Origin of the sequence: Streptomyces sp. NPDC087440, from assembly GCF_044744005.1 — a bacterium.
Classification (GTDB): Bacteria; Actinomycetota; Actinomycetes; order Streptomycetales; family Streptomycetaceae; genus Streptomyces.
The window spans coordinates 414,984-472,654 of sequence record NZ_JBIUXN010000003.1; the positions used below are offsets into that span (position 1 = coordinate 414,984).

Consider the following 57,671-nt stretch of genomic DNA (forward strand, 5'->3'; position numbering starts at 1 on the left):
GACACAACTCTTGGACACAACTCTTGGACAACTGCGTGCCCGCCGAATGGCGCTGCGTCCGGTTTCCCGGCCGTGCGGCGTTCCCGGTCGTGCGGACGCCGATAGGTATAGTCCAGTTCCCGCCAACTGGGCAAGATCGTAAGCAAGGTTGACCGGGCATCTTTCCCGAGTTGAGACCTCTTGGATATCCCCGCGCACATTTGTCCAACTGGCGCCTCCCCAACATCCTTGACATCACTGGATACTTGGCTCACAACTGAGAGCACCTGAACGTATGACAACGTTGTCGGATGGGAAGGAAGCACCAGGATGCAGACCGGAACCCGTCGCACCAGACGCACCCGGGGCAAACGCCCCAGAGGCATCACGGCGGCGCTCGCCTGTCTCGCGGCGAGCGCCCTGTCGGTGACACTGCTCGCCCCGTCCGCCACTGCCCGGCCGCAGCAACCCGGGCCCGTGACACGGACGTTCAGCTCCTCCTTCGAGGCGGGCGAGCCCGCACCCGCCTGGCGGGACACCGTCGAGACCGACGCCCGGGGCCGCAAGAAGTCCTCCGGCGTCGACGGCGGCGAGTCGCCCGGCATCCCGGGCAATGTCACCGACCGGGTGACCGGCCTGCGGGCCAGCGCCGAGAACGCGGCGGGCGGCGAGGTCAAGGAGAACCTGATCGACGTCACGCCGGGCAGCAAATGGCTGGCGTTCGTGCCGGTCGGCTGGGTGGAGTTCGACTTCGACGCGCCGACCAAGGTCGTGACGTACGCCCTCACCTCGGCCAACGACCACGCCGAGCGCGACCCGAAGGACTGGACGCTGGAGGGCTCGGCCGACGGCAAGGCCTGGACGACGCTGGACAGCCGGAAGGGCGAGACCTTCGCCTCCCGCTTCCAGACCAAGACGTACGACGTCGCCAACGACACCGCGTTCGCGCACTACCGCCTGAACATCACCGCGAACGGCGGCGGATCGATCCTCCAGCTCGCGGACGTTCAGTTCTCGAACGGGGACACCTCGACGCCCACCCCCGAGGACATGCGCACCCAGGTGGACCGGGGCCCGTCGGGCTCCCCCACCGCCAAGTCCGGCGCGGGCTTCACCGGCAAGCGGGCGCTGCGCTACGCGGGCACGCACAAGCCGGGCGGCCGGGCGTACTCGTACAACAAGGTCTTCGACGTGAACACGAGGATCGGCCGGGACACCGAGCTGTCCTACCGCGTCTTCCCCCAGCTCCCCTCCGGCGACAAGGGCGCGGACCTCTCCTACCCCGCGACCAACGTCGCCGTGGACCTCGCCTTCACCGACGGCACCTACCTGAGCGATCTGCGCGCCCTCGACCAGCACGGCGCGGTGCTCTCCCCGCAGGGCCAGGGCGCCTCCAAGACGCTGTACGCGAACCAGTGGAACCACAAGGCCTCGCGGATCGGCGCGGTCGCGGCCGGAAAGACCGTCGACCGGATTCTCGTCGCGTACGACAACCCGAAGGGCCCGGCGGAGTTCCGCGGCTGGATCGACGACGTACGGATCGCGGAGAAGGCACCGGAGAAGAAGCTCGACCGGCTCTCCGACTACGCGCTCACCACGCGCGGCACCCACTCCAGCGGCTCCTACTCGCGCGGCAACAACATCCCGGCGACCGCCGTCCCGCACGGCTTCAACTTCTGGACGCCAGTGACGAACGCGGGTTCCACGAGCTGGCTGTACGACTACGCGCGCGGCAACAACGCCGACAACCTCCCCACCCTCCAGGCCTTCAGCGCCAGCCACGAGCCGAGCCCCTGGATGGGCGACCGGCAGACCTTCCAGCTGATGCCCTCGGCCGTCCCCGGCACCCCGGACGCCACCCGCACCGCCCGCGCGCTGCCCTTCCGCCACGAGAACGAGACGGCGAAGCCGCACTACTACGGCGTACGGTTCGAGAACGGCCTGCGCACCGAGATGACGCCGACCGACCACGCGGCGATGATGCGCTTCACCTTCCCCGGCGACGACGCGAGCGTCATCTTCGACAACGTCTCCAACGACGGCGGCCTCACCCTCGATGCCGCCACCCGTTCCTTCACCGGTTTCTCCGACGTGAAGAGCGGCCTCTCCACGGGCGCGACCAGGCTCTTCGTGTACGGCGTCTTCGACGCGCCGGTGACCGCGAGCGGGAAGCTGAGCGGCGGCGGGGGCGCGGACGTGACCGGCTTCCTGCGCTTCAAGCCCTCCGACCGGAAGCAGGTCACCCTGCGCCTGGCCACCTCCCTGATCAGCGTGGACCAGGCGAGGGCGAACCTGGCGGACGAGATCCCGGCGGGCTCCCGCTTCGAGGGCGTCCGTGACCGCGCGCAGGACGCGTGGGACCGCATCCTGGGCCGCGTCGAGGTCGAGGGCGCGAGCCACGACCAGCTGACCACCCTCTACTCCAGCCTGTACCGGCTCTACCTCTACCCCAACTCCGGCCACGAGAAGGTGAACGGCAGGACCCGGTACGCGAGCCCCTTCTCCCCGCAGACCGGCCCGGACACCCCGACCCATACCGGCGCGAAGATCGTCGACGGGGAGGTCTTCGTCAACAACGGCTTCTGGGACACCTACCGCACGACCTGGCCCGCGTACTCCTTCCTCACCCCGAAGACGGCCGGCCGCCTGGTCGACGGCTTTGTGCAGCAGTACAAGGACGGCGGCTGGATCTCCCGCTGGTCCTCCCCCGGTTACGCGGACCTGATGACCGGCACCTCCTCCGACGTCGCCTTCGCCGACGCGTACGTCAAGGGCGTCGACTTCGACGCGAGCGCCGCGTACGAGGCGGCCCTCAAGAACGCCACCGTCCTGCCGCCCTTCTCCGGCGTCGGCCGCAAGGGCATGGACACCTCACCCTTCCGGGGTTACGCCTCGACCGAGACCCACGAGGGACTGTCCTGGTCCCTGGAGGGCTACCTCAACGACTACGGCCTCGCCAGGATGGGCGAAGCCCTCTACCAGAAGACAAAGAAGCCCCGCTACAAGGAGGAGTCGGCGTACTTCCTCAACAGGGCCCAGAACTACGTGAAGCTGTTCGACGCCAAGGCCGGCTTCTTCCAGGGCCGCGACCTCAAGGGCGACTGGCGCGTACCTTCCGCGTCGTACGACCCCCGTGTCTGGGGCTACGACTACACCGAGACCAACGGCTGGGGCTACGCCTTCACCGCCCCGCAGGACAGCCGGGGCCTGGCCAACCTCTACGGCGGCCGGTCCGGCCTGGGCAAGAAGCTGGACACCTACTTCTCCACCCCCGAGACCGCGTCCCCCGAGTTCGCGGGTTCGTACGGCAGCGTCATCCACGAGATGACCGAGGCGCGTGACGTACGGATGGGCATGTACGGGCACTCCAACCAGGTCGCCCACCACGCCACGTACATGTACAACGCGGCCGCCCAGCCGTGGAAGACGCAGGCCAAGGTGCGCGAAGTCCTCTCCCGCCTCTACACGGGCAGCGAGATCGGCCAGGGCTACCACGGCGACGAGGACAACGGCGAGCAGTCGGCCTGGTACCTCTTCTCCGCGCTCGGCTTCTATCCGCTGGTCATGGGCAGCGGGGAGTACGCGGTCGGCTCGCCCCTCTTCACCAAGGCGACCGTGCACCTGGAGAACGGCCGCACCCTGACCGTCCGCGCCCCGAAGAACAGCGCCACGAACGTCTACGTCCAGTCCCTGAAGGTCAACGGCCGCGCCTGGAACTCCACCGCGCTCCCCCACGACCTCCTCGCCCGGGGCGGCACCCTGGACTTCGCGATGGGCGACCGGCCGTCGGCCTGGGGTACGGGCCGGGGCGCGGCTCCGGTCTCGATCACCCGGGACGACAAGGTGCCGACGCCGCGCACGGACGCCGTGACCGGCACGGGCCCGCTCTTCGACAACTCCTCCGTCACGGAAGGCCAGTTGGCGCCCGCCACGGACCTCCCGGTGGCGGGACCGACCCGCGCCCTCCAGTACACCCTCACCTCCTCGGACCGTACGAAGGCCCCGGCGGGCTGGGTCCTGGAGGGCTCGCAGGACGGCACCACGTGGACGGCCCTGGACCGACGCTCGGGCGAGTCCTTCGCCTGGGACCGCCAGACGCGGGTCTTCACGCTCGCCCGACCCGGAACGTACGCGCACTACCGGCTGGTGCCGGCCGGTGCGGGTGCCGCGACGGTGGCGGAGGTGGAGCTGCTGTCGTGAGAGGGTGACGCTCGGGTAGCGGGGAGGGCAGATCCGTTCCAGAATCCGCCCTCCCCGCACGCATACCGCGGGCAGCACGCCTCCGGTTGCTCGATGCCTCACTGTCGCTCCGCCGTCGAGGTCACCAACCGGACGTCAGGACAACAGGGCTTCCGAAGGTGCCGTTCCCCTTCCCACGCCACATACGCAGTTCCCCGGTGCCGTCGTTCCGGGCGATGAGGTCGGCTTTGCCGTCCCCGTCGAAGTCGGACGCCGTTGTCTGGGTAAAGTCCCAGCCGCCGGTCACCTGAACCGGTGCGTTGAAGTGGCCCGCCGGGTTGTGCGTCCAAAGCTTCAGGATTCCAGCGCCGTCCCGGGCGATGATGTCTGCCTGCTTGTCGCCATTGAAGTCGGCGGCGACCGTCTGCGTAAATTCCCAGCCACCCGTCAATTTCACAGCCACCCCGAATGTTCCGTTCCCACGTCCTTTCCACAGGTTCAGATTTCCCCCCTCACCGCGCGCGATCAGATCGACTTTCCCGTCACCATCGACATCGGCTGCGGCCGTCTGTGTGAAGTCCCAGCCTCCGGTCACCTGGACCGGCGAGAGGAACGTTCCATCCCCCCGGCCCGCCCAGAGCTTCAGGTTGCCGGAAGAGTCACGACCGATGAGGTCCGCCTTCGCATCACCCGTGATGTCGGCGATGGCGTTCTGTGAGAAGCCACGCCAACCACCTGTCACCTTCACCGGGGACGAGAAACTGCCGCCCTTCCCTCCCTTCCACAGCTTCAGCTCCCCGGAGGCGTCTTCTCTCGCCAGGAGGTCGCCCACGCCGTCGCCGTTCACATCCCCACCGCTTGTCTGCGACATCTTGACGGAGACTTCCCGGCCGCCACGCAGCAGCGTTTCGGCGAGTATGCGTGACCCGTTGTCATTGAAGTGGAGGTGGTCATCACCGGCGTTGTAGGTAGCGCTGGAGAGCTGATTCGGTACATCAGGGTCGCGGGTGGCGAGGTCGAAGTCCACGACTCCATCGAACTCGGCGCTCTTTCGGATGAAGGAGTTCACCTGCTGCCGGACGTTCTCCTTCACATCCGTGTAGGAGGGATACCCGTCGAATGCCGGTATGGTCGCCATGATCACCCGGATTCCCCGGGCCTTCGCCTTACGGGCAATCTGGGTAAGTGCGTCCTGGACAGCGGCACTTGACGCGTTGTCCAGCGCGATGTCGTTGATTCCTTCGTACACCACCACGGTCCGCACGTTGGTCTGTCCGAAGACATCCCGTTCCAGTCGACTCAGAGCGCTCGGCCCCGACTGGTCACTGCGGTCGATCAGCAGCCGATTGCCGGAGATACCGGCATTGACCACGCCGGACGTCGGGCTCGTTCTGTTCAGGGCAGCCGCGTAGATGTCCGGCCACCGACGGTTCTGGTCCTTGGTGGAATGTGCCCCGTCCGTCTGCGAGTCCCCCAGTGCCACCACTGTCCCGATGTCCGCCGTAGTGGCCACGTCGATGCCACTGAGCAGGGTCCAGAAGGAGAACGTACCCGGATATGCGGAACCGCCGATGTCGGTGGTGCGGTCACCGGCCAACCGACTGCTGGTGTACGAAGTCGTCAACGCGTATGAATGAACGGGAGCATACGTGACCGGGTCTGGGAGATACACACTGACAAGAAGATTCTTCTCTGCGGTCACGGAAGCAGTCACCGTGTCGCTCAGTATCTCCCCACCTGCGGGAATGACTACTTCGCGCTTCCCTGCGAAGGTGAGTGAGACCGGAGGGCTTGCGGCCTCCGCACCCGCTTTCTGCGGAGCCACAGTGACGTGACCGAGCCGTACGGGTTTCGGGGAAAAGGTGTTGGAGAATTTCAAGCGGACTTTCTCGCCGCCGAGATGCGGGTTGACGACCATCCGCAGGGTCTGTTGTGCCCAGTCGGGGGACTGGGGAACCTTGGGCGCGGAACCGAAGGACGTGGCCCAGCTTCCCGCCCAGTAGTCTCCTGCCACCGCCCGGGAAGGAACATCCAGGGACTCCGCATGCGCACGAGGAAGGCCTGACAGGGGGAGAATTCCGGCTGCCAGAAGAAAGCCCAGCATGAGCGCCATGCTGGTCCTGCCGAACGTTGTTCGCAAGTAACTCAAAGAGCATCCTGTCTGGAAATTGCCGCCCGGTGTGGTGGCCGGGCGGCAGGACGTGGATTCAGCGAAGCGGGTAGATCACCAGCCACCGGTCAGCACGGAGGCCGCACCGAAGGTTCCGTTGCCCCGACCGGCCCAGATCTTCAGATTCCCGGTCTCGTCATCACGGGCAATCAGATCCGCCTTCTGGTTCCCGTCGAAGTCGGCCGCCGTGGTCTGCGAGAAGTCCCAACCACCCGTCACCTGAACCGGCGCATTGAAATACCCACCCGCATTGTGCGTCCACAACTTCAGATTCCCCGAACCATCACGCGCCATGATGTCCGCCCGCTTGTCACCATTAAAATCAGCGGCAACCGTCTGCGAGAAATTCCAACCACTCGACAGCTTCGACGGCGCACCGAACTTCCCGTCACCACGCCCCGCCCAGATATACAAATCAGCCGACGCATCACGCCCGATCAGATCGACCTTGCCATCACCATCAAAATCAGCGGCAGCCGTCTGCGTGAAGTTCCAACCAGCCGTCACCTGCGTCGCCGCACCGAACGTGCCATTCCCACGCCCCGCCCACAACTTCAGATTCCCCGAACCATCACGGGCCAGGAGATCCGCCTTCCCGTCACCCGTCACATCCCCAGCAATCGTCTGCGAGAAATTCCAACCGCCCGTCACCTGAACCGGCGCATTGAAATACCCACCCGCATTGTGCGTCCACAACTTCAGATTCCCCGAACCATCACGCGCCATGATGTCCGCCTGCTCGTCACCATTAAAATCAGCGGCAACCGTCTGCGTGTGGACGGGGGATGGACGGTGGTCCTCCGGATACGGGTCGGCCTTGTCCGTCGCAAGACCTGTTCCGGGAGAACAGGACCAGGCACGCGCACCCTGGTCCTTGAGGATCTTCTCCGCTATGAGGATCTGCTGCTTCTTGGACGCCAGGTCGGGGCGATCCGCATAGGCAGTCCCCCCGTAGCTTCGCCAGTTGGCAAGGTTAATCTGCAACCCGCCGTAGTAAGTACCGCTGGAATCAATGATGCTCCAGTTCCCCCCGCTCTCACATTTCGCCACCTTGTCCCACGTCGAGACCGACGCGGCCTGAGCCTCCGCGGTGGTGAATGTCAGCAGCGCGGAACAGGCCACGAGCGTGAAAAGGGTGCCACGTTGAGTTCTCTTGGAGTAAGACATGCGAGGTTCCTTCACAGGGTAGTGATGACCGTCCTGCCGCCCGGTGTGGTGGCCGGGCGGCAGGACGTGGATTCAGCGAAGCGGGTAGATCACCAGCCACCGGTCAGCACGGAGGCCGCACCGAAGGTTCCGTTGCCCCGACCGGCCCAGATCTTCAGATTCCCGGTCTCGTCATCACGGGCAATCAGATCCGCCTTCTGGTTCCCGTCGAAGTCGGCCGCCGTGGTCTGCGAGAAGTCCCAACCACCCGTCACCTGAACCGGCGCATTGAAATACCCACCCGCATTGTGCGTCCACAACTTCAGATTCCCCGAACCATCACGCGCCATGATGTCCGCCCGCTTGTCACCATTAAAATCAGCGGCAACCGTCTGCGAGAAATTCCAACCACTCGACAGCTTCGACGGCGCACCGAACTTCCCGTCACCACGCCCCGCCCAGATATACAAATCAGCCGACGCATCACGCCCGATCAGATCGACCTTGCCATCACCATCAAAATCAGCGGCAGCCGTCTGCGTGAAGTTCCAACCAGCCGTCACCTGCGTCGCCGCACCGAACGTGCCATTCCCACGCCCCGCCCACAACTTCAGATTCCCCGAACCATCACGGGCCAGGAGATCCGCCTTCCCGTCACCCGTCACATCCCCAGCAATCGTCTGCGAGAAATTCCAACCGCCCGTCACCTGAACCGGCGCATTGAAATACCCACCCGCATTGTGCGTCCACAACTTCAGATTCCCCGAACCATCACGCGCCATGATGTCCGCCTGCTCGTCACCATTAAAATCAGCGGCAACCGTCTGCGAGAAGTTGAGCCGGACCCCGTCGGTTATCTTGTCGTAGCGTCTGGGGCTGAAGGTTCCGTGTCCCGCGAAGTAGGGATAGTCCACCGTCCGGTGAACGGCTCCGACACTTCCAGCCTGTTCGTACGCGTCGTACTTGGTGTGTTCCGCGTTGGCCCACCCGTTGAAGATGACGACATGCCCACTGGCGCCCGAATTCGGGTTGAGCAGGATGTCACCGGGCTTCAGGGACTCCTTACTGATGGACGAGGTGAAGTTCAGCAGAGTACCGGTCGTCTCGCCGTAGTTGTTGGCCGAGGACGACGGGAGATTCCAGGCCATCGACACGAATCCGGAACAGTCGGTGCGGTAGCGCCCGTTCTCGTCGGTGCGGTAACTGGTCATGCTGTACGGCACCTTGGCTGCGACCCAAGTCTTCGCGCGGGAAATCACGTCCGCCCTGCTTATCTCGCCGCCGGCGGCGGCATCGGCGGCCCGAGCCACGGCCGAGCCGGTCGGCGAGGCTGCGTCCAACTGGTCCTTGGTGGCGGTCGTCGGATGGGGAACGGTCGGGGTGAAGGGCGTGATCGTCGCGGTGTCGGCCACCGGTCCGAGCCTGGCCGCGTCCTTCGTCACGGGCGGGACGGCCGCCGCGCCGGCCGGGGCTGCCGAACCGGCCAGCAGGGAGGCGACGGACGCGGCCAGCAGCACCGCGGTCACGGACGGCATACGCCGACGGATTTGAGGCATGGGAGTCTCCAAATACGGGGGCTGTCAGGCCCGTTGGAAAAGCTGGAGGAACGCACGGCGAGTCGACGGCGGTGTTCGCGATGCCGGCCCGTCAGAGCGGGTCGACGCTGAGACCGTGCACGCCGATGTGCGTGCGGACCCGTGTCAGAAGTGCACGCGCCTGGAGCAGTGCAAGGGCGTCGCTCTGTGCGCGTAGAAAGAGAAAGACGTCCAGGTGTTGTTCGTGGGGGCGCGTAGTGATGTGCTCCAATCCGACGCCGGCAGAGGCGTGCGCCCATAGCAGGTCGCGAACGAGATCGGCGGTGTTTTCCAGAATCTTTAGTGACTCAGTGGACCGAAGGGATGCTTGTACCACCCTCAATGGCGGTCAGTCCCAACCGATGACGTTCACCTCGCCCGGCGCGGAGTCCTGTGCGAGGAAGTGTCCTTCTGTCGCCACCCCTACGGAGTCCCAGCCGATCACTGCGCCGGAGTCGGCCTGGGCCGTTGACGTCGCGCCACCCGTGAGCAGGGCAGTGAAGAAGAGCGCTGCAACCAGTCGGTGTACCGAGGCCCTGGACATGGTTCTCCCCCGTGGAATGCACGAATGTGGATGTACCCGGAATCACCGGTGCGAAATTCGGGCGCGTTCTTACGAATTGCCCCGCTCTGCCTTGCTGTCCGCTGATCAACATCCTGCTGCGCGCCGGAGCAGGACGGAAGTAGATTGAGCTGTCACCAAGCTGCCTGGCACTTTGATGTCTCAACAGGTCGCTTGTACGGCTCCTGCCGGGCCCCGACAACAGCGCGGGGGGACTTCTCGAAATGTTTGCCAGGGGGGCAATAGGTGTTGGAGGTTCTGGGGCTCGCCCCACACGTCGAAGCGGTCTATAGAGGAATGCTCGATTTCTCCGCGGAGGGTGTCGTCGAACTCAGCACTCGACTCGGCCTCAAGGAGAGCGAAGTGAGGGACGGCTTGGACACCCTCGTGGAGATGGAGTTGCTCAAGCCGTCGCGGGACGCTCCGGGCTCCCTTCGGGTGGTCAGCGTCCAAAGAGGTATCGAAGTGCTCTTGCGTCGGCAGGAGGAAGCACTGATACGACGCCAGGCCGATCTGGCTCGCAGCAAGGCAGCGGCAGCGGGCGCCGTCAGGGAGTACGCCGCCTTGCGGCCGAACACCGTGTCGGACGGCACGGAGCGACTTGTCGGGCTGGATGCCATCCAGGCTCGGCTGGAGACGCTCACCTGCGAGCTCGGGGAGGAGTGCCTCTCCATCATGCCCGGCGGAGCCCAGTCGAAGGAAAGCCTGGAGGCCTCCCGCCCGTTGGACGAGGAAGCCATGAGTCGTGGGGTGCGGATGCTCGCCGTCTACCAGGAGTCCGCACGCAACGATTCTGCGACCCTCGGCTACGCCCGGTGGACGGCTGAGCGAGGGGGACAGGTCCGCACCAGCCCCTTACTCCCCCCTCGCTTGCTGATATTCGATCGCACTGTCGCGGTGGTACCCATCGATCCGGCCAACTCGCGTCTGGGGGCCTTGTGCACCCGCGCTCCCGGCATCGTGGCCTCACTCGTCGCGCTCTTCGAACAGACGTGGGCGGCTGCGGTCCCGTTCGGCACCGACCTCGAGCCCGTGCCGGAGGGAGGACTCAGTCCCACCGAGCGCGAACTGCTGAAGTTGCTGGGTTGCGGGATGACGGACGAGGCCGCGGGCAAGAAGCTGGGGATCTCCTTGCGAACGGTGCGCCGCCAGATGTCGGGGCTGATGGAGAGGCTGCACGCCAGCAGTAGGTTCGAGGCGGGTCTGAAGGCGGCACAGTCAGGCTGGTTGTAGAAGCGGCAACCTACCCCGTGCATGCAGTGAGGCTCCCGCTCCGTGGAGCGGGAGCCTCACTGCATGCACACGCCGGACCTCACTGACTCAGTCAGGAACCATGGCCCTTCGCGTGCGCAGTCGCCCGGGTTCCCGCCCAGGCCTCCCAGAGTGCGGCGTACCGGCCCCCGGCCGTGCGGAGTTCGTCGTGGGTGCCGGTCTCGACGACGCGGCCCGCGTCCAGGACGACCACGCGGTCGGCGGTGGCCGCCTGGGTGAGGCGGTGCGCGACGATGAGCGCGGTGCGGCCCTCGACGGCGCTCGCGGCGGCCTTCTCCAGGGCGCGCGCGCCGGTGCTGCCCGCCTCGGCCGTGGCCTCGTCGAGGATGGCGACCGGCGGGTCGGCGAGGACCAGGCGGGCCAGTGCCAGGGACTGGGTCTGGGCGCTGGTGAGCCGGTGGCCGCCGTCGCCGACGACCGTGCCGAGCCCGTCGGGAAGCGCTTCGACCCAGGTCAGGGCGTCCACCCGGGTGAGGGCTTCGCGCAGTTCGGCGTCGCTCGCGCCGGGGCGGGCGAGCCGCAGGTCCTCGGCGAGGGGCCCGGAGAAGACGTGGGTCTCCTGGGTGACCAGGGCGATCGCGCGGCGCACCGCGGCCGGGCCGAGGTCGGTGAGCTCGGCTCCGCCGAGGCGGATCGTTCCGGCACGGGGTTGGTGGATGCCCGCGATCAGCTTGGCGAGCGTGGTCTTGCCCGCGCCGCTCGCGCCGACCAGGGCGACCTTCTCGCCGGGGGCCAGGGTCAGGTCGATGCCGTGCAGGACGGGGTGGCCGTTGTCGTACGCGTGGGACAGGCCGGTGACGGTGACCGAGGCGTCGCGCGCGGTGGCCGGGCGGGACGGCTCCTCGGGGAGCGGGAGGTCGGCGACGCCGACGATGCGGGAGAGGCCCGCGGTGGCCTTCTGGGCGTCGTCGAGGAGGACGAGGGCCGCGTTGATCGGGCCGAAGAGGCTGTGGAAGTACAGGGCGGCGGCGGTCGCGGTGCCGAGCGTGGCGGAGCCGTCGCGGACCAGCCAGTACCCGACGCCGAGCACCCCGGCCAGGCCGATGAACTCGCCGACGTGCAGCCGGCAGTAGAAGCTGAGGACCAGCTTCACGCCCCGCATGGTGACGTCGACGGCCGCCCGGGAGCGGGTGGTGACGCGTTCGGTGTGTGCCGTCTCCAGCCGCAGGGCGCGCACGGTGGTGGCCCCGCCGATGGTGGCGAGCAGCTGCTGCTGGAGCTTGCCGGTGACGACGCGCTGCTCGGCGTACAGGGGGACGGCCCCGCGCACGTACCAGCGCGCGGTGTACGCCTGGACGGGCACGGCGAGCAGGGCGGCCACCAGGAACCGCCAGTCGAGGAGGGCCAGCGCACCGAAGGTCAGCACGATGGCGACGACCGAACGCGCCAGCTCGGGCAGCGCGGAACGCACCGCGTCCGCGACCAGCGAGACGTCGCCCGTCACGCGGACGGTGAGGTCGCCGGACCCGGCGCGCTCGACGCGCTCCAGCGGCAGTCCGAGCACCCGTTCGACGAAACGTTCCCGCAGTCGGGCGAGAACGGTCTCGCCCAGCTTCGCGATCCGCGAGACGCCGAAGCCGGTGAGCAGGCCCTGCACGACGGCGACCACGACGAGCAGCAGCACGACACCGGTGATCGCGTCGACCTTCCGGTCCGCCGCGAGGTCGACGATCCGGCCCAGCAGCGGCTGCGTGAACAGCCCGACGGCGGTCGCGACGACGAGCGTCCCGAAGCCGCCGAGGGCCAGGAGGCGGTGCGGGCGGGCGAGTTCGCGCACGGCGGCCCGGGTGCGGGCGGGCGTGGCGACGGGCAGCAGCCCGGAATCCTGGGGAGCGCTGGTCATGAGAGCACCGCCGTGCGGTAGGAGTCGTACCGGTCGAGGAGGTCGGCGTGCGCGGCCGTGTCGGTCACGCGCCCGCCTTCGAGGAAGAGCACCCGGTCGGTGACCGCGAGCAGGGCCGGGCTGGTGGCGACCACGACGGTGGTACGTCCCTGCCGGATGGCCCGCACCCCGGCGGCGATCCGGGCCTCGGTGACCGCGTCGACGGCGGTGGTGGGGTCGTGCAGGACGAGCACGGGCGGTTCGGCGGCGAGCGCGCGGGCCAGGGCGACGCGTTGGCGCTGGCCGCCGGAGAGGGAGCGGCCGCGTTCGGTGACGGGGGTGGCGGTGCCCTGCGGGAGGGTCTCGGCGACCTCGTCGGCGCCGGAGGCGGCGAGCGCGGGGCCGAGGTCGCGTCCTGCGGGTGCGGCGGCGGCGATGTTCTCGGCGAGGGTGCCTTCGAAGAGGTCGGCGTCGTGGTCGGCGACGAGGACGGCGGTGCGTATGCGGGCCGGGTCCAGTTCCGTGAACGCGACGCCGTCCAGGGCGACGGCCCCGCTGTCCGGGTCCCCGCGCCGCCCGAGGCAGCTGAGCAGGGCGGTGGCGTCGGCGGCGTCGGGGGCGACGACGCCGAGCAGCTCGCCGGGCGCGGCGTCGAGGTCGACCCCGTCGAGGCTCCCGAGGCGGACGCGCTCCAGGCGGAGGTGCCCGGCGGGGGCGGCTTCGGACTCCGTACGGTCCGATTGCGTACGGTCCGGTTCGGTACGGTCCGATTCCGTACGGGAGGAATCTGCGCGGGAGGAGGCTCCGGCACCCACGGCGGGCTCCGCGCCGAGTACCTCCGCGATGCGGGCCGCCGAGGCGCGGCCCTGGGCGAACTTGGCGGCGATCCAGGACATGCCCGAGAGCGGGCCGAGGAGGAAGAGGGCGAGGCCGACCGCCGAGACGAGTTCGCCGATGCTGATGTCGCCGCTCGCGGCGAGCCGCCCGCCGACGTACGCGACCAGGGCGATGAAGACCCCGGTGAGCATCAGGATCACCGCACCCTGCCAGGCCTGGGCCCGTGCCGCCCCCAGCGTCGCGGTGAGCGCGTCGCGGCTGGTGGCCCGGTAGCGGGCGAGGGCCGCGGCCTCCGCGCCGATGCCCTTGAGCACCCGTAGGCCCGCGACCAGGTCGGCGGCGGTGCCCGAGGCGTCCGCCGCGCTCTCCTGCTCGCCGTGGCTGCGCCGCTCCAGCGGCTTGCCGAGGAGGTTGCCGAGCCAGAGCAGCAGCGGGGTGCCGAGCAGCACGACCAGCCCGAGCGGAATCGATATCCGGACCAGGACGACGGCGCTGACGAGGACGGCGGTGAAGTTCGCGACGCCCACGATCGACGCCATCGAGACGAGCCCGACCCGTCGGGCGTCCTCGGTGGCGATGCTGGTCAGCGCACCCGGCAGCCGTCCTTCGTCGGCACCGCCGTGCGGGTCGACGACCCGGGCGACGAGCTGGACGCGCAGTTCGTGCGCGGCCTTCTCGGCGGCGCGCTCCCAGGCGCGGGCGCCGAAGCGGAAGCTGTACGACAGGACGACGTACAGGGCGGCGAGCGCACCCAGCCACCACAGCAGCAGGCCCCCGTCGCTCCGGCCGACCGCACGGTCGACGACCAGGCCGATGACGACGGGCACGAGGGCCTCGGCCGCCTGGTGCGAGGCGCCCAGCACGCTGCCGAGCGCGAGCTCGCGCCGCTGCCCGGCGAAGGAGCGCCTGAGTACGTCTCGTCCCGTCAGGACCGTGCGTCCCGGGAGGTCCGTCGCCCCCGCTGTTTTCCTGCGCATGTGCCGCCTCACTCGAAAAGCCCAGGTAAGGCTAGCCTAAGAGTTTCAACGCTGAACCAGCGCGCCCCGACGGGCACGACCGCCGGACGGCCCTGCGGGTGGCCACGCCGCCGCCGAAAAAAGATCGGCACACATAGCGATCACATGGGGACATAAGCCCGATCGGCCCCAAATCCCGCTAGGCGGAATGTAGTTGGCATGTGAAGATACCGTGATCAAAAACGATCAAGCCGGGGCCCCCACAAGGTTCCGCCCCGGCCGCTCCCCTGACCATGGAGTTCTTACGTGGCCAAGTCCACCACCCGCTCGCGCGGACGTTTCCTCTCCCGCGTCGCCGTCACCGCGATAGCCGCCGCCCTCGTGGGCACCTCGGTCGGCTCGGCGCAGGCGGCACCGGCGCCGAAGCCGACGCCCGCGGAGAAGGCCGCAGCCGCCTCCGCACCCCAGCAGGCCCCGCAGCAGGCCGCCCCCAAGGGGCGCGCTCTCGCCGCGGCGGCGGCGCAGCCCCGGCACGCGCTGTTCGGCATCACGGCGGCCGACGACGCCTACATCTACGGCCTCGACGACGCGGGCGGGTACACGGCCCGCGAGTACGTGACGCCCGGCTACACCTTCAAGTTCGCCGCCCAGTCGCACAACAGCAACAACACTGGCGGCTACTCCGCCGGCATCTGGAGCTGGGACTACTCCGGCCGCCTGGGCTTCTCCGGCGACGCAGGCACCACCGACCTCGGCGGCGGTTGGGGCGTCTACAACCAGATCCTCTCCCCCGGCGACCTGGCCGGTGCCGAGGGCGCCGACCTGATCGCCCGCGACGGCGACGGCACCCTGTGGCTCTACCTGAGCTACGGCGACGGCAGGCTCACCGCCAAGACCAAGATCGGCGGCGGCTGGGGCCAGTACACGCAGATCGCCGGTCTCGGCGACGTCAGCGGTGACGGCAGGGCCGACGTCGTCGCCCGCGACGGCTCCGGCACGCTCTGGCTGTACCAGGGCAACGGCGACCGCAACGACCCGTTCGCGGCCCGGGTCAAGATCGGCGGCGGCTGGAACACGTTCAACGCCCTCGTGGGCGCCGGCGACCTCGACGGCGACGGGATCTCGGACCTGATCGCCCGGGGCACCGACGGTTCGCTGTGGCGCTACTCGGGCACCGGCAACCCCGCCGCCCCGTTCAAGGCGCGCGCGCAGATCGGCACCAGCGGCTGGAACGCGTACCGCCTGATGTTCTGATCGAACCCGTGCGTCACGCGCCGACGCGCACCGCATGACCGAGAGGGCCGCGCTCCTGCGAGGGTGCGGCCCTCTCGCGTCACATCAGCCTCAATAACCTCTGGCATCAAGGTAGTTGGCGTGTGAAGATAACGTGAACCATTCCTGCTGAAGTCGTGGTGCGTGTCAACGATTCCGCGCCACGGCTCCTTCATGCCTCGGAGAACCGCATGGCAAAAGCCACTTCCCGCACGCGTGGACGCATCCTGTCCCGCCTGACCGTCGCCGCGCTCGCCGCGGCCCTCGTCGGCACCACGGCCGGCGCCGCCCAGGCCGGGGAGACCCCGAAGCCGCACGGCTCCATAGCCGGTGCCCAGAACGGCATCCAGGGCAATGCCGCGGCGCCCCAGAAGTCCCGTGCGGCCGCACCCCGCGCCGTGCTCCAGCCGCTGCTGGGTGTCACGGGCGACAACCTGTACGTCTACGACCCGGACTGGAAGGGGGGTTACCAGGCCGGCCGGTTCGGCAACGACACGTGGGGCGGCATGAAGGCCGCCACCCAGACCAACCACACCGCCGACGGCATCGCGAACAGCGCGTGGGCGGTGACCACGGACGGCGACCTGTACCACCTGGAACAGGACCACAACCTCCGCGTCGGCGGCGGCTGGAACATCTACAACCGCATCTTCTCTCCGGGCAACCTGGCCGGGGCGCAGGGCTACGACCTGCTCGCCCGTGACGGCGAGGGCGTGCTGTGGCTCTACCTCGGGTACGAGAACGGCGACGTCACCAAGCGCTACAAGGTCGGCGGCGGCTGGGGTCAGTACACCCAGATCACCGGTCTCGGCGACATCACCGCCGACGGCACGCCCGACATCGTCGCCCGCGACAGCTCCGGCACCCTCTGGCTCTACGAGGGCACCGGCGTCACCGCTGCCCCGCTCAAGGCCCGCGTGAAGGTGGGCGGGGGCTGGAACACGTACAACACGCTCGTGGGCACCGGCGACCTCGACGGCGACGACATCACGGACCTCGTTGCCCGCGGCACCGACGGCTCGCTGTGGCGCTACTCGGGCACCGGCAACGCGAAGGCCCCGTACAAGGCGCGCGTGAAGATCGGCACCAGCGGCTGGAACAAGTACCGGCTCCTCTTCTAGTACCGGAAGTCCTCCCGTACCGGAAACGCACAAGGGCCGCACCCCCTCCCGGGGGTGCGGCCCTTTCGTGCCGGTGCCTACCGCGCCACTAGCTGCGGATCAGCGAGCGCAGCACGTACTGCAGGATGCCGCCGTTGCGGTAGTAGTCCGCCTCGCCGGGGGTGTCGATGCGCAGCTTGGCGTCGAACTCGACGTCGCCCGCGACGACGTGGAGCGTCTCCGGGATGCCACCGTCGTTGAGGCCGGTGACGCCCGTGATGGAGAAGGTCTCCTCGCCGGTCAGGCCCAGGGAGGCGGCCGAAGCGCCCTCCGGGTACTGGAGCGGGAGGACGCCCATGCCGATCAGGTTCGAGCGGTGGATGCGCTCGTACGACTCGGCGATGACCGCCTTGACGCCCAGGAGCGCGGTGCCCTTGGCCGCCCAGTCGCGGGACGAGCCCGAGCCGTACTCCTTGCCCGCCAGGATGACCAGCGGGGTGCCGGCGGCCTGGTAGTTCTGCGAGGCGTCGTAGATGTACGCGACGGGACCGTCGGCCTGCGTGAAGTCACGCGTGAAGCCGCCCTCGGTGCCCGGCGCGATCTGGTTGCGCAGGCGGATGTTGGCGAAGGTGCCGCGGATCATGACCTCGTGGTTGCCACGACGGGAGCCGTACGAGTTGAACTCGCGACGCTCGACGCCGTGCTCCGTGAGGTACTGACCGGCCGGGGTGTCGGCCTTGATCGCACCGGCCGGGGAGATGTGGTCGGTGGTGACCGAGTCGCCCAGCTTCGCCAGCACACGGGCGCCCGCGATGTCCTCGACCGGGGTCGTCTCCATCGTCATGCCCTCGAAGTACGGGGGCTTGCGCACGTAGGTGGACTCGTTGTCCCACTCGAAGGTGTTGCCGGTGGGGATGGAGAGGGCCTGCCACTGGGCGTCGCCCGCGAAGACGTCCTGGTAGGACTTGTTGAACATATCCTCGCCGATGGAGTTGGCGACGACGTCGTTGACCTCGGCCTCGGTCGGCCAGATGTCGGCGAGGAAGACCGGCTTGCCGTCCTGGTCGGTGCCGAGCGCGTCCTTGGTGATGTCGACCTTCATCGAGCCCGCGATGGCGTACGCGACGACCAGCGGCGGCGACGCCAGGTAGTTCATCTTGACGTCGGGGTTGATGCGGCCCTCGAAGTTCCGGTTGCCGGAGAGCACCGAGGTGACGGCCAGGTCGTTGTCGTTGACCGCCTTCGAGACCTCCTCGGGCAGCGGGCCCGAGTTGCCGATGCAGGTGGTGCAGCCGTAGCCGACCAGGTTGAAACCGACCTTGTCGAGGTACGGGGTGAGCCCGGCCTTGTCGAAGTAGTCGGTGACGACCTTGGAGCCCGGGGCGAGCGTGGTCTTGACCCACGGCTTGCGGGTCAGGCCCTTCTCGGTGGCCTTCTTCGCGACGAGCGCGGCGGCGACCATCACGTACGGGTTGGACGTGTTGGTGCAGGAGGTGATGGCCGCGACCGTCACCGCACCGTGGTCCAGCTCGTAGGTGGAGCCGTCGGGGGCGGTCACGGTGACCGGGTTCGACGGGGTGCCGGCCGAGGTGGCCGGGGCGTCGGAGGCCGGGAAGGACTCCTTCTCCGCCTCCATGTCGTCCGTGACGTAGTTGCGGACGTCGACGGCGAACTGCTGCGCGGCGTTGGCGAGGACGATGCGGTCCTGCGGGCGCTTCGGGCCGGCGATGGAGGGGACGACCGTGGCGAGGTCGAGCTCCAGCTTCTCGGAGAAGTCGGGCTCGGCGGCCGGGTCGAGCCAGAGGCCCTGCTCCTTGGCGTACGCCTCGACGAGCGCGACCTGCTGCTTGTCGCGGCCGGTCAGACGCAGGTACTTCAGCGTCTCGTCGTCTACGGGGAAGATCGCGGCGGTGGAGCCGAACTCCGGCGACATGTTGCCGATGGTGGCGCGGTTGGCGAGGCTCGTCGCCGCCACACCCTCGCCGTAGAACTCGACGAACTTGCCGACGACGCCGTGCTTGCGCAGCATCTCCGTGATCGTGAGCACGAGGTCGGTGGCGGTGGTGCCGGCCGGGAGCTCGCCGGTCAGCTTGAAGCCGACGACGCGCGGGATCAGCATGGAGACCGGCTGGCCGAGCATCGCGGCCTCGGCCTCGATGCCGCCGACGCCCCAGCCCAGCACGCCCAGGCCGTTGACCATGGTGGTGTGCGAGTCGGTGCCGACGAGGGTGTCGGGGTAGGCCTGGCCGTTGCGCACCATGACCGTACGGGCCAGGTGCTCGATGTTGACCTGGTGGACGATGCCGGTGCCCGGGGGGACGACCTTGAACTCGTCGAAGGCGGTCTGGCCCCAGCGCAGGAACTGGTAGCGCTCCTTGTTGCGGCCGTACTCCAGCTCCACGTTCTGCTGGAAGGCGTTGGCAGTGCCGAACTTGTCGGCGATGACGGAGTGGTCGATGACCAGCTCGGCCGGGGCCAGCGGGTTGATCTTCGCCGGGTCGCCGCCCAGCTCCTTCACGGCCTCACGCATCGTGGCGAGGTCCACGACGCAGGGGACGCCGGTGAAGTCCTGCATGATCACGCGGGCCGGCGTGAACTGGATCTCCTGGCTGGGCTGGGCCTGGGAGTCCCAGCTGCCGATCGCGCGGATGTGGTCGGCGGTGATGTTCGCGCCGTCCTCCGTGCGAAGCAGGTTCTCCAGCAGGACCTTCAGGCTGTAAGGGAGGCGCGCGGAGCCCTCGACCTTGTCCAGCTTGAAGATCTCGTACGACTCGTCACCCACGCGCAGCGTGCTGCGGGCGTCGAAGCTGTTCGCCGACACGACAGTCTCCTTCAGTCAAAAAAGTGCGCGTTCTACCGCAATACAGCAATCCTGCCGCCACGACTCCGGGCCGACCCGCTAAGGTAAGGCTTAGTTAGGTAACCCTTACCGAGAAGTGGCGACTGCGGCGCGCTGGGCAGATATCTCGATGTCGAGATAACTCTAGTACATGGCCGCAGTACGGTCATGCCCGGCCGCCCCTGACCGCTCTCATCCCATCGAGGCGCTTACTCAGCGAACCCAGTCGTTTCACCTTCTGTCTCAGTGAACCTAGTCGTTCGGGCGATCGCACTGGGGGTGCTGAGTGGCCGTGCCGGTTGAGGCGGATCTTGCGGAGCCGCACATCGAGCTGTCCTGTGTGGACGCTGTACATGAGCGGCAACGGCGTCCGCTGCCGGCTTGTGCAACGGCGCGTTACGTCCGCTTGCACCCGGTCGTGAGGAGCAGCGGTTAGACGCCGGGCCCGCGTCCGCGCCGGTCGGGGCCGCCGCCTCGGGCAGGACCTCCGCAACCCAAGGACGATGCCGAGCGAGCTGCGCGGCTGACGGCATCGGAGCCCGCCACCCGCAGCCGTTCCCCCGCTTCGGGTGGCTCCCCTGCCCGGCAGGACGGGGCGCCGTCCTGCCGGTGCGCGGGCCGAAGGGCCCGGTCGCTCAGGTTCTGCCGGGTTTGCCCGTCGAGACCAGCAGGAGGACGGACGAGCCCGGTGCCACCGGTTCTGCGCCGCCCCGGGGGTCACTGCTGATCACCTGCCCGGCGGGAGCGTTCCAGTCCGTGTGCCGCATGATCGTGCAGCTCAGTCCGAGTCCGCGCAGCAGGCTTCCGGCCTGTTCGACCGGCATGCCGGCCAGGTCCGGCAGCGCGATGCCCGCTCCCGCGGTCTGCTCCTGCTCCTGTCTCGGAGTCGCATCGGCGCTTCCGCTCTTGGGGGTGCCGGTGGCGAGCGGGGTGCACGCCCCGTTCGCCGGTGTGGACAGGGACGGGGAGGCGCCGGGCGCGGGCGGCACGGGCTTCAGCGCGAAGAACCCCACCGTGGCACACGCCAGCACGCAGCACGCCGCAGCGGTGCCGAGGATCGCCCGGCGGGTGCGGCTGCGGCTGACGACTCGCTCGATCGCGGCCGCGTCGACGACCGGCGCCGTCGGCCCGTCGGCGAAGGAGGCCACCGCGGCACGCAGCTCGGCTTCGAGGCCCGGCTCGAACGGGGCGGGTCCGGACGACGTGTTCCTCACTTCGTACCTCCGAAAGCGGCCGACGGGGTGTGCGGCGCCTGGGCGTCCGATACGGAATCGCGCAGCTTGACCAGGCCGCGGGCGAGCTGGGACCTCACCGCACTCGAAGAGATGTCCAGGACGCCGGCGACCTGCCGGGCGTCCAGATCGTGCAGGTAGTACAGGACCACCACGCTGCGCATGCCCATCGGCAGCCCGAGCAGTGCCTCGATCAGTTCCGCGCGCAGATCCACCTGCCCGAACCGGTCCCGGGGGTCGGCCGTCTCGGACACCCCCGACAGCCCGGGGCGCTCGCCCAGGCGCGACAGCCGCCGCCAGCGGTCATTGGCCAGGTTGACCAGCACTTTGCGCACGTACGCCTCCGGCGAGTCCGCCACCTCGACCTTCCGCCAGTGTCGGCACGCCCGCTCCAGCGCCTCCTGCACCAGATCCTCGGCCACGTGCACGTCACCGGTCAGCGCATACGCGGTGCGGAACAACGCTCCCGACCGCTGTGCGACGAACTCCGTGAATCCGATGCCCGGACCGCTCCTGCGAAACCTCACCCGCCGACCTCCTCTCCTCGTCCCGTCCCGATCACTGCCCCCATGACGGCGGAACGGGGCCGGGTGCTGCACCGAACCGCCGTCAGTGACGTGAATCACAGCTGGGACGGAAGGGTGTCCCAGGACCGCGCGCCGCTGCCGCCCGGGGTGGGGGCGGCGCCCGGCGTCCCGCGCGGGCGGACGCGACGCCGCTCTCGACCTCGGCGAGTTCGCCCCCGCCGGCCCCGTCCTGCGGGTCATCCCCGGCGGCCGGGACAACCGGCCCGGGTCGGCAGGGTAATGGCCGGCCGTCGCCTTCGCCGTGCTCTCGGAGCCACTCGGCGACATCGTGCACCTCGTGCACCTCGTGCACCCGGCGCCCGGTGACTTCCTCGTGCAGGTCCATGTCCTCGGTGTCGAGGGCGATCAGGATCGCGGTGCCGCGCAGGGCGGAGGGGACGTTCAGCAGGTCCTCGTCGCGGTAGTCCTGCATCCGCCGGCCGAGATCGCCCATCCGCTCGACCAGCAGCCGCAGGCCGCCCGCGGCTGCCACGGCCTGGCGGGCGAGAGCGGCAAGCTCGGCGTTCCGGTCCTCAGCCACACCTCCAGCGTGACGTCTCACTCAACCTAGTCCGCCCATGTCAAGCAACACCTCTACGACTAACTTCGTTGAGACAGGCCAGCCCCCTCCCGTCGGTCGCGGCGCGGAGAGGCGGCTTCCGCATGCCCGTATTCCGTGGTCGAGGAGAGTTGCCCGTGCCGCACGTTTCCATCACCGCCGTCCCCGTGTCCGACGAGAAGGCCGGCCCGTACGGGGTCACGGCGGGCCCCGACGGTGCCATCTGGTTCACCAAGGTGCACGAGGGCGCGGTCGCGCGGCTCGGTGCCGACGGGGGGATCACCTCGTACGCGCTGGCGGACGGGGACGGCGGTCCCACCGTCATCACCCCCGGTCCGGACGGTGCGCTGTGGTTCACCGAGTACCAGGGCCACCGGATCAGCCGGATCACCGTCGACGGCGCCGTCACCTCGTACGAGCGGCCGGGCGCGGGACCGTACGGCATCGCGGCGGGTCCCGACGGCGCGGTGTGGTTCACCGAGATGAACACCGACCGGATCTGCCGGATCACCCCGGAGGGCGAGGTGACCGAGTTCACGGTGCCCGTCGCGGGCGGTTTCCCTTCGGCGATCGCGGCGGGGCCGGACGGGCGGCGGCTGTGGTTCACGCTCAACCAGGGCAACGCGATCGCCTCGATCGAGGCCGGCTCCGGCTCCGGGGAGATGCGGGTGTATCCGCTGCCCACCGAGGCCGCCGGTCCTGTCGGTCTCGCGGCCGGGCCCGACGGGGCGATGTGGTTCGTGGAGATCATGGCCGGTCAGGTGGGGCGCATCGACGCCGACGGCACGGTCACGGAGTTCCCGCTCCCCGACCGCGCCGCGCGCCCGCACGCGCTGGTCGCGGGGGCGGACGGGGCGATGTGGTTCACCGAGTGGGGGGCGAACCGGATCGGGCGGATCACGGTGGACGGCTCGCGGATCGACTCGTACGAGATCCCCTCGGGCTCCTCGGAGCCGCACGGCATCGCGCTCGGCCCGGACGGGGTGCTGTGGACGGCGCTGGAGTCGGGGGCGCTGGGGCGCATCGAGGCCCGCTGACACGGCACGGCGACTCGCCCCGGATACATGACGGCACCTGTCATGTATCCGGGGCATTCTCCTTCTCGGCAGCACAACGCCGCACCGACGGTACCGAGTTGAGGAGCAGCACAGTGGGCATCAAGGACTTCCCGGCGGTCGAGGGCCGTACGTACGTCCCCGGGGACGAGGGGTACGACACGGAGCTCGCCGGATTCAACACCGCGTACGCGCACCGGCCCTCCGTGGTCGTCGCCGCCCGCAGCGCAGAGGACGTACGGACCGCCGTGTCGTACGCCCGCGAGCACCACCTGAGCGTCGCCGTGCAGGCCACCGGGCACGGGCTTTCCGTCGCGAACGAGGGCGGGGTCGTGATCAGCACCCGCGAGCTGGACGGAGTGCGGATCGACGTCGAGGCGCGCACCGCGTGGATCGAGGCGGGCACGCAGTGGGGGCGGGTGATCGAGGAGGCGGCCCGGTTCGGGCTCGCGCCGCTCAGCGGGTCCTTCCCGGGGGTCGGCGCGGTGTCGTACACCCTTGGCGGCGGCATCGGGGTCCTGGCCCGGGAGTTCGGGTACGCGGCCGACCATCTGAGGGCCGCCGAAATCGTCACCGCCGACGGGGAGTTGAGGACGGCGGACGCCGACAGCGACCCCGAACTGTTCTGGGCGTTGCGCGGTGCGGGGCACAACTTCGGCGTGGTGACCGCGATCGAGATCGACCTCGTACCGGTGGAGCGGGTCTACGGCGGCCAGCTTGTCTTCGACGGGAAGCACACCGAGGAGCTGATGCGGACCTGGGCCGCGTGGACGAAGACGGTTCCGGAGACGGTGTCCTCGGGGATCGGCTTCGTCGTGTACCCGGACATTCCGGTGCTCCCCGAGGCACTGCGCGGGCGGTACGTGGCCACGGTTTCGGTCGCCTTCAACGGGCCGGCCAAGGAGGGCGAGCGACTGGTGGCACCGCTGCGCGCGGTCGCGACGCCCCTGACGGACGGCGTCCGTGAGATGCCCTACACGGACAGCGCGCAGATCTACAGCGACCCGCCCTTCCCGCACGCATACACCTCGACGAACGTGCTGCTCAGCGGTATCGACGAGGACGCGCTGGCCACCGTCCTGAAGGCGGGCGGACCGGACGCGGACATCATGTGCGTGCTCAACGTGCGCCACCTCGGGGGTGCGCTGGCGCGGACACCGAAGGACGGCGGGAGCGCGCTCGGGCACCGGGACGCCCAGTACCTTGTGCAGCTCATCACACCGATCGAGGGGAACGAATCCCTGGCCGTCGCCCGTTCCGTACAGGACGGCGTGCACACCACGCTCGGCGCACGGGTGCTCGGGTCCGCACTGCCGTTCACGTTCGCGGACGGCGAGCGGGCCACGGAGGCGCAGACCAGGAGCGGCTATGAGGCTGCGGACTACGACCGGCTCGCTCGGCTGAAGGGCCTCCTGGACCCCCAGAACCTCTTCCGGCACAACCGCAACATCATCCCGGTGACCGACTGAGGCAACGCGGGACGGGCGGGTGACGGACCTGACGGATCGACAGGTCCGTCACCCCTCTGGACCAGTCGAGTGAGTTGTCATCTCATATCTGAGATAGCCTTCCGCTCATGGCAGACGACTACCTCGTACGCATCGGCAAGCTCATCCGTGACGCGCGTCAGCACCGTGGCTGGACACAGACGCAACTCGCGGACGCACTCGGCACCAGCCAGAGCGCGGTGAACCGGATCGAGCGCGGCAATCAAAACATCAGCCTTGAGATGATCGCCCGAATCGGTGAAGCCCTCGACAGTGAGATCGTGTCGCTGGGGTACTCGGGTCCGATGCATCTTCGAGTGGTGGGGGGTCGTCGCCTCTCCGGCGCGATCGACGTCAAGACCAGCAAGAACGCGTGCGTGGCGCTGCTGTGCGGCTCGCTCCTGAACAAGGGCCGCACGGTCCTGCGCAAGGTCGCCAGGATCGAGGAGGTGTTCCGCCTTCTGGAGGTACTGAGTTCCATCGGCGTGCGCACCCGCTGGATCAACGACGGCAAGGACCTGGAGATCGTCCCGCCGGCCGAGCTGGACATGGCGGCCATCGACGCGGACGCGGCCCGCCGCACCCGCTCGATCATCATGTTCCTCGGTCCGCTGCTGCACCGCATGGACCGCTTCAAGCTGCCCTACGCCGGTGGCTGCGACCTCGGTACGCGCACGATCGAGCCGCACATGATCGCGCTGCGCCGGTTCGGCCTGGACATCACGGCCACCGAGGGCATCTACCACGCCGAGGTCGAGAAGTCGGCCGGTCCCGACCGTCCGATCGTCCTGACCGAGCGCGGCGACACGGTGACCGAGAACGCCCTGCTGGCCGCCGCCCGCCACGACGGCACGACCGTCATCCGCAACGCATCCTCGAACTACATGGTCCAGGACCTGTGCTTCTTCCTGGAGGCACTGGGCGTCAAGGTCGAGGGCGTCGGCACGACCACGCTGACCGTGCACGGCGTGCCGGACATCGACGTGGACGTCGACTACTCCCCCTCCGAGGACCCGGTCGAGGCGATGAGCCTGCTGGCCGCCGCCGTCGTCACGGAGTCGGAGCTGACGATCCGCCGGGTGCCGATCGAGTTCCTGGAGATCGAACTGGCGGTCCTGGAGGAGATGGGCCTCGACCACGACCGCTCCGCCGAGTACAGCGCGGACAACGGCCGCACCCGGCTGGTCGACCTGACGGTCCGCCCCTCCAAGCTCGAAGCGCCGATCGACAAGATCCACCCGATGCCCTTCCCAGGCCTCAACATCGACAACGTGCCCTTCTTCGCGGCCATCGCGGCCACGGCCCAGGGCCAGACCCTCATCCACGACTGGGTCTACGACAACCGCGCGATCTACCTCACGGACCTCAACCGCCTCGGCGGCCGCCTCCAACTCCTGGACCCGCACCGGGTGTTGGTCGAGGGCCCGACCCGCTGGCGCGCCGCCGAGATGATGTGCCCGCCCGCACTGCGCCCGGCGGTCGTCGTCCTGCTCGCCATGATGGCGGCCGAGGGCACGTCCGTACTGCGCAATGTGTACGTGATCAACCGGGGCTACGAGGACCTGGCGGAGCGGCTGAACTCGGTGGGCGCGCAGATCGAGATCTTCCGGGACATCTAGGCGGGGTCCGAGGGGGTTCCGGCGGGTTCGCTCAGCGCCAGGTGCATGCGGTCCAGGCACCGGCGGGCCTGCCGGAGTTCCCGGAGTTCGATCGCGAAGAGGGCCAGGACGAGGGCGGCCACGGCCAGCGTGATCAGCGCGCCGTAGGACAGGTACGCCAGTACGCAGAACCCGACGCAGACCAGGGCGTAGACGGGCAGGACGCGGTAGCGGCGTTGCAGGCGGGCGCTCCGACGGGTGACCAGGACGCGCATCGCTTCGCGCTCCTCGTCCCCCTCGGGGACCCGCCCTTCCTTCAACTGGCCTTCCATGCGTGCCAGTTGGGAGGACGGGACTCCGGCGGTCCGGCTGTCGGCACGGGTCGCGCGCTGCACGGCCACCACGCCGAAGCCCCCGGAGAGCCCTCCCATGATGCCGACCCTGAGCCAGTCGGGCTTCAGGTCGATCGCGATGAGCACGAACAGGACGACGCACCACACGAGGGCCAGGGGCACCCAGGGGTGGTCCTTCAGCCAGATGAGAGCACGACGCACAGGAGACATGTCCGACTCCTCAGGAACTGTGGACTTTCTCGGACTCGACCGGGGCTGCGCCCAGCGCCTTCTCCATGGCGGTCAGCCGGCGCCCGAGGCGTCGGCTCATCCAGACGAACCAGGCCGCGAAGACGAAGCAGCCCACGGCCGGACCCCAGGCGCGCAGGCCGGACGACGTCACGAGGGCGAGCACGCCGACCCCGCACACCATGAGGCACCACAGCGGCAGCAGCCACGTCAGGTGCCGCCGGGTGTGCCGGCGCTTGGCCACGAGCCGCCGCATCCCCTCGCGCCCGGCCTCGCCCTCGGGCACCTGGCCGCGCTGCAACTGCCGGTCCAGCGAGACCAGTTGGCCCTCGCCCGAGCCGATCGCCCGGCTGTCCTGCCGCCGCCGGTAGGCCAGCATGCCCACCCCGACCGCCGTCATGCCGACCGCTCGCAGGGCGGCGCTCAGCAGGGACCGTTCGGGGCTGATGAGCATCACGATGCCCGTGCCGATCACCCAGAGCACCACCGCGTACGCCCACAGATGGTTGTCCAGCCACTCCATGGCTCTGCGCATCCCGGATCTCCTTCAGTTCCTCACACCCGTCGAGGATCTGCGCGTACCCGGCAACTTCCGCCCCATGAGCAGCCCTTACGATGCCTCCGCCCTCGGGGTGCTGCGGCGGGCGAAGCGCTCCTTCGCGGTGCGGCCCCGCCGCTCCACCGGGATCGCGCCGGTCGCGGCGGAGAGGCCGTACGGCGGCATGTACGCGTAGATGGACTCGTACGAGCCCTCCGGCGAGACGTACGACTCGTGCCACAGGCCGACGTGACCGGGCACCTTCCCCTCGCGCTGCCTGCGGTTGATGTACTTCCAGACCCGGTGGTGGAACATCTGCGGCGAGGCCGCGTAGGCGTAGAGCTGCTCCTTGGTCTTCCAGTACTGGACGACGTAGTACGAGCGCGGGGACCCGGTGAGCAGGACGTGCCCGAGCAGGCCCCGGCTGCGGTCCTTCTTCAGTTCGCTCAGCATCCGGAACATCGACAGCATCACCGGCAGCCAGTGGTGCACCGCCCAGAAGTGGTTGATCCGCATGCCGATCAGCAGGACCACTGCGTCGCCCTCCTGGGCCGCGGTGGTGTTCCCCATGTGCACCTTGCCGGACATCTCGCCCACCCCTCAGCTCGGTCCATCGGTCCGGTCGGTTGGATAACACGACTATCCAAGCGCCGCATGGTTGGATAGTGGCACTCCCCAAGGAGAGGTACAAGGGATGCGGCTGGCCGAGTTGAGCGAGCGGAGCGGGGTCTCCCTCGCGACAATCAAGTACTACCTGCGGCAAGGGCTGTTGGCGCCGGGCAACCGGGTCACCGCGACCACGGCGGACTACGACGAGAGCCATGTGCGGCGGCTGCGCCTGATACGGGCCCTGCTCCAGGTGGGCGGGCTGCCGGTGGCGACGGCGCGCAAGGTGCTGGGGCACGTGGACGACGCCTCGCTCGGCCGGACGATCCGGATGGGCGCGGCGCTCTGGGAGTTGCCGCACGGGGCGGACCCGGACGACACGAAGGACGAGGCCACGGCGGCGGCGCGGGTCGAGGTGGACCGGCTGCTGGAGAAGCTGGGCTGGGGGACGGCGCGGGAGCTGGGCGAGGTGTCGCCCGCGCACCGTTCGCTGGTGGTGGCCGTGGCGACGCTCAGACGGCTCGGGTACCCGTGGGACTCCGAACTCATGGCTCCGTACGCCGAGTTGATGCATCAGGCGGCGATCCGCGATCTCGACTTCGTGGAGACGCACCCCTCGGAGGAGGAGAAAGTCGAGACCGCGGTCGCGGCGGCGATACTGTTCCGGCCGGTGTTGGAGGCGCTGCACCGGCTGGCGCAGGAGGAGGAGTCGGCGCGGAGGTACGGGCTGTAGGCCCCGGCAGTACCCGGCAGTGCCCGGCCACGGACGTCCGGGCCTACAGGTCGAGGACGAGCCGGGGCCCCTTGCAGCGGGAGACGCAGATCATCATGGTCTCGTTGGTGGCGCGTTCGGCGTCGGTGAGGACCGTGTCGCGGTGGTCGGGGACGCCGTCGAGCACGTCGGTCTCGCAGGTGCCGCAGGTGCCCTCGGTGCAGGAGTAGAGGACGTCGACGCCCGCCGAGCGGACGGCCTGGAGGACGGTGGTGTCGGGGGCGACCGTCAACGTCCTTGCTGAGCGAGCGAGTTCCACCTCGAAGGACTCGGCAGCGATTTCCGTCTCTACGGGCTGGAAGCGTTCCAGGTGGAGGGTTCCGGGCGGCCAGGTCGCGGCGTGGTGGGCGGCGATCGCGTCCAGGAGGGGGGCCGGGCCGCAGCAGTAGACGCGGGTGTCCGGGTCGGGGTCGGCGAGGGCGGCGGGCAGGTCGAGCAGGCCGGTCTCGTCGTGCGGGGCGATGCGGACGCGGTCGGGGCCGTAGTGCGCCGTCAACTCGTCGACGTACGCCATGGATGGGCGGGTGCGGCCTCCGTAGAGGAGCGTCCATGGGGCACCGGAGGCCTCCGCCGCCGCGAGCATCGGGAGCAGCGGGGTGATGCCGATGCCCCCGGCGACGAAGCGGTAGCGGGGTGCGGGGTGGAGGGGGAAGTGGTTGCGGGGGCCGCGGACGGTGACCTTTGCGCCGGGGGCCAGTTCGTGGTGGACGTACACCGAACCACCGCGCCCCGACGGCTCGTTGAGGACGGCGATACGCCAGGCACTGCGGTCGGCGGGGTCGCCGCACAGGGAGTAGGTGCGGGTCAGGTCCGGGGTGAGGACGAGGTCGATGTGGGCGCCGGGCTCCCACGCGGGGAGGTCGGTGCCGTCCGGGGTGCGGAGGGTCAGCTCCCGGACGCCGGCCGCGATCAACTCGGCTCTCTCCACGGCGAGTTCCAGGTCGTACGTCGTCATTGGTGTCCTTCGGGGTGGGACAGCATCCAGTCCCACATCTCGACGGGGTCCTGGGCGGTGTGCTCGGCGCCGCAGTGGCAGGTGCCGTGCAGCCGGTCGGTGCCGGGGAGCCAGTGGATGCGGTACACCTTGCCCGGCGTATCGCTGCCGGTCATCGCACCGTCTCCACCGGCTTCGCACCCTCTTCGGCGAGACGGGCCAGGATGCGGCGGGCGGCGAGCGCGCCGGTGTCGATATTGATGCTGAGCTCCTGGTGTCCGGCGGGCTCGGTGGCCAGGGTGCGCTGGAGGAGGTTGAGGGCGTTGACGTCCTGCATGACGACCTCGTGGTTGAAGTCCCGCAGGAACGCGGTCACTTCGGGGTCGCCGGTGGCGAAGTCGCGGCTGACCGCCCAGAAGTCGTACACCTTGCCCTCGCTGGACGGGGTGATGGCGTACGTGATCTCGGTGTGGAAGGCGTGCGGGTCGGTGCCGTCCGGCTCGGGGAGGGCGCCGACCGGGGCGATGCGGCTGTGCAGGAGGTAGAGGCAGGGGGCGGTGTACTCGATGTCCTGCCAGCGGGTGATGCGGCCCTCGATGCCGGTGGAGCGGGCGTAGAAGGGCGGGCACTCGGCGTCGTCCATGTGGCGGCTGACACGCACGATGCCCGCGTCCTCGTCCACCTCGGTGGTGATGGGGGTCTCGGCGACCTCGGGGGTGCCGATGTAGCCGCCGTGCAGGTAGGTCTCGTGGGAGAGGTCCATGAGGTTGTCGACCAGGAGGCCGTAGTCGCCGTCGATGGGCTCCATGCCGGTGACGGTCGTCCAGGCGGGGTCGGCGAGGTGGCGGGCGCGCGGGATGGCGCCGGAGTCGGCGAGTTCGCTCGCGCCGATCCAGATCCAGATCACGGCGTCCTGCTCGACGAGGGGGTAGGAGGCGACACGGGCGGTGCGCGGCACGCGCTTCTGCCCGGGCACGGAGACACAGGTGCCGGTGGTGTCGTACGTGAAGCCGTGGTAGCCGCAGACGATGCGGTCGCCGTCGAGACGGCTTTCGGAGAGCGGGAAGCGCCGGTGCACGCAGTGGTCGGCGAGGGCGACGGGGGTGTTGTCGTCCTCGGTGCGGTAGAGCACGACGGGCTCACCGAGGATGGTGCGGCCGAGGAGTTCGCGGCCGACCTCGTGGGCGTGGGCGGCGACGTACCACTGGTTGCGGGCGAAGGGGGTGCTGGCGGAGGTCATGCGCTTACGTTCGTGACGCGGGCCACGTTCGGGCAAGGCGAATTCCGTCAGGCGGAAGCGTCATCTGCGTACGGTTGCGGCTCGGGCTGTTCATGCGGGACCCGTTCCGGCTGCCAGCCCAGCGCCCGGGAGATGCCGCGCGCGGCGAGGCGTACGGCGGGTATCAACGCCGGTACCTGCGCGCCCTGTTCGGGCACGACGACGGAGACGGCGGCGACGACCGCGCCGTCCGGACCGCGCACGGCGGAGGCCACGGAGAGGGCGTCGTCCGTGACCTGACGACTGCTCACCGCACAGCCGGTGCCCCGGACTTCGGCGAGCACGCGGCGCAGGCGGGCCGGGTCGGTGATGGTGTACGGGGTGAACGCGGCCAGCGGGCGGGTCGCGTACGTCTCCTGGAGCGCGGTGTCGCCGTGCGCGAGCAGGGCCAGGCCGACCCCGGTGGCGTGCAGCGGCCAGCGGGCGCCGACCCGGGTGCGTACCCCTACCGCGGAGCGGCCGGACAGCCACTCGATGTAGACGACGTCCGTGCCGTCGCGGACCGCGAACTGCACGTTCTCGTGGGTCGCCTCGTACAGGTCCTCCAGGAAGGGCAGCGCGACCTGGCGCAGGCCGAGGCCGCGCGGGGCGAGGGCCGCGGTCTCCCAGAGGCGGAGCCCGATGTGGTACGTCCCGGCCGGGTCCCGCTCCAGCGCGCCCCACGCGGTGAGCGCGCCGACGAGGCGGTGCGCGGTGGTGAGCGTGAGGGCGGCCCGCTTGCTGATGTCGGTCAGGGTGAGGGCCGGGTGCGCGTGGTCGAACGCGGCGAGGACGGCGAGGAGGCGGGCGGGGGCGTCGCGGGGCGGGGGTTTGGCGGTCACGGGATCATCTGATCACCGGGGGTGCCGGGCAGGGCTTCTGCGGAGGGTTCGGCGTGACACGGAGGCACGCCTGAGGCCCGGCGGCAATCCGCCCCAAACCGCCCGGAGACGGTCATCGAGCTTGCGTTCGAGGGTGGTTCGCATGGTGGGATGATCACATGCGACCCCCCACACGCATGACCGCTCACCCCGACCGACCCCACGACGACGGCACCTGGACCGGCCTCCCCCACGACGACCGCTCCGGCACCGGCTCCCCCACCGGCAACCGCCCGCGCAACCCTTACGAGGAGCTGGCCCGCCTCGCTCCCCCCGAGCCGGACTACGCCGCCTACGAGCCCGACGAGCGGCTGCTCGGCCTCGGCCTGAAGTCGGACGACGACGAGGACGACGACGCGTGGCAGCCGCCGAACCACCGGGGCCGCAGCCGTTTCGGCGCGATACCCGTGGTGTTCAAGGTGGCCGTGACGCTGGTGGTCGTCTGCGCGTTCCTGCTGCTCGGCGACCGGTTCGCGGTGATGTACGCACAGGACAAGGCGGAGGAGAAGCTCAAGGACACGATGCATCTGGCGACGCGTCCCGAGGTCGACATCCACGGCTTCCCGTTCCTGACGCAGGTCTTCGACAAGCGGCTGGAGCGGGTCGACGTGGCGGTCCCGGACGTCGCCGCCGACCGGGTGTCGATCGCCGAGGTGCGGGCCACCGCGCACGACGTCAGCATCGTGGGCTCGCTGCCCACCTCCATCCAGGGCGCGGTCATCGGCAGCGTGGACGGCGACGTCCTGCTCTCCTTCGACGACCTCAACCGTGAACTCGGCTCCTCCCAGGCCAAGTTCAAGAAGGACGGCGAGAACCGCATCAAGGTCAGCGGCGAGATCCCCGTCGCCGGGACGAAGGTGCTGCTCGGCGCGGAGGCGCACATCAAGCGCGACGGCGACCAGGCGGTGTCGACCACCATCAGCAACATGCGGGTCGACATCCCCGGCCTGGTCACCTACCGCCCGGGCAAGGACCGCGCCACCTCGGGCCTGCGGCTGCACCCGCAGGCGGCGGCGCGGCTCGCCCGGGAGGGCGCGAAGATCAAGTCGCTGCTGGCGGTGCCCGCGGTGGTGGACCGGCTGGGTGTGCCGAAGGAGTGGGTGAAGAAGGCGCTGCACAGCGAGGCGGAGCTGCACCGGCTGACCGGCTCGCCCCGGTTCGTACAGCAGTTGATGAAGCTCAACCTGGTCGATGTCGTGGTCGACCACCCGTGGCTGCTGAAGAAGGTGGGGATCGACCCGAAGATGATCGCCTCGCTGCTCGCGATGCGTCCGCCGGAGCTGTCGGAGAAGCTGTCGATGTCTTTCCGGCTGCCGAAGACGCCGGGCGAGCTGCGGCTGCGGGACGTCAAGGTGGAGCCGGAGGGCATCCGGGCGGACCTGAACGGGACGGGGCTGACGTTCGGGGACGTGGCGGGCAAGTAGGCCGCGTGAGTGCGGGGCCAGGCGCGGCCGGGCAAGGAGGCGGGCCGCGCGCGTACGGGGCCGGGCCGCCGCAAGCACACCGTCATCGTCGTCGGCACAGGCGGGCCGCGCGCGTACGGGGCCGGGTGCGGCGGCGCGCCCGGCCCCGTACGCGCGCCCCGGGGGGCGTTCGCAGGGTCCGGCGGGTCGGGGCCTTCGCGCGCTCCGGGGGCGAGCGGACCTCTTCCAGCGGCCCACCCACCCGACGCGCAGTGCAATTTCACATATCACTCCTTGACCTCCGCACCCGCTCCGGAGACGATCTCCCCATGCCCCTGGAACCCCTGAGCGACCCCTTCCTCGCCCTCTCCGCCCGCACCGCCCGCTTCTCCTACGGCGCCCCGCGCGCCGCCGCCTTCGCCGACGGCGGGGCGCTGCTGTTCTTCCTGCGCTCCGCCGGGCCCACCGACCCGTACGACGACCTGTGGGTCCTCGACACCGCCACCGGTGAGGAGCGGCAGCTCACCGACTGCCGCACCCTGGCTCCCGGCGGCGGCGAACCGCCGCTGGTGGAGCGGCAGTTGAGGGAGCGCATCCGGCTCGTCGCGGCTGGGATCGGCGGGTACGCACTCTCCGGGGACGGCCGCTTCGCCGTCTTCGCCCTGTACGGCCGCCTGTTCCGCGTCGCCACGACGCCGGACGGCAAGCCGCAGCCCCAGGAACTGCCCACGCCCGGACCGGTCTTCGACCCGCGCCCGAACGCCGACGGCTCACGGATCGCGTACGTCAGCGAGGACCGGCTGTACGTCGTGGACTGCGACCGGGACGTCACCGCGCAGGTCTCCCCCGAGGACGGCGCCCGCTGGGGCATCGCGGAGTTCGCGGCGGCCGAGGAGCTGGGCCGCTCGCGCGGGCACTGGTGGGCGCCGGACGGCCGGACGCTGCTGGCCGCCCGGGTGGACGAGTCGGCGCTGCCCCGCCGGGACTACGGCGGCGAGTTCGCGTACCCGCAGGCCGGGGGCCCGAACGCGGACGTGCAGCTGTGGGCGCTGGGCGAGGGCCACCCCGTACGCCTGGAGTGGGACCGGGCGGCGCACCCGTACGTCACGGACGCCGGGTGGGAGTCGGACACCGAGATCCGGCTGACCGTGCAGGACCGGCTTCAGCGCGAGCTGCTGTGGCTGGCGGCGGACCCGGCGTCCGGGATCACCCGGGTGCTGTCGCGGACGACGCACGCACTGTGGGTGGAACAAATCCCGGGCACACCGGCCGCGCTGAAGGACGGTCGGATTCTGACGCCGGGCGAGACGGTGGACGGCGGGGCACAGACCCTGCTCGTGGACGGAGAGCCCCTGACCGGTCCCGACCTCAACGTACGTTCCTTCGCGGGCGAGTTCGAGGGCTCACTCGTCGTGGAGGCGGCTTTTGGTGAGCCCGCCGATCAGCACGTCGCTGTGGTCGACCCGGAGAGCGGCGCGGTGCGTGCGCTGACCGAGGGGTCCGGGGTGCACGCCGTCGTGGTGTCGGCGGGGGCGCTGCTGATCGTGTCGGCCGTGCCGGGTGAGCAGGTCCGCCGTACGGTACGCACCTCGGGCGGGCGGGAGCGGGAGCTGCGCAGCCTCGCCGAGCCGTTGCCGTACGCGGTCGCGCCGCGCTTCGCCCGGGTCACCGCGCACCGCCTCCCGACCCAGGTGGTGCTGCCGCGCGGGCATGTCGCCGGGGAGCGGCTGCCCGTACTCCTGGATGTGTACGGCGGTCCGGGCGCGCAGGCCGTGACCAGCGATCCCCGGGGGCAGCAGCACCGGCAGTGGTGGGCGGACCAGGGCTTTGCCGTGGTGACGGTCGACAACCGGGGCACCTCGAACGTCTCGCCCGCGTTCGCGCACGCCATGTACCGGGACTTCTCCCGCATCACGCTCGACGACCAGGTGGCGGCCCTTCGCGAACTCGGCTCGCTGTACCCGGAGTTGGACCTGACCCGGGTGGCGGTGCGCGGGTGGTCGTACGGCGGGTACCTGGCGGCGCTAGCGGTGCTGCGGCGGCCGGACGTGTTCCACGCGGCGGTGGCGGGAGCGCCGCCCACCGACTTCCGGGAGTACGACACGGCGTACACGGAGCGGTACTTGGGGCTGCCGGAGGAGAACCCCGAGGTGTACGACGCGGACTCGCTGCGCGGTGACGCCGCGGGGCTGAGCCGTCCGCTGCTGCTGGTGCACGGGCTCGCCGACGACAACGTGCACCCGACGCACACGTTCCGCCTCGCGGAGGCGCTCACCGAGGCGGGCCGCGAGCACGAGGTGCTGACGCTGCCGGGGGTCTCGCACATGACGCCGGGCGGGGTGCGGGAGCAGCTGATGGAGCACGATCTCGCGTTCCTGAAGCGGGTGTTGTAGGCGGCGCGGGTGCGCCGATCCTCGCTTCTCCGCCGGATGCGAGCATGCCGGGGGCCCGGCCCGACCTGAAACGGGCCGGGCCCCGAGTAAGGGTGCAGGGTGGTGCCGGGGAGGTGCGGGGGGTGCTAGCGGCGCAGCGGGCCCTCGCACGTGTAGTCCGCGGTGCCGGCCCGGCCGTCGGTCCAGACGTCGACCTTGCCGAAGGAGCAGTTCATGTCGGCGAAGTTGTTCGCGGCGGGCTTGGAGCGGTCGAGCAGGTAGTAGTCGACGGTCTCGGACATGTCCTTGAACACCTTGCTCGGCTCACCGGAGTTGCTGAGGTTCGCGGTGATCCGCCCGGTGCACACGAAGCGGGCGAGCTCCTTGCCGCCGTCGTCCTTGCAGGCGGTCGGGTCCATGTAGGTGGCGGTCTTGAAGGCCGCCTTCACGTCGGCGACGGCCGTGAACTTCAGCGAACCGACCGGTGTGTGCTGGGTGTTGGGCACGAAGAGCTGGTCGACGATGGCGATCTGCTGGTCGAGGAAGGCGTCGTAGCCGCGCTGGAGGTTGGCGTCCGCACCCTGCTGGTTGCGCCAGGCGTCGTAGGCGGCGACGTCGTTGGCGCGCAGGTACCGGTACATCTCCTGGAGCTTGGCCGGGTGGTCGCGCCACAGGTACTCGAAGAAGGTTCCGGCGTACGAGTAGAAGCGGAAGCCGTCGCCGTCGTAGGTGGCGTGCAGGAGCTGGTTGACCGTCATGCGCGGTCCGCCGCCGGAGGTGTCGTTGATGATGTCCTCGACGAGGGACTGGCGCACCGCGATGCCGTTGTCGCGGGTGGCGCCGTCGAAGAACTCGCCGGTGCCCTCGTCCATGGCGGTGGTGCGGTCGTTCTGGTACCAGGGGCCCTCGCCGAAGGAACCGGGCACGGCGAAGCGGCCGTTGAGGTAGTGCGTGTACTCGTGGCGGAAGAGCTCTTCTAGGGTGAGCGAGGAGTCCTGCGGGACGCGGCGCTGGTAGGTGTAGAAGGTGGCGCCGCGCTCGATGTAGATGCCGCCGTTGTTGGTGTCCATGCCGGTGAGCAGCGGGTGGTAGTTCTCGTAGTCGGCCCGCGAGCCGTACAGGACGATGTTGAGGGTGGTGTTGGTGTCGCCCGCGAGCGGCTCGGTGGTGCCGATCACCCGGTGGAACTGGGCCTTGACCTGCTTGGACGCGTAGTAGAGCTGGTCGACGGTGGCACGGTCGAGGCCGGTGCGGACCTTGATGGCTCCGTTGTCGTAGGTGTAGGTGTACGGGAAGATCTTCTTCTCGATGTCGGCCTTGCAGACTCCGTACTGCTGACACGCGCCGAAGTAGTTGAGCCAGGTGGCGACCTTGGCCCAGGGCTGGCTGCCTTCGCCGAAGTTCTGCTTGGTGGTGGCGAGGAGGGTGCCGAGGTCGGCGACGATCGCGGTCTTCAGCTCGGGTATCTCACCGAAGCGGCCGTACTCGCTGAGCGCGTCGCGCACGACCCACTCGTTCTCGCTGCCCTTGAGGTGGGTGTAGCCCGCGAAGGCCTTGAAGGCGTTGCGGTACGTGGCATCGGCGGCGACCGCGCTGCGGAAGGCGGCGTCCTGGTTGCCGGAGTACACGCCGAGGTAGTTGAGGGAGAGCGCGGACAGGGCCGCACCGGCCCAGTCGCGGTCCTTGTGGGTGGCGGTGTGGGCGGGATCCATGGTCGCCAACACCTTCTGGATCAGGCCCAGTTGATGCTGGCGCAGGCCGGGGGCGCTGCCTGCGATGAGCGCTTCGCGCAGGGTCTCGGCGTTGGCCCTGGTGACGTCGAAGGTGCGGGCTGCGGTGCCGTACGCGGCGATCGCGCGGCGCATCGCGTCGACGGTCGGGGCGTCCGTGATGTCGATCTCGGTGCGCGAGAAGTCGTGGTAGGCCACCGCGTGGAGGTAGGTGAACATCTCCAGCAGGTTGCTGTTGTTCTTGCCGTCGTGGGCGGCGGCGAGGGATTCGGCGCGCCGGGACACGGCCTGGACGTGCGCGTCGGACATGACGGGGATCAGCCGTGCGTCCCAGGTCCAGATGAGGTCGCGCAGACAGCCGTCGGCGGTGACCGCCTTGTCGGCGAGGAAGTCGGCGAACTGAGTGGGGTTCAGTCCGGTGATGCCGTCGAGGGTGCACGGGGCGACGGCGGCTCTCAGCTGTCTCTGCCCGGTGGCCTGCGCCGTCTCGCCGGCCTTGACGGCCTTGGTCTGGGCGCCGGGTATGCGCCCGTTCTTGGTGACCGTGCGGGGTGCGGGTGCCGGGGCGGGCTTCGTGGACGTCGGTGCGGCGGCGAGGCGCTGGACCTCGTCGAAGGGGTTGGCGCCGGGCTGGGCCGCACGGGGCTGCGGCTGGCGGGCGGTGTCGGAGGAGGTGCTTGCCGAGGGGGGAAGGGGCGCGGCCTGGGCGGACTGGAGGACCGGAAGCGTGAGAGTGGCGGCGAGGGTGGCGGCCAGCAGGATCCTGCGCGGCATACGCGGGTGTGACACCTGGATCTCCGGATCTGTGTGGGGAGTTGAGGGGCCGGTCCGACGGTCGCCGTCGACTTCCGCACCCCGAGGTGTGACCCGTAACATAGTAATGTGAAATTGCACTGACAAGACTTCAGACAACTCTCCTGCCCCCGGAGGCGAAAACGTGACCTCGCACCCCCAGCGGACCGCCCAACTCCGCACCGTCAGCCATGATTTGCCGGTTTCTCCCGCCCTGGATTCCTTCATGGGCGAGCGGTGGGCGCCCTCTGCGCCGCCCTCTCCGGCGCGGGTTCCGGGCTTCGAGCATTTCGCGGGGCGGCGGGCGCGACTGGCCGCGCTCTTCCCCGGCGAGCAACTCGTCATTCCTGCCGGGGAGTTGCAGGTGCGGTCGAACGACTGCGACTACCGCTTCCGGCCGTACAGCGCGTACGTGTGGCTGACCGGGCTGACGACCGAGGACCAGCCGGGCCAGGCGCTGGTGATCCAGCCGGACGGGGAGGCGGTGCTGTACGTACGGCCGCGCTCGCCGCGTGCGGACGGGCGCGGCGAGTTCTACCGCGACCGCCGGTACGGGGAGTTCTGGGTGGGGCGGCGTCCCGACCTGGACGAGGCGGCGCACCTGACGGGCATCCGGTGCGCGCACCTGGACGGGCTGAAGGTTGGGGCGGAGGCGCGGATCGCGGGCAGTGACACCGAACTGACCACGGCGCTCGCCGAGTTGAGGCTCGTCAAGGACGCGTGGGAGGTGGGCCAGATCCAGCTGGCGGTCGACCACACGGTGGCCGGTTTCGAGGACGTCGTACGGTCACTGCCGACGGCACTGGCGCATCCGCGCGGCGAACGGTGGATCGAGGGGGTCTTCAACCTCCGGGCCCGGGCGGAGGGCAACGGAACCGGCTACGACACCATCGCCGCGTCCGGCGCACACGCCTGCGTCCTGCACTGGATACGCAACGACGGCCCCCTGGACCGCGACCAGCTCCTCCTGCTGGACGCCGGTGTGGAGGCCGACAGCCTCTACACGGCCGACATCACCCGCACCCTGCCGCTGTCAGGGCGCTTCTCGCCGGTGCAGCGGCAGGTGTACGACCTGGTGCTGGCCGCGCAGAGCGCGGGCATCGCGGCGCTGAAGCCGGGCGCCAGCTTCCGGGACTTCCACCGGGCGTGCTCGCAGGTGCTGGCGGAGGGGCTGCACGAGTGGGGCGTGCTGCGGGTGACGCCGGAGGAGTCGCTGCGGGCGGACAGCGGGCTGCACCGGAGGTACTCGCTGTGCAGCTCGGGCCACATGATGGGGCTGGACGTGCACGACTGCGCCCACGCGAGGGCGACGCAGTATCTGGACGGGGTGCTGGAGGAGGGGCAGGTGCTCACCGTCGAGCCCGGGCTCTACCTCCAGCCGGACGACGAGACACTGCCGGCGGAGCTGCGGGGCATCGGGGTCCGCATCGAGGACGACCTGGTCATCACGGCGGAGGGGGCGCGGCTGATGTCTTCGGCGTTGCCGCGGGAGGCGGATGCGGTCGAATCCTGGATGGGCGACCTCCTCGGCTGAGGGGGGCCACCCCGGGCCCCCACCCAAGGGACCCGCTCCCCCATCGCCCCCTTGGACCCCACTCTGCACCCCCCTTGGGCCCCGCCCCCCTTTCCCCTGAGCGCCCCCTTGGGCGGCGGGGCCACCCTTCCCTCCCTTCCCCCCAGCCCCCTTGGGCGGCGGGGCCACCCTTCCCCCCCAGCCCCCTTGGGCGCCCTCCCTCGCTTCCCCCCGTAGCCCTCTTGGGCGGCGGGGCCGCCCCCCGGGGGCGGGACGGGCGGGCAAGGGGGCGGCCCCTCCCGCTCCCGGCCCAGCCCGGTGCCGCCCCTGGGCCCAGCCCCCGCACCGGACGCGCGTCCAAAGAGGCCCGGCCCGCCCCCGTACCGGACACGTCAACCCCTGCCGCTCAGGCAGAAGAGGCCCCGGACCCGCCCCTTTCCCTAAAGCGCTCGCCGCGCGGCTGCCCAGGGTTCCCCTGCGGGTGCGTCGTGGCTGATCGCGCAGTTCCCCGCGCCCCTGACGGGGCACGGATGAGCAGCCCGGTGCGGGGAAGCGGGGCGAGGGCCTGGACGGAGGAAGCGGAGGCCTAGCGTTCGGACAAGGGTGCCGGGGCCTCCTGGACCACCCACCCGTTCCCGTCCGGGTCCCGGAAGTAGGCCCAGGAGTTCCACGTGTCCCCCTTCCCCTCCTCCCACCCCTTCTCCCCCAGGTGCATCACCGGGCTGATCTCCACCCCGCGCCCCGCCAGCTCCTCCCGCCCCGCCACCACGTCCACCACGCACAGCTGCATGCCCTGGAGCGACCCGGGCTCCGCCGTCGAGGCCCACTCCGACGGCGGTGTCATCCCCTCCGTCAGCACGATCGAACATCGCGACCCCGTCGGCGTCAGCTGCACGACCCGTGCCGTCTCACTGAGCTGCATGTCGAGGTCGACCTTGAATCCGCACTTCTCCGCATAGAACTCCTTCGCCCGGTCGACGTCCGAGACGGGAACCATGACGACTTCGAGGGTCCATTCCACGGGAATCTCCTCCGTTGGGCGGAACGCCGCAGACGGTAGAAAAGCGGCGTACCAGGATGGGAGTCCCATCCTGGTACGCCGCTCTGCCCGCCGCTACAAGAACAGCGCTATCGCGCACCCAGCTTCCGGGCCGCCGGCTGCCGGGCCTCCACCGGTTCGTCCCTGGCCTGCGCCCACAGCGACCTCACGTGTCCCAGGTGCCTCGCCATGCACGCCTCCGCGGCCTCCGCGTCGCCGGTCAGCATCAGGTCGAGGAGTTCGACGTGTTCCTCCGCCGACGGCAGGAGTTCGTTGCGCTCGTCGAGGCGGTTCAGTCCGTACAGGCGCGAGCGCTTGCGCAGCTCCCCCACCGTCTCCACGAGCCTCTCGTTGCCCGCGAGGCCCAGCAGGGTCAGGTGGAAGCGGCGGTCCGCCTCCAGATAGCCGATCAGGTCGTGCTTGCGGGCCGTGGCCACGATCTCCTCGGCGACCGGACGCAGCGCCTCCAGTTCCTCCCGGGTGGCGGTCCTGGTGACCTTGCCGACCACCGGCACCTCGATGAGCGCGCGGATCTCGGTGTACTGGTCGAGGTCGCGCTCGCTCACCTCGGTGATCCGGAAGCCCTTGTTCCGTACAGGCTCCACCAGGCCCTCGCGCGCCAGGTCGAGCATCGCCTCGCGCACCGGCGTCGCCGAGACGCCGAAGTCGGCGGCGAGACCCGGCGCCGAGTACACGGAACCGGGCCGGAGCTCGCCCGCGATGAGCGCCGCGCGCAGGGCGTTCGCCACCTGGTCGCGAAGTCGTTCCTGTGCGGTGATCAGGTGGCGCTGCTGCTTGAGTTCACCCATGGCGGCCCTCCGTGTTGCTGCGGACTGCCAGCGTACAATGTCACGTTGCGCTGTCGGTGGCCCGGTGGAGCGAGTACGTACGCGTCGAGGTGTAGAAGTCCAGGGCGCTGCGGCCCTGTTCACGCGGGCCGTGGCTGGAGGACTTCGTTCCGCCGAAGGGGAGGTGGAAGTCGACACCGGTCGATGGCGCATTGATGCGGATCATGCCCGTGTCGAGCGCGTCGAGTCCGTACAGGGCGGTGTCGAGGTCGGCGGTGTGCACGGAGGTGACCAGTCCGTGCGGGACGGCGTTGGCCATCCGTACGGCCTGACCGAGGTCCTCGGCGTGCAGCAGGGCGGCCACGGGACCGAACACCTCCTCCCTCAACAGCGGGTGGCCCGAGGGTACTTGCTCGACGAGGGTGGGCTCCACGAACCATCCCTCGTCGTGTACGGACCTGCCTCCCGCCAGCACGGTCACGTCGCGGGTGGCGTCCAGCACCGCGCGCCGCGCCCGCTCCGAGATCACCGGGCCGCACACGGTGCCCGGGTCCGCCGGGTCGGCGGCCGGGATCGCGCGCAGGGCGTCCACGAGGGCTTCCCGCAGGGGCCCGAGGGCGGCGCCCACGGCGATGACGCGGCTGGTGGCGGTGCACTTCTGGCCCGCGTATCCGGCGACGGCGGCGGCGATGTGGGCCGCGGCCCGGCGCGGGTCGGCGTCCGGGAGGACGAGTGCGGCGTTGAGGCCGCCCATCTCGGCCTGGACGGGGATGCCGCGCGCGGTCGCGGTGCGGACGACGGCGCCTCCGGTGACGGTGGATCCGGTGAAGGAGACGACGTCGGCGGCGGAGGTGAGGGCGTTGCCCTCGGGCGCTCCGCCGGGGACGAGCGTGAACACGCCGTCGGGGAGGGCCTGTTGGAGGAGTTCGGTGAGGCGGAGAGCGCAGGCGGTGGCTTCGGGGGCGGGCTTGAGGACGACCGCGTTCCCGGCGGCGAGGGCGGGGGCCGCCTTCCAGACGGGGATGGCGAAGGGGAAGTTCCACGGGGTGATCAGCCCGGCCACCCCGTAGGGCCTGCGCCGGGTGAGGAGCAGGCCGGGTCCGGCGGCGGGTTCGTGGACGGATCCGGTGGTGTCGTACGGGAGTTGGGCGTAGTAGCGCAGGATGGCGACGGTGCGCCCGACCTCGGCGCGGGCCTCCGCGAGGGGCTTGCCCACCTCTCGTACCGCAAGCAGTGCCAGTTCCGCGCCCGCCTGCTCGACGGCCTGTGCGGCGGCGGTGAGCGCCTGCGAGCGGGCGGCGGCGCCGGACGCGTACCAGGCGCGGTGGGCGTCGCGGGCCCGGTCGGTGGCCTCGACGGTGCGCCAGGTACCCGTGCTGGGGACGTCGGCGACGTGGTCGGCGGGGTTCGCGGGGTTGCGGGAGACGACGCGGGCGGAGACGAGTGTGCTCGTCACAGGAGGAACCCTCCGGGGAACGGGTCGGTCGGGTTGAGGAAGTACTGCGCGGTGCCGGTGATCCAGGCCCGTCCGGTGACGGTGGGCACGACCGCGGGGAGGCCGCCGACGGTGGTCTCCTCGATGAGGCGGCCGGTGAACTCCGTACCGATGAAGGACTCGTTGACGAAGTCGCGGCCGATCGGGAGTTCGCCGCGGGCGTGCAGCTGGGCCATGCGGGCGGAGGTGCCGGTGCCGCAGGGCGAGCGGTCGAACCAGCCCGGGTGGATGGCCATGGCGTGCCGGGAGCGGACGGCGTCGGAGCCGGGGGCGGCGAAGTAGACGTGCTTGAGGCCGGCGATGCGGTCGTCCTCGGGGTGCACGGGCCGGTGCGCCGCGTCGGCGTTGACGGCGTCCATCAGGGCGAGCCCGGCGGTGAGGATGTCGTCCTTGCGGGCGCGGTCGAAGGGAAGGCCGACCGCGTCGAGCTGGACGAAGGCGTAGAAGTTCCCTCCGTACGCCAGGTCATAGGTCAGCGTGCCGAGTTCGGGCACGTCGATCTTGCGGTCGAGGGCGACGCTGAAGGCGGGGACGTTGGTGAGGGTGACCCCGGTGGCGGCCCCGTCCGTGACGGCGACGTCGACGGAGACGAGACCGGCGGGGGTGTCGAGGCGGACGGTGGTGACGGGTTCCTGGACCTCGACCATGCCGGTCTCGACGAGGACGGTGGCGACGCCGATGGTGCCGTGGCCGCACATCGGGAGGTAGCCGGAGACCTCGATGAACAGAACGCCGTAGTCCGCGTCGGGGCGGGTCGGCGGCTGGAGGATGGCGCCGCTCATGGAGGCGTGGCCGCGCGGCTCGTACATCAGGAGCGTGCGGACGGCGTCCCGGTGCTCGGCGAAGTGCAGGCGGCGCTCGGCCATGGTGGCGCCGGGGATGGTGCCGACGCCGCCGGTGATGACGCGGGTGGGCATCCCCTCGGTGTGGGAGTCGACGGCGTGGAAGACGTGACGGGTGCGCAACTGGGCCTCCGTGGCGGCGGGTTGGGGGTGCTCGGTCAGCGGTGTCCGTCGGCGATCAGCTTCTCGGTGACGGCGCGCACGACGGACGCCAGCTCCTCGGGGAGCGGGAAGCGCGGCGGTCGGGTGGGGCCGCCGCGCTCGCCCACGAGGTCCATGGAGAGCTTGATGGACTGGACGAACTCGGTCTTGGAGTCCAGCCGCAGCAGCGGGTGCAGCGCACGGTAGAGGGGCAGCGCGGCCTCCAGGTCGCCGGCGACGGCGGCCCGGTAGAGGGCGACCGAGGCGTCGGGGAGGGCGTTGGGGTATCCGGCGATCCAGCCGACGGCACCGGCGAGCGCGAGCTCCAGCAGGACGTCGTCCGCACCGATCAACAGGTCGAGTTCCGGGGCGAGTTCGGCTATCTCGTAGGCGCGGCGGACGTCGCCGCTGAACTCCTTGACGGCGACGATGCTGCCGTCGGCGTGCAGGTCGGCGAGGAGCTGCGGGGTCAGGTCGACCTTGGTGTCGTACGGGTTGTTGTACGCGACGACGGGGACCCCGGCGCGGGCGACCTCGGCGTAGTGGGCGCGCACCGCGCCCTCCTCCGCACGGAAGGCGTTGGGCGGCAGCAGGAGGACGGAGCCGCAGCCCAGTTCGGCGGCGTGCTCGGTCCAGCGCAGGGACTCGGCGCTGCCGTACGCGGCGACGCCGGGCATGACGCGGTCGCCGCCCGCGACCTCGACGGCGGTGGCGACGACGCGGGCGCGCTCCTCGTCGGTGAGGGTCTGGTACTCGCCGAGGGAGCCGTTGGGCACGACGCCGTCGCAGCCCGCTTCGAGGAGGCGGGCGACCTGGGCGGCGTAGGTGTCGTAGTCGACGGTGAGGTCGTCGTGGAAGGGGAGCGTGGTGGCGACCATGATGCCGCGCCAGGGGTGGCGGCGGGGGGTGGCCGTGCCGGGGGTGCCGGGCTGGGGTGCGGTGACGTCGTTCGTGGCGTTCATGCGAGGACTCCCTAGTGTGGTGTGTGACATTTTATTGAAGTGCGGATCGATCCGGCAAGAGGGCAGGGGGACGAACTGCGCACGCTGTGCGGCCGGTTGCTCAGTCCTCGGCCAGTTGTCCCAGCGTGACGGGGCAGGCCAGGGGGCGGCGAGGGGCGGTGTCGGCCTCGCCTCCGGTCAGGCGGGCGACGGCGGCACCGCACATCCTTCCCTGGCACCAGCCCATTCCGGCGCGGGTGAGGAGTTTGACGGTACGGGCGTCACGCGCCCCGAGTTCGGTGACGGCCTCGCGCACCTGCCCGGCGGTGACCTCCTCGCAGCGGCAGACGTCGGTGTCGTCGCCCAGCCAGGCCGTCCAGCCGGGGCGCGGTGCGTGGGCCAGGGCCATGGCGTCGGCGAAGCGGCGCAGCCGGTCGCGGCGACGGGCCCGGGACACGCGCCCGGCCCCCTCCCTCCCGGCGATGTCGAGCGCGGCCAACTCCCCTTCTATCAGTGCCAGTTCGGCACCGCCGACGCCGCCGGTCTCGCCGGCCGACCAGACGCCGGGCACGGTGGTGCGCTGCCGGTCGTCGACGACCAGGGCGTGGGTGCCGTCGGGGGTGAGGCGGGTGGCGCAGCCGATGCCGGTGGCGGGTTCGAGCTGCGGGGCGAGGCCGTGGCCGACGGCGAGGGCGTCGCAGGGGATCCGGGTCCCGGTGCCGGGTACGGGCCGCCAGTCCCGGTCGAGGCGGGCGACGGTGACGGCTTCGACGCGGTCCTTGCCGTGCACCTCGATGACGGCGCTGCGCGTGCGTACGGGTATGCGGTGCCGCAGCAGCGCGGCGGCGTGCACCGCACCCTCGGCGAGCTTGCCGGGGTTGGCGGCGAGGGCTCCGGGACGGCGGGCGTACCCGACGTAACCGCTCGCCTCGACGACCACGGGCACCTCGGCCCCGGCGGCGGCGAGCGATCCGGCGACGGCGAGCAGCAGCGGCCCGCTTCCGGCGACGACGATCCGCTGTCCGGGCAGGACGAGCCCGGCCTTGAGCATGGCCTGCGCGCCACCGGCCCCCACGACTGCGGGCAGGGTCCAGCCGGGGAAGGGGAGTTGGCGTTCGTACGCCCCGGTGGCGAGCAGGAGTTTGGCGGCCCGTACGGTACGGCGCTCATCGGCGCCGTCGGGCCCGAGGGCGGCGTGCACCGACCACTGGCCCGCCGCGCCGGTGACGGCCCAGACGTGGTGTTCGGCGAGGTGGACGACGCGTCCGGCGGCGACGAGCGCCTCCAGGCGCGCCGCCCGGTCGGCGTACGCCTGCCAGGCGTGGTGCAGGGCCTCGGGGCGGCGGGCGTTGAGGCCGGGGGCGGGGTGCCGGTAGAACTGGCCGCCGGTGCGCGCGGAGGAGTCCAGCAGGGCGACCCGCAGACCGAGCCGCCCGGCGGCAACGGCGGCCGCCAGCCCGGCGGGCCCGGCGCCGACGATCGCGAGGTCGTAGGGGGTGTCGGCGGGGTCGGGATCGCCCTGCGGGGTGACCGCGGGGTCGCGCGGGGAGAGGGGGAGGTCCTGCGGGGTGACCGCGGGGTCGGTGTCGTCAGACGGCGAGGTCGGCACGCCCGGTTCCTTCCTGGGTGGTGACGGCGTCGCCCGGCCGGGCCGGGACGAGGCAGGCGCGTTGATTGGGGCGGGAGTTGACGGTGGCGAGGCAGTCGTAGCAGGAGCCGATCCCGCAGAAGGCCCCACGGGGCCGGCCGTCGCGCCGGGTGGTGCGCCAGGAGAGGATTCCGGCCGCCCAGAGGGCGGCGGCGACGCTCTGCCCGGGAAGGGCGGGCAGGGGCCGGCCGTCGAGGGTGATCTCGAAGGGGGGACCGGGGGCGGCGTGGGCGAGGTCGAGGGGGGTGCGGGGGGCGGCGCGGGGCGTGCGGGTCATGGCCAACCTTTCGGGTGGGGCTCCTCCTCCGTACGAGGGGCCCGGGTGGGGTGACGGGGGCGTGGGCGGGATACCGGCGGAACGTCGTGGGGCGGGCACGTGGGTCCGGTGTGCCGGGCGTCGGCACGGGGTGGACGCCGGGGCCGGGCGCGTGGACCAGGTCGCGCAGGCCCGGCGCGCGCGGGCGAGGGCGCGGGCACGGAGCGAGCGCCAGGCCGGAGCACGCGGGCCAAGACCCTCTGAGCCGCGCCTTCGTACGCTGAGCGCATGAGCCGGGCCCACCCGGTCCGTGCCCGTGCGTCGGGCCTGCCCAGACCGGGCCCGTGCGTCGGGCCTGCGCAGACCGGGCCCGTGTGCCGGGCCTGCACGGGCCGAACCCCCCTCCCCGAGCCCGACACACGGCCGAGCATGGGGGCCGCGCGCCTGGGCCGGGGGCACAGCCACCACCCCCGCCCCCGCCGTCACTCCACCCCCGCCCCCACCCCGAACCTCTCCGGGCGGAAGGCCCCTGCCAGTTCCGGTGTTCCGCCCGCGAGTGCGCTCGCCACGAACAGGCCGGTCGCGGGCGCCAGCCCGACCCCCGCCCCCTCGTGCCCGCACGCCTGGAAGAGGCCCGGCACCCTCGCGTCCGCCCCGATCGCCGGGAGATGGTCCGGCAGGTACGGCCGGAACCCGTGGTACGTCCGCATCACCCGCACCCCCTTCAACACCGGGAACAACTCCCCCGCCTGCCGCGCCAGCCTTCGCAGCACCTCCACCGACAGCGACCGGTCGAACCCGACCCGCTCCCGGCTCGCCCCGATGAGCACCGGCCCGGCGGCGGTCCCCTCCACCACGGCGGAGGTCTGGAGCGCGGCGGACCCGCTGGCCACGTCGGCGACGTAGTCGGCCGCGTACACCTTGCGCCGTACGACGCGTGGCAGCGGCTCGGTGACCAGCACGAATCCCCGCCGGGGCAGCACCGGCAGCTCGACGCCGGCGAGGGCGGCGATGCGGCCGCCCCAGGTTCCGGCGGCGTTGACCACGGCGGGGGCGAGGATCTCCCCGCGCGGGGTGCGTACGCCGCGTACCGCACCGTCGGGCCCGCGCAGGACGGCCGTGACCTCCTCGCCCAGCCTGAGCTGCGCGCCGGAGGCCCTGAGCAGGTGGGCGGCGGCGAGCGCGGGCTGCACCTGGGCGTCCTGCGGGTAGTGGACGCCACCGGCGAGGCCGGGGGCGAGGTGGGGTTCGAGGTCGTGCAGGGAGTCGACGTCCTCGCAGGTCACGCCCGCCTCGCGCTGGGTGGCGGCGAAGGCGCGCAGGGCCGCGAGCCCCGGCTCCGCGGCGGCCACGACGAGGCCGCCCTTGGGCTCGTACTCGATCCGCTCGGGGAATTCCTCGGCCAGCTCGCGCCACAGTCTCGTGGACAGCAGCGCGAGGTCGAGTTCGGGGCCCGGCTCCTTGTCGGAGACGAGCAGGTTGCCCTCGCCCGCGCCGGTCGTGCCGCCCGCGACGGGGCCGCGGTCGACGACGACGACGCTCAGGCCGGAGCGGGCGGCATAGAAGGCACAGGCCGCGCCGACCACACCGGCTCCGACGACGACAACATCAAAGGGGCGTCTCGTGAACACGCCAGTAATATGTCACACAACACTTGGAGTGCCAAGGGTTCTTGAGACGCCCACTTTCCAACTGTCGCTCAGCGCTCGGGGGTTCCTCCCGCCCCGGGGGTTCCTCCCACCTCGGGGGTTCCTCCTGTCCCACCCGGCTCAACAGGCTCAGGAAGCACCGCAATGCCGTCCAGCTCCACGAGTGCCTGTACGTCCCAGAGGCGGACCGCACCGATCACGGCCATCGCGGGATAGTCACGCCCGGCCAACCGCCGCCAGACACGCCCGAGTTCGGGGGCCTGCTCGCGGTAGTCGGCGACGTCGGTGGCGTAGACGGTCACCCGGGCCAGGTCGGCGGGGCCGCCTCCGGCGTCGGCGAGGGCGGCCAGGAGGTTGGTGAGCGCCGTCTCGAACTGCTCGACCAGCGTCTCCCCGACCACCTTGCCCGCCCCGTCGAGGGCGGTCTGACCGGCGAGGAACACCAGCCGGGAGCCGGTCTCTGCGACGCTGACGGCGTGCGAGAAGCCGGTGGGCGGGGAGAGTTCGGCGGGATTGTGGCGGCGGAGGTGTCCGTCGGCGGCGTCTGCGGGGGTCATCGTGCGTACAGCTCCTTCGCGATGATGGTGCGCTGGACCTCGGTGGCACCTTCGTAGATGCGGGGTGCGCGCACCTCCCGGTAGAGGTGTTCGAGCAGGTGGCCGCGCTGGAGGGCGCGCGCGCCGTGCAGTTGGACCGCCGCGTCCACCACGTACTGGGCGGTCTCGGTGGCGAAGAGTTTCGCCATGGCGGAACTCCGGGGGACGTCCGGTTCGTTCCTGTCGTACGCGGCGGCGGCCGCGTAGACGAGCAGCCGGGCGGCCTCGGTGCGGGTGGCCATCTCGGCGACCTGATGGGCGACGGACTGGAGGTTGTTGAGCGGCCCGCCGAAGGCGGTGCGGGTGGCGGTGTGCGCGAGCGTGGCCTCCAGCGCGGCCTGCGCCATGCCGACCGCGAACGCGCCCACGCTCGGGCGGAAGAGGTTCAGGGTGTCCATGGCGACCCGGAACCCCCGGTCGGGCGTGCCGATGACGTCGTCCGGCGTGACGTGCACGCGGTCGAAGGCGAGCGCGCCGATGGGGTGCGGGGAGAGCATGTCGAGGGCGGTCCCGGTGAGCCCGGCACGGTCGGCCGGCACCAGGAACGCGGTGACGCCCCGGGCTCCCGCGCCCGGTGTCGTACGGGCGAAGACGGTGTAGAAGTCGGCGTACGGGGCGTTGGAGATCCAGCATTTCTCGCCGCTCAGCAGCCAGCCGCCGCCCGCGTCCGGGGCCGCGCCCAGTTCCAGGGCCGCCGCGTCCGAGCCCGCGCCCGGCTCGCTGAGCGCGAATCCGGCGACCAGGCGGCCCTCCCGTACCCCGGGCAGCCAGCGTGCGCGCTGCGCGTCGGTGCCCGCGCGGGCGACGGGTGAGGCGCCGAGCCCCTGGAGCGCGAGGGCGGTCTCCGCCTCCGTACAGCCGTGGGCGAGGGATTCCCGCATCAGGCAGAGGTCGAGCGCGCCGGAGGAGAAGAGGCGCTCCAGCAGGCCGAGTTCACCGAGGGCGGCGACCAGCGGACGGTTGAGCCGCCCCGGCTCGCCCTTCTCGGCGAGGGGGCGCAACCGTTCCGCGGCGAGCGCCCGCAGCTCCTCGCACCACTCGCGCTGCTGCGGTTCCAGGGCGAATCCGGGCATCTGCGGCCCCTCTCAGCTCGCGCACCCCGCGTTTATCGCGGACCGTTGACTGTCGTCACCGTCACGATACGCTCGGGAGGGCCCGTACCACAGGCGACCGCACTCACGCACCGCACGCCCAGCCGCACCGCACCGCACGTCCAGCCGCACCGCGCACCGCGCACTGCACACCCAGCCGCACCGCGCACCGTTCCGCCTTGTGAACACAGCACCACAGCGCCCGCATCACCGCACGGCAGGATCACCCACCCGTCAGACCGTCAGTCGCATCCCGGACTGCTCGCTGCAAGGGGGCCAACCCGTCATGGCCATGGAGCTGCACCCCTCGGCCCACACCGACACCTTTCCGCGCGACCACCTGCCGCCCGTCGAGCAGTGGCCCGAGCTCCTCTTCGAGCTGCCGGAACTCCAGTACCCCGATCGGCTCAACTGCGGCGTCGAACTCCTCGACCGCCCGCTCGCGGAGTTCCGGGCGGACCGCCCCGCCCTGCGCACGCTCACCGGCGAGGTCTGGTCGTACGGCGAACTGCGCGAGCACACCGACCAGATCGCGCACGTGCTCACCGACGACCTGGGGGTCGTCCCCGGCAACCGCGTCCTGCTGCGCGGCCCGACCACGCCCTGGCTGGTGGCCTGCTGGCTCGCGGTGATGAAGGCGGGCGCGGTGGCGGTCACCGTCCTGGCGCAGCAGCGGCCCGCCGAGCTGGCGACGATCTGCGAGATCGCGCAGGTCGGCCATGCCCTGTGCGACGTACGGACGGTGGACGACCTGGTGAAGGCGGAGGTGCCGGGGCTGCGGGTCACGGCGTTCGGCGGGGACGCGCCGGACGACCTGGTGCGGCAGGCGGCGATCAAACCGATGCTGTACGAGGCCGTCGACACGGCGGCGGACGACGTGGCGCTGATCGCGTTCACGTCGGGGACGACGGGCCGGCCCAAGGGGTGCATGCACTTCCACCGGGACGTGCTGGCCGTCGCCGACACGTTCGCACAGTACGTACTGCGCCCGGAGCCGGACGACGTGTTCGCGGGGAGCCCGCCGCTCGGCTTCACCTTCGGGCTGGGCGGTCTGGTGATCTTCCCGTTGCGGGTGGGGGCTTCGTCGCTGCTGCTGGAACAGGCGGGGCCGCGCGAGCTGTTGCCCGCGCTGGCGCAGCACCAGGTGTCGGTGCTGTTCACCGCGCCGACCGCGTACCGGATCATGCTGGACGAGCTGGCGGACCCGAAGGTCTCCCCCGACCTGAGCGCGCTGCGCCGCTGTGTGTCGGCGGGCGAGAACCTTCCGGCGGCGACCTGGCAGGCCTGGTACGAGCAGACGGGCGTCCGCGTCATCAACGGCATCGGCGCCACCGAGCTCCTGCACATCTTCATCTCGGCGGCGGACGACGACATCCGCCCCGGCACCACGGGCAGGCCCGTGCCGGGCTGGCAGGCGCGCGTGGTGGACGCCGACGGTTCCGAGGTGCCGGACGGCGAGCCGGGTCTGCTCGCGGTGCGCGGCCCGGTGGGCTGCCGCTACCTCGCGGACGAACGCCAGCAGGTGTACGTGCGGCACGGCTGGAACCTCACCGGTGACACCTATGTGCGCGATACGGAGGGCTACTTCCGCTATGTGGCGCGCGCGGACGACATGATCGTGTCCGCCGGGTACAACATCGCGGGCCCCGAGGTGGAGGACGCGCTGCTGCGCCATCCCGACGTGCTGGAGGCGGCGGTGGTGGGCCGGGCGGACGAGCTGCGCGGGCAGGTGGTCGCCGCGTACGTGGTGCTGCGGGAGGGTGTGCCGCGCACCGAGGAGACGGTGACGTTGCTGCGGGACTTCGTGAAGGCGGAGCTGGTGCCGTACAAGTGCCCGCGCGAGATCGTCTTCCTGGACGTGCTGCCGCGCACTCCCACCGGCAAGCTGCAGCGCTTCCGGCTGCGGAACGCGGGCGGGCCGTGGCCGGAGGGGGCGCTGGGGGCCGGGGTTGTGGGGGTGCCGGGGACCGGGGCTCTCGGCGTGCCGGGGGCCGGGATTCCGGGTGCGTCCGGGACCGTACAGTGATCGCGTGGCTGACCTGCACACTCCTCGCTCACTGATCATCACGCTGTACGGGGCCTACGGGCGCGGCGGTGGCCACCTGACGGGTGGCGGTGGCGTCTCCGGGGCCGGTGCCGCCGATCCGCCGATGCCTGTCGCGGCGTTGATCCGGCTGCTGGCGGCGGTGGGCGTGGACGCGCCGTCCGTACGGTCGGCTGTCTCGCGTCTCAAGCGGCGCGGGCTGCTGGAGTCGGCGCGGACGCCCGAGGGGGCGGCCGGGTACGCACTGTCCGGCGACGCCCGCCAACTGCTGGACGACGGGGACCGCCGCATCTACGCCGGTACGGAGCCGAGTCTGGCGGACGGGTGGGTGCTGGCGGTGTTCTCCGTGCCGGAGGCCGAGCGCGCCAGGCGGCACGTACTGCGCTCGCGGCTGGCGCGGCTGGGCTTCGGGACGGCGGCGCCGGGGGTGTGGATCGCGCCGGGCGGCCTGTACGAGGAGACGCGGCACACGCTGGAGCGGCTGCAACTGGCGGAGTACGTGGAGCTGTTCCGGGGCGATCACCTGGGGTTCGCGGCGACGGAGGACTCGGTGGCGCGGTGGTGGGACCTGGCGGAGATCGCCGGCCTGCACCATGCGTTCCTTCAGCGGAACGAGCCGGTGCTGCGGGGCTGGGAATCGAGGGACGCCCTGGACGACCCGGAACGGGCCTACCGGGACTACCTGTTGGCCCTCGACTCCTGGCGACGGCTGCCGTACGCGGACCCGGGGCTGCCTGCGGAACTGCTGCCGGAGGACTGGCCCGGGGGTCGCTCGGCGGAGGTCTTCGCGGGGCTCCACGCGGGGTTGCGGGACGCGGGGGCGGAGTTCGTGCGGGGGGTGTAGGGGCCCCTTCGCGGCATCGGCGGGCGGTGTTCACGGGCTCAACGGGCGCATTCGTACGACGAACGGCAGCGCCTGTGGATACTCGCGCGCACGCTTCTCGACGGTCTGCGCATGATGAGGCATGACCTGGACTTTCACGGAAGACCTCAAGGAATTCCTGGACGTGGCGCGTGCGTCGCTGGCGTCCGGGCCGGTGCGGAACACGCTGTTGCTGACGGTGTCGACGACGCTGGCGCGGCGGGGCGTGGACGCCTACGGCGAGGAGCCGCCGCTCTTCGGCTGGTGGCGTCGCCCGGCCGACGGGATCGTGGACGGGGCGCTGATATGGACCCCGCCGGAGCCGGTGCTGCTCGGTGCGGTGCCCCCGGAAGCGGTCCGCCCGCTGGTACGGGCCCTGGGGGACCACTCGGTCCTGGGCGGCCGGAAGGTGGTCGGCCTGAACGTGGAGGGCGGGGCGGCGGCGGAAGCGGCTGCCGCCTGGGCGGAGTCGGCCGGTGCGGGGCGTGGCGGTCTGCGGCGCGGGGTCGAGCATCGGCTGTACCGGCTGGGCGAGTTGATACCGCCGCCCCGGCTGCCCGCGGGGCGGGCCCGGCTCGCGACGCCTGAGGACCGTGAGGTGCTGGTGGAGTGGGTGCGGGCGTTCGCCGCGGACACGGGGCAGCCCGGGGACCGGGCGGGGGCCATCGTCGACGAGCGGGTGCGGCACGGGGGCCTGACCGTGTGGGAGGACCCGGAGGGCATACCGGTGTCCATGGCCGGCGTGACGCTCCCCGCTGAGGGCATGGTGCGGCTGGCCCTCGTCTACACACCGCCGGAGCTGCGCGGCAGCGGCTACGCGGCGGCGGTGACGGCGGACGTCGGCGCGGCCGCCGTGGCGGCCGGGGTCGGCGAGGTGCTGCTGTTCGCGGACGCGGCGAACCCGGTCAGCAACCGGATCTATCAGCGGCTCGGTTTCGAGGAGGTGTCGACACGGGTGGTGCTCACGGTGCCGGCCGGGGAGTGAGCGGCTTCGGCGGCCCGTGCAGGCTGAGCCGTGGTTTGGGGCCGTCGGTGCGGCCGGTCGGCGGTTTGCGGCTCCCGGCGCGGTACGGGAGCGGCCAGGGGGCGCCGGGGCCGGAGTAGTCCTGTTCGGCGGCGGCGTGCAGGGTCCAGTGGGGGTCGTAGAGGTGGGGCCGGGCGAGGGCGCAGAGGTCGGCGCGGCCCGCGAGGAGGAGGGAGTTGACGTCGTCCCAGGAGGAGATCGCGCCGACCGCGATCACGGGGACGCCGAGGGCGTTGCGGATCCGGTCGGCGTACGGGGTCTGGTAGCTGCGGCCGAATTCGGGGGCCTCGTCGGAGACGACCTGGCCGGTGGAGACGTCGATGGCGTCGGCGCCGTGCTCGACGAAGGCGCGGGCGATCGCGACGGCCTCTTCCTCGGTGGTGCCTCCCTGGGCCCAGTCGGTGGCGGAGACACGGACGGTCATGGGTTTGTCGTCGGGCCAGATGCCGCGGACGGCGTCGAAGACTTCGAGGGGGAAGCGGAGGCGACGGGCGAGGGTTCCGCCGTAGGCGTCGGTGCGCTGGTTGGTGAGCGGGGAGAGGAAGCTGGAGAGCAGGTAGCCGTGGGCGCAGTGGAGTTCGAGGAGGTCGAAGCCGCAGCGGGCGGCGCGCCAGGCACAGGCGGCGAACTGTTCGCGGATGTCGATGAGGCCGGAGCGGTCGAGCTGGGCCGGGACCTGGTTGACGCCGGGCCGGTAGGGCAGCGGCGAGGGGGCGACGAGGGGCCAGTTGGTCTCGGAGTCGGTGGCGTCGAGCGGTTGGTCGATGCCGTCCCACATCAGCTTGGTGGAGCCCTTGCGGCCGGAGTGGCCGAGTTGGACGCCGATGGCGGTGCCGGGGCTCTGCCGGTGGACGAAGTCGGTGATCCGCCGCCAGGCGGTGGCCTGTTCGGGGGTGTAGAGCCCGGCGCAGCCGGGGGTGATGCGTCCTTCGGGGCTGACGCAGACCATCTCGGTCATGACCAGTCCCGCTCCGCCGAGGGCGCGGGAGCCGAGGTGGACGAGGTGGAAGTCGCCGGGGACGCCGTTCTCGGCGGAGTACATGTCCATGGGTGAGACGACGACGCGGTTGCGCAGGGTCAGGTCGCGCAGCCGGAAGGGGGTGAACATCGGTGGGGTGTCGGGTGAGGGGCAGCCGAAGTCCGCCGCGACGGCCTCGGTGAAGTCGCTGTCGCGCAGGCGCAGGTTGTCGTGGGTGACGCGGCGGCTGCGGGTGAGGAGGTTGAAGGCGAACTGCCGGGGCGGCTGGTGGACGTATCCGGCGAGGTCCTCGAACCAGCGCAGGCTGGCGGCTGCGGCCCGCTGCGTCGACTCCACGACGGGCCGGCGTTCGCTCTCGTAGGCGGCGAGCGCGGTGGGCAGGTCGGGCTGTTCCTCGATGCAGGCGACGAGTGCGAGGGCGTCCTCGACGGCCAGCTTGGTGCCGGAGCCGATGGAGAAGTGGGCGGTGTGCGCGGCGTCGCCGAGCAGGACGGTGTTGCCGTGCGACCAGCGGTCGTTGACGACCGTGCGGAAAGCGATCCAGGAGGAGTTGTTGCCTTTGAGAGGACGGCCGCCAAGAGCGTCGGCGAAGACCTTGGCACAGCGCTCGACGGACTCGGCCTCGTCGCAGGCGTCGAGCCCGGCGGCCCGCCAGACCTCTTCACGCATCTCGACGATGACGGTCGAGGAGTCCTTCGCATAGGGGTAGCCGTGCAGCTGCATCACCCCGTGCTCGGTCTCCGCGATCTCGAAGCGGAAGGCGTCGAAGGCGAAGTCGGCGGCGAGCCAGATGTACCGGCAGCGGTGGGAGGTGATGCGGGGCCCGAACACGTCGGCGTGGGCCTGCCGGGTGAGGCTGTGCACCCCGTCGGCGGCGATCACCAGGTCGTACGCGGTGGCCAGTTCGGCGGCGGTCGGGGCTTCGGTACGGACCCGGAGCTCGACACCGAGGGAACGGCAGCGGGCGTGCAGGACCTCCAGGAGCCTGCGCCGGCCGAGGGCGGCGAACCCGTGACCGCCGGAGGTGAGGCGACGGCCGCGGTGCACGACGTCGATGTCGTCCCACCGGACGAACTCGGCGGTGAGCGCCCGGTACACCTCGGGGTCGGCGTGCTCGATGCCGCCGAGGGTCTCGTCGGACAGGACGACGCCGAACCCGAAGGTGTCGTCGGGAGCGCCCCGCTCCCAGACGGTGACCTCACGCTCCGGGTCGAGCCGCTTGAGCAGCGCGGCGGCATAGAGCCCACCGGGCCCGCCACCGATGACGGCGACGCGGAGGGGGGTGCGGGGGGCGGGGCCCGGGGTGAGCTGTGCGGTGGGCGAGGGGGCGGGGGTGGGGGTGGGGGTGGGTGGGTGGGGGGAGGGGGGGAGGGGGCCCCCACCAGATGTGCTGGTCATCGTCACCGCCCCCGCCACTTCGGCGCCCGCTTCTCCGTGAACGCGGCATGGAATTCGGCGTAGTCCTCGCCGTTCATCAGCAGCGCCTGGGTGGCGGCGTCCATCTCGACGGCGGCGGCGAGCGGCATGTCGAGTTCGGCGGTGAGCAGGGCCTTGGTCTGGGCGAGTGCCAGGGCGGGCCCGTCGGCGAGCCGCCGGGCCAGGGCGGCGGCGCGGATGTCGGCCTCGCCCTCCTCGGTCAGTTCGCTGAGCAGTCCGATCCGCTCGGCCTCCGGTGCCCGCACCGGCTCCCCCAGCATCAGCAGCCGGGTGGCGTGGCCGAGGCCGACGACGCGCGGCAGCAGATAGGCGGCGCCCATGTCGCCGCCGGACAGCCCGACCTTGGTGAAGAGGAACGCGAACCTGGCCGTCGGGTCGGCGATCCGGAAGTCCGCGGCGAGTGCGAGGACGGCCCCCGCCCCGGCCGCCACCCCGTGCACGGCCGCGATCACCGGGAATGGGCATTCGCGCAGCGCCCGTACGACCTGCCCGGTCATCCGGTTGAAGTCGAGGAGCTGCGCGGTGTCCATGGACAGGGTGGCCCCGATGATCTCGTCCACGTCGCCGCCGGAGCAGAACCCGCGCCCCTCCCCCGCCAGCACCAGCACGCGCACGGAGCGCTCCCGGGCGAGTTCGGCGAGGAGGTCGCGCAGGTCGGCGTATGCGCCGAAGGTCAGCGCGTTCAGTTTGTCCGGGCGGGCGAGGGTGACCGTCGCGACCCCTTCGTCGAGGGTCAGCCGCAGATGGCGCCATTTCTCGGTGCGCTGGGCGGAGCTGAGGAACGGGCTCATGGGCGCAGCCTCCCGGTGCCGGTGCCAGTCCTTCGAAGCTATCACCGGTCCGTGACTCTCGTCACGAGTACGCGATAAGCGGCGTCCGAGGGATTCCGCATCGCCCTTCCGCGCACCCGAGCCCACCCGCCTGCACCCGACGCCCCGTCCAAGGTCCCAAAGGACTGTGGCGCAGGTCCCACCCGTTCCCGGCGAGCGGCCCTACTGGAACAGGCTTTCGCTTCGTACCGTTGCAAGCAGGAACTCTGCTCCCCGAACGGACCTCGCCTTGCCCCCTGCCTCCGGCCCTCTCTCCGGCCCCGCCCCCGGCCCCGCTTCCTGGCGCATCGAGCTGCCACACTCACCGGCCGCGGTGCCGATGGCCCGCGCCCTGATCCGTACGGCGCTGGCGGAACTGGAGGCTCCGGCCGCGGACAGCGACACCGCCGAGCTGCTGACCGCCGAGCTCGTGGCCAACGCCGTC

44 protein-coding genes and 1 pseudogene (1 of these 45 only partly in view) are annotated in these 57,671 nt (G+C 70.9%); 15 read left to right on the forward strand and 30 right to left on the reverse strand.

The window, feature by feature from the left end; all coding sequences use genetic code 11:
• Positions 1-309 precede the first annotated feature (309 nt).
• Positions 310-4,179, forward strand: a complete 3,870-nt coding sequence (locus tag ACIO3O_RS10060; RefSeq protein ID WP_401744172.1) for a GH92 family glycosyl hydrolase — start codon at positions 310-312, stop codon at positions 4,177-4,179.
• Between the two features lie 121 nt (positions 4,180-4,300).
• Here the strand turns inward: ACIO3O_RS10060 and ACIO3O_RS10065 are convergent, their stop codons facing one another.
• The 4 genes from ACIO3O_RS10065 to ACIO3O_RS10080 form a co-directional block, all read right to left on the reverse strand.
• Positions 4,301-6,271, reverse strand: a complete 1,971-nt coding sequence (locus tag ACIO3O_RS10065) for an FG-GAP-like repeat-containing protein (RefSeq protein WP_401744173.1) — start codon at positions 6,269-6,271, stop codon at positions 4,301-4,303.
• 111 nt (positions 6,272-6,382) lie between these two features.
• Positions 6,383-7,495 (reverse strand): FG-GAP-like repeat-containing protein, encoded by a 1,113-nt coding sequence (locus ACIO3O_RS10070; protein WP_401744175.1) that lies wholly within the window; start codon positions 7,493-7,495, stop codon positions 6,383-6,385.
• Positions 7,496-7,584: 89 nt separating this feature from the next.
• The gene (locus tag ACIO3O_RS10075) at positions 7,585-9,000 is read right to left on the reverse strand and encodes an FG-GAP-like repeat-containing protein (RefSeq protein WP_401744176.1); all 1,416 of its coding nucleotides are present in this window, start codon (positions 8,998-9,000) and stop codon (positions 7,585-7,587) included.
• A 397-nt stretch (positions 9,001-9,397) separates the two neighbouring features.
• Positions 9,398-9,592 carry a hypothetical protein gene (locus tag ACIO3O_RS10080; protein ID WP_401744178.1) on the reverse strand — a complete coding sequence of 65 codons (195 nt, stop codon included), beginning with the start codon at positions 9,590-9,592 and terminating at the stop codon, positions 9,398-9,400.
• Between the two features lie 264 nt (positions 9,593-9,856).
• On the opposite strand from ACIO3O_RS10080, the gene ACIO3O_RS10085 reads away from it, so the two are divergent.
• Positions 9,857-10,843 (forward strand): LuxR C-terminal-related transcriptional regulator, encoded by a 987-nt coding sequence (locus ACIO3O_RS10085; protein ID WP_401744179.1) that lies wholly within the window; start codon positions 9,857-9,859, stop codon positions 10,841-10,843.
• A 91-nt stretch (positions 10,844-10,934) separates the two neighbouring features.
• On the opposite strand, the gene ACIO3O_RS10090 is transcribed toward ACIO3O_RS10085, so the two are convergent.
• Together ACIO3O_RS10090 and ACIO3O_RS10095 are read right to left on the reverse strand one after the other, a co-directional pair.
• On the reverse strand, positions 10,935-12,725 hold the full coding sequence (locus ACIO3O_RS10090) for an ABC transporter ATP-binding protein (protein ID WP_401744181.1): 1,791 nt from the start codon (positions 12,723-12,725) through the stop codon (positions 10,935-10,937).
• On the reverse strand, positions 12,722-14,518 hold the full coding sequence (locus tag ACIO3O_RS10095; RefSeq protein ID WP_401744182.1) for an ABC transporter ATP-binding protein: 1,797 nt from the start codon (positions 14,516-14,518) through the stop codon (positions 12,722-12,724). Before ACIO3O_RS10095 ends, ACIO3O_RS10090 begins: the two co-directional genes overlap by 4 nt.
• A 285-nt stretch (positions 14,519-14,803) precedes the next feature.
• Between ACIO3O_RS10095 and ACIO3O_RS10100 the strand changes: the two genes are divergently transcribed.
• Together ACIO3O_RS10100 and ACIO3O_RS10105 are read left to right on the forward strand one after the other, a co-directional pair.
• Positions 14,804-15,751: an FG-GAP repeat domain-containing protein gene (locus ACIO3O_RS10100; RefSeq protein ID WP_401744184.1), complete on the forward strand. Its 948-nt coding sequence runs from the start codon at positions 14,804-14,806 to the stop codon at positions 15,749-15,751.
• A 209-nt stretch (positions 15,752-15,960) separates the two neighbouring features.
• Positions 15,961-16,890, forward strand: a complete 930-nt coding sequence (locus tag ACIO3O_RS10105) for an FG-GAP repeat domain-containing protein (RefSeq protein WP_401744185.1) — start codon at positions 15,961-15,963, stop codon at positions 16,888-16,890.
• An 88-nt stretch (positions 16,891-16,978) separates the two neighbouring features.
• Here ACIO3O_RS10105 and acnA read toward each other — a convergent pair whose 3' ends face one another.
• From acnA to ACIO3O_RS10125, 4 genes are all read right to left on the reverse strand, one after another.
• On the reverse strand, positions 16,979-19,690 hold the full coding sequence (acnA, locus tag ACIO3O_RS10110; RefSeq protein WP_401744187.1) for an aconitate hydratase AcnA: 2,712 nt from the start codon (positions 19,688-19,690) through the stop codon (positions 16,979-16,981).
• A gap of 653 nt (positions 19,691-20,343) precedes the next feature.
• Entirely contained in the window at positions 20,344-20,922 is a 579-nt protein-coding gene (locus tag ACIO3O_RS10115) for a PASTA domain-containing protein (RefSeq protein WP_401744188.1), read from the reverse strand.
• The gene (locus ACIO3O_RS10120) at positions 20,919-21,401 is read right to left on the reverse strand and encodes a SigE family RNA polymerase sigma factor (RefSeq protein WP_401744483.1); all 483 of its coding nucleotides are present in this window, start codon (positions 21,399-21,401) and stop codon (positions 20,919-20,921) included. The genes ACIO3O_RS10115 and ACIO3O_RS10120 overlap by 4 nt, the downstream gene beginning before the upstream one ends.
• A 148-nt stretch (positions 21,402-21,549) precedes the next feature.
• Positions 21,550-22,047: a hypothetical protein gene (locus ACIO3O_RS10125; protein WP_401744190.1), complete on the reverse strand. Its 498-nt coding sequence runs from the start codon at positions 22,045-22,047 to the stop codon at positions 21,550-21,552.
• 122 nt (positions 22,048-22,169) lie between these two features.
• Between ACIO3O_RS10125 and ACIO3O_RS10130 the strand changes: the two genes are divergently transcribed.
• From ACIO3O_RS10130 to ACIO3O_RS10140, 3 genes are all read left to right on the forward strand, one after another.
• The gene (locus tag ACIO3O_RS10130; RefSeq protein ID WP_401744191.1) at positions 22,170-23,102 is read left to right on the forward strand and encodes a virginiamycin B lyase; all 933 of its coding nucleotides are present in this window, start codon (positions 22,170-22,172) and stop codon (positions 23,100-23,102) included.
• A gap of 98 nt (positions 23,103-23,200) precedes the next feature.
• Entirely contained in the window at positions 23,201-24,589 is a 1,389-nt protein-coding gene (locus ACIO3O_RS10135; protein ID WP_401744192.1) for an FAD-binding oxidoreductase, read from the forward strand.
• Positions 24,590-24,696: 107 nt separating this feature from the next.
• Entirely contained in the window at positions 24,697-26,226 is a 1,530-nt protein-coding gene (locus tag ACIO3O_RS10140; protein ID WP_401744194.1) for a helix-turn-helix domain-containing protein, read from the forward strand.
• On the opposite strand, the gene ACIO3O_RS10145 is transcribed toward ACIO3O_RS10140, so the two are convergent.
• From ACIO3O_RS10145 to ACIO3O_RS10155, 3 genes are all read right to left on the reverse strand, one after another.
• The gene (locus ACIO3O_RS10145) at positions 26,223-26,768 is read right to left on the reverse strand and encodes a hypothetical protein (RefSeq protein ID WP_401744195.1); all 546 of its coding nucleotides are present in this window, start codon (positions 26,766-26,768) and stop codon (positions 26,223-26,225) included. The genes ACIO3O_RS10140 and ACIO3O_RS10145 overlap by 4 nt on opposite strands.
• 10 nt (positions 26,769-26,778) lie before the next feature.
• Complete coding sequence (locus ACIO3O_RS10150; RefSeq protein ID WP_401744197.1) at positions 26,779-27,321, reverse strand: hypothetical protein; 543 nt, start codon at positions 27,319-27,321, stop codon at positions 26,779-26,781.
• 75 nt (positions 27,322-27,396) lie between these two features.
• On the reverse strand, positions 27,397-27,894 hold the full coding sequence (locus tag ACIO3O_RS10155) for a DUF4188 domain-containing protein (protein WP_401744199.1): 498 nt from the start codon (positions 27,892-27,894) through the stop codon (positions 27,397-27,399).
• Between the two features lie 124 nt (positions 27,895-28,018).
• On the opposite strand from ACIO3O_RS10155, the gene ACIO3O_RS10160 reads away from it, so the two are divergent.
• Positions 28,019-28,663: a MerR family transcriptional regulator gene (locus ACIO3O_RS10160; RefSeq protein ID WP_401744201.1), complete on the forward strand. Its 645-nt coding sequence runs from the start codon at positions 28,019-28,021 to the stop codon at positions 28,661-28,663.
• A 43-nt stretch (positions 28,664-28,706) separates the two neighbouring features.
• On the opposite strand, the gene ACIO3O_RS10165 is transcribed toward ACIO3O_RS10160, so the two are convergent.
• From ACIO3O_RS10165 to ACIO3O_RS10180, 4 genes are read right to left on the reverse strand one after another with little or no spacing between them, the layout of a single operon-like run.
• Entirely contained in the window at positions 28,707-29,657 is a 951-nt protein-coding gene (locus ACIO3O_RS10165; RefSeq protein WP_401744202.1) for a PDR/VanB family oxidoreductase, read from the reverse strand.
• The gene (locus ACIO3O_RS10170; protein ID WP_401744204.1) at positions 29,654-29,812 is read right to left on the reverse strand and encodes a hypothetical protein; all 159 of its coding nucleotides are present in this window, start codon (positions 29,810-29,812) and stop codon (positions 29,654-29,656) included. The genes ACIO3O_RS10165 and ACIO3O_RS10170 overlap by 4 nt, the downstream gene beginning before the upstream one ends.
• Positions 29,809-30,876: a Rieske 2Fe-2S domain-containing protein gene (locus ACIO3O_RS10175; protein ID WP_401744206.1), complete on the reverse strand. Its 1,068-nt coding sequence runs from the start codon at positions 30,874-30,876 to the stop codon at positions 29,809-29,811. The genes ACIO3O_RS10170 and ACIO3O_RS10175 overlap by 4 nt, the downstream gene beginning before the upstream one ends.
• A gap of 47 nt (positions 30,877-30,923) precedes the next feature.
• Positions 30,924-31,736, reverse strand: a complete 813-nt coding sequence (locus ACIO3O_RS10180) for an IclR family transcriptional regulator (RefSeq protein WP_401744207.1) — start codon at positions 31,734-31,736, stop codon at positions 30,924-30,926.
• 176 nt (positions 31,737-31,912) lie between these two features.
• On the opposite strand from ACIO3O_RS10180, the gene ACIO3O_RS10185 reads away from it, so the two are divergent.
• Positions 31,913-33,199: a DUF2993 domain-containing protein gene (locus tag ACIO3O_RS10185; protein ID WP_401744209.1), complete on the forward strand. Its 1,287-nt coding sequence runs from the start codon at positions 31,913-31,915 to the stop codon at positions 33,197-33,199.
• A gap of 308 nt (positions 33,200-33,507) precedes the next feature.
• Complete coding sequence (locus ACIO3O_RS10190) at positions 33,508-35,571, forward strand: prolyl oligopeptidase family serine peptidase (RefSeq protein WP_401744211.1); 2,064 nt, start codon at positions 33,508-33,510, stop codon at positions 35,569-35,571.
• 125 nt (positions 35,572-35,696) lie between these two features.
• Here the strand turns inward: ACIO3O_RS10190 and ACIO3O_RS10195 are convergent, their stop codons facing one another.
• Positions 35,697-38,054, reverse strand: coding sequence for a collagenase (locus ACIO3O_RS10195; protein WP_401744213.1), 2,358 nt, complete (start codon positions 38,052-38,054; stop codon positions 35,697-35,699).
• A gap of 163 nt (positions 38,055-38,217) precedes the next feature.
• On the opposite strand from ACIO3O_RS10195, the gene ACIO3O_RS10200 reads away from it, so the two are divergent.
• Positions 38,218-39,606 carry an aminopeptidase P family protein gene (locus tag ACIO3O_RS10200; protein WP_401744215.1) on the forward strand — a complete coding sequence of 463 codons (1,389 nt, stop codon included), beginning with the start codon at positions 38,218-38,220 and terminating at the stop codon, positions 39,604-39,606.
• A gap of 565 nt (positions 39,607-40,171) precedes the next feature.
• Here the strand turns inward: ACIO3O_RS10200 and ACIO3O_RS10205 are convergent.
• The 10 genes and pseudogenes from ACIO3O_RS10205 to ACIO3O_RS10250 all read right to left on the reverse strand — a co-directional run bounded on the left by ACIO3O_RS10205 (position 40,172) and on the right by ACIO3O_RS10250 (position 50,053).
• Positions 40,172-40,606 (reverse strand): VOC family protein, encoded by a 435-nt coding sequence (locus ACIO3O_RS10205; protein WP_401744217.1) that lies wholly within the window; start codon positions 40,604-40,606, stop codon positions 40,172-40,174.
• 107 nt (positions 40,607-40,713) lie between these two features.
• Positions 40,714-41,433 (reverse strand): GntR family transcriptional regulator, encoded by a 720-nt coding sequence (locus tag ACIO3O_RS10210; protein WP_401744218.1) that lies wholly within the window; start codon positions 41,431-41,433, stop codon positions 40,714-40,716.
• A 40-nt stretch (positions 41,434-41,473) separates the two neighbouring features.
• Complete coding sequence (locus ACIO3O_RS10215; RefSeq protein ID WP_401744219.1) at positions 41,474-42,868, reverse strand: aldehyde dehydrogenase family protein; 1,395 nt, start codon at positions 42,866-42,868, stop codon at positions 41,474-41,476.
• A complete protein-coding gene (locus ACIO3O_RS10220) occupies positions 42,865-43,872 on the reverse strand; it encodes a proline racemase family protein (protein ID WP_401744221.1) in 1,008 nt (335 codons plus the stop codon). Before ACIO3O_RS10220 ends, ACIO3O_RS10215 begins: the two co-directional genes overlap by 4 nt.
• Positions 43,873-43,907: 35 nt before the next feature.
• Positions 43,908-44,768 (reverse strand): dihydrodipicolinate synthase family protein, encoded by an 861-nt coding sequence (locus ACIO3O_RS10225; RefSeq protein WP_401744485.1) that lies wholly within the window; start codon positions 44,766-44,768, stop codon positions 43,908-43,910.
• A gap of 184 nt (positions 44,769-44,952) precedes the next feature.
• Positions 44,953-46,311, reverse strand: coding sequence for an NAD(P)/FAD-dependent oxidoreductase (locus tag ACIO3O_RS10230; protein ID WP_401744487.1), 1,359 nt, complete (start codon positions 46,309-46,311; stop codon positions 44,953-44,955).
• A 109-nt stretch (positions 46,312-46,420) separates the two neighbouring features.
• Complete coding sequence (locus ACIO3O_RS10235) at positions 46,421-46,756, reverse strand: (2Fe-2S)-binding protein (RefSeq protein WP_401744223.1); 336 nt, start codon at positions 46,754-46,756, stop codon at positions 46,421-46,423.
• A 461-nt stretch (positions 46,757-47,217) separates the two neighbouring features.
• On the reverse strand, positions 47,218-48,366 hold the full coding sequence (locus tag ACIO3O_RS10240; protein WP_401744224.1) for an NAD(P)/FAD-dependent oxidoreductase: 1,149 nt from the start codon (positions 48,364-48,366) through the stop codon (positions 47,218-47,220).
• A 149-nt stretch (positions 48,367-48,515) separates the two neighbouring features.
• A pseudogene (locus tag ACIO3O_RS10245) lies at positions 48,516-48,941 on the reverse strand (RidA family protein); the annotation flags it as partial.
• Positions 48,938-50,053 (reverse strand): acyl-CoA dehydrogenase family protein, encoded by a 1,116-nt coding sequence (locus tag ACIO3O_RS10250; RefSeq protein WP_401744226.1) that lies wholly within the window; start codon positions 50,051-50,053, stop codon positions 48,938-48,940. The gene ACIO3O_RS10250 and the pseudogene ACIO3O_RS10245, both read right to left, overlap by 4 nt.
• Positions 50,054-50,363: 310 nt before the next feature.
• Here ACIO3O_RS10250 and ACIO3O_RS10255 point away from each other — a divergent pair, with 310 nt between their 5' ends.
• From ACIO3O_RS10255 to ACIO3O_RS10265, 3 genes are all read left to right on the forward strand, one after another.
• Positions 50,364-52,097 carry an AMP-binding protein gene (locus tag ACIO3O_RS10255; protein WP_401744488.1) on the forward strand — a complete coding sequence of 578 codons (1,734 nt, stop codon included), beginning with the start codon at positions 50,364-50,366 and terminating at the stop codon, positions 52,095-52,097.
• Between the two features lie 4 nt (positions 52,098-52,101).
• Complete coding sequence (locus ACIO3O_RS10260; protein WP_401744228.1) at positions 52,102-52,959, forward strand: PaaX family transcriptional regulator C-terminal domain-containing protein; 858 nt, start codon at positions 52,102-52,104, stop codon at positions 52,957-52,959.
• Between the two features lie 121 nt (positions 52,960-53,080).
• A complete protein-coding gene (locus ACIO3O_RS10265; RefSeq protein WP_401744230.1) occupies positions 53,081-53,962 on the forward strand; it encodes a GNAT family N-acetyltransferase in 882 nt (293 codons plus the stop codon).
• On the opposite strand, the gene ACIO3O_RS10270 is transcribed toward ACIO3O_RS10265, so the two are convergent.
• Together ACIO3O_RS10270 and ACIO3O_RS10275 are read right to left on the reverse strand one after the other, a co-directional pair.
• Positions 53,940-56,378, reverse strand: coding sequence for a bifunctional salicylyl-CoA 5-hydroxylase/oxidoreductase (locus ACIO3O_RS10270; RefSeq protein WP_401744231.1), 2,439 nt, complete (start codon positions 56,376-56,378; stop codon positions 53,940-53,942). The genes ACIO3O_RS10265 and ACIO3O_RS10270 overlap by 23 nt on opposite strands.
• A gap of 2 nt (positions 56,379-56,380) precedes the next feature.
• Positions 56,381-57,208 (reverse strand): enoyl-CoA hydratase family protein, encoded by an 828-nt coding sequence (locus ACIO3O_RS10275; RefSeq protein WP_401744233.1) that lies wholly within the window; start codon positions 57,206-57,208, stop codon positions 56,381-56,383.
• 268 nt (positions 57,209-57,476) lie between these two features.
• On the opposite strand from ACIO3O_RS10275, the gene ACIO3O_RS10280 reads away from it, so the two are divergent.
• A protein-coding gene (locus tag ACIO3O_RS10280) for an ATP-binding protein (protein ID WP_401744234.1) crosses the window boundary here: on the forward strand, positions 57,477-57,671 show its 5' portion. It continues 252 nt past the right edge of the window; 195 of the gene's 447 nt are visible here — the first part of the coding sequence; it begins with the start codon at positions 57,477-57,479; the stop codon falls past the right edge of the window.

Bases quoted from the DNA above. Each gene is read 5' to 3' on its own strand.
- ACIO3O_RS10210 (WP_401744218.1), bottom strand. From the start codon at position 41,433: ATGGGTGAACTCAAGCAGCAGCGCCACCTGATCACCGCACAGGAACGA.
- ACIO3O_RS10255 (WP_401744488.1), top strand. From the start codon at position 50,364: ATGGAGCTGCACCCCTCGGCCCACACCGACACCTTTCCGCGCGACCAC.
- ACIO3O_RS10225 (WP_401744485.1), bottom strand. From the start codon at position 44,768: ATGGTCGCCACCACGCTCCCCTTCCACGACGACCTCACCGTCGACTAC.
- ACIO3O_RS10090 (WP_401744181.1), bottom strand. From the start codon at position 12,725: ATGACCAGCGCTCCCCAGGATTCCGGGCTGCTGCCCGTCGCCACGCCC.
- ACIO3O_RS10270 (WP_401744231.1), bottom strand. From the start codon at position 56,378: ATGACCAGCACATCTGGTGGGGGCCCCCTCCCCCCCTCCCCCCACCCA.
- ACIO3O_RS10175 (WP_401744206.1), bottom strand. From the start codon at position 30,876: ATGACCTCCGCCAGCACCCCCTTCGCCCGCAACCAGTGGTACGTCGCC.
- ACIO3O_RS10250 (WP_401744226.1), bottom strand. From the start codon at position 50,053: ATGCCCGGATTCGCCCTGGAACCGCAGCAGCGCGAGTGGTGCGAGGAG.
- ACIO3O_RS10065 (WP_401744173.1), bottom strand. From the start codon at position 6,271: ATGGCGCTCATGCTGGGCTTTCTTCTGGCAGCCGGAATTCTCCCCCTG.
- ACIO3O_RS10235 (WP_401744223.1), bottom strand. From the start codon at position 46,756: ATGACCCGCACGCCCCGCGCCGCCCCCCGCACCCCCCTCGACCTCGCC.
- ACIO3O_RS10060 (WP_401744172.1), top strand. From the start codon at position 310: ATGCAGACCGGAACCCGTCGCACCAGACGCACCCGGGGCAAACGCCCC.
- ACIO3O_RS10095 (WP_401744182.1), bottom strand. From the start codon at position 14,518: ATGCGCAGGAAAACAGCGGGGGCGACGGACCTCCCGGGACGCACGGTC.
- ACIO3O_RS10265 (WP_401744230.1), top strand. From the start codon at position 53,081: ATGACCTGGACTTTCACGGAAGACCTCAAGGAATTCCTGGACGTGGCG.
- ACIO3O_RS10185 (WP_401744209.1), top strand. From the start codon at position 31,913: ATGACCGCTCACCCCGACCGACCCCACGACGACGGCACCTGGACCGGC.
- ACIO3O_RS10190 (WP_401744211.1), top strand. From the start codon at position 33,508: ATGCCCCTGGAACCCCTGAGCGACCCCTTCCTCGCCCTCTCCGCCCGC.
- ACIO3O_RS10195 (WP_401744213.1), bottom strand. From the start codon at position 38,054: ATGCCGCGCAGGATCCTGCTGGCCGCCACCCTCGCCGCCACTCTCACG.
- ACIO3O_RS10145 (WP_401744195.1), bottom strand. From the start codon at position 26,768: ATGTCTCCTGTGCGTCGTGCTCTCATCTGGCTGAAGGACCACCCCTGG.
- ACIO3O_RS10150 (WP_401744197.1), bottom strand. From the start codon at position 27,321: ATGCGCAGAGCCATGGAGTGGCTGGACAACCATCTGTGGGCGTACGCG.
- ACIO3O_RS10160 (WP_401744201.1), top strand. From the start codon at position 28,019: ATGCGGCTGGCCGAGTTGAGCGAGCGGAGCGGGGTCTCCCTCGCGACA.
- ACIO3O_RS10170 (WP_401744204.1), bottom strand. From the start codon at position 29,812: ATGACCGGCAGCGATACGCCGGGCAAGGTGTACCGCATCCACTGGCTC.
- ACIO3O_RS10105 (WP_401744185.1), top strand. From the start codon at position 15,961: ATGGCAAAAGCCACTTCCCGCACGCGTGGACGCATCCTGTCCCGCCTG.
- ACIO3O_RS10080 (WP_401744178.1), bottom strand. From the start codon at position 9,592: ATGTCCAGGGCCTCGGTACACCGACTGGTTGCAGCGCTCTTCTTCACT.
- ACIO3O_RS10070 (WP_401744175.1), bottom strand. From the start codon at position 7,495: ATGTCTTACTCCAAGAGAACTCAACGTGGCACCCTTTTCACGCTCGTG.
- ACIO3O_RS10155 (WP_401744199.1), bottom strand. From the start codon at position 27,894: ATGGGGAACACCACCGCGGCCCAGGAGGGCGACGCAGTGGTCCTGCTG.
- ACIO3O_RS10130 (WP_401744191.1), top strand. From the start codon at position 22,170: ATGCCCGTATTCCGTGGTCGAGGAGAGTTGCCCGTGCCGCACGTTTCC.
- ACIO3O_RS10275 (WP_401744233.1), bottom strand. From the start codon at position 57,208: ATGAGCCCGTTCCTCAGCTCCGCCCAGCGCACCGAGAAATGGCGCCAT.
- ACIO3O_RS10140 (WP_401744194.1), top strand. From the start codon at position 24,697: ATGGCAGACGACTACCTCGTACGCATCGGCAAGCTCATCCGTGACGCG.
- ACIO3O_RS10165 (WP_401744202.1), bottom strand. From the start codon at position 29,657: ATGACGACGTACGACCTGGAACTCGCCGTGGAGAGAGCCGAGTTGATC.